The 57,671-nt window shown below is 61.4% G+C and carries 44 protein-coding genes and 1 pseudogene (1 of these 45 running past the window's edge); 17 read left to right on the top strand and 28 right to left on the bottom strand.

The window, feature by feature from the left end:
- Both SKZ59_RS16100 and SKZ59_RS16095 read right to left on the bottom strand, forming a co-directional pair.
- Positions 1–42 carry the start of a M20/M25/M40 family metallo-hydrolase gene (locus SKZ59_RS16100; protein WP_319992331.1) on the bottom strand. 1,194 nt of this gene lie to the left of the window's left edge, so only the first 42 of its 1,236 coding nucleotides appear in the window; the start codon lies at positions 40–42; the stop codon falls past the left edge of the window.
- The gene (locus SKZ59_RS16095; protein ID WP_319992330.1) at positions 39–1,271 is read right to left on the bottom strand and encodes a urate hydroxylase PuuD; all 1,233 of its coding nucleotides are present in this window, start codon (positions 1,269–1,271) and stop codon (positions 39–41) included. The genes SKZ59_RS16100 and SKZ59_RS16095 overlap by 4 nt, the downstream gene beginning before the upstream one ends.
- Before the next feature lie 131 nt (positions 1,272–1,402).
- Here SKZ59_RS16095 and SKZ59_RS16090 point away from each other — a divergent pair, with 131 nt between their 5' ends.
- Together SKZ59_RS16090 and SKZ59_RS16085 are read left to right on the top strand one after the other, a co-directional pair.
- Entirely contained in the window at positions 1,403–2,341 is a 939-nt protein-coding gene (locus SKZ59_RS16090; RefSeq protein ID WP_319992329.1) for a LysR family transcriptional regulator, read from the top strand.
- A 72-nt stretch (positions 2,342–2,413) separates the two neighbouring features.
- The gene (locus tag SKZ59_RS16085) at positions 2,414–4,168 is read left to right on the top strand and encodes an allantoate amidohydrolase (RefSeq protein WP_319992328.1); all 1,755 of its coding nucleotides are present in this window, start codon (positions 2,414–2,416) and stop codon (positions 4,166–4,168) included.
- Between the two features lie 2 nt (positions 4,169–4,170).
- On the opposite strand, the gene SKZ59_RS16080 is transcribed toward SKZ59_RS16085, so the two are convergent.
- The 7 genes from SKZ59_RS16080 to SKZ59_RS16050 form a co-directional block, all read right to left on the bottom strand.
- Complete coding sequence (locus SKZ59_RS16080) at positions 4,171–5,406, bottom strand: Zn-dependent hydrolase (RefSeq protein ID WP_319992327.1); 1,236 nt, start codon at positions 5,404–5,406, stop codon at positions 4,171–4,173.
- Between the two features lie 10 nt (positions 5,407–5,416).
- Positions 5,417–6,808 (bottom strand): dihydropyrimidinase, encoded by a 1,392-nt coding sequence (gene hydA, locus SKZ59_RS16075; RefSeq protein ID WP_319992326.1) that lies wholly within the window; start codon positions 6,806–6,808, stop codon positions 5,417–5,419.
- A gap of 17 nt (positions 6,809–6,825) precedes the next feature.
- Positions 6,826–8,310, bottom strand: a complete 1,485-nt coding sequence (locus SKZ59_RS16070; protein ID WP_319992325.1) for an NCS1 family nucleobase:cation symporter-1 — start codon at positions 8,308–8,310, stop codon at positions 6,826–6,828.
- Positions 8,311–8,432: 122 nt separating this feature from the next.
- Positions 8,433–9,713 (bottom strand): NAD-dependent dihydropyrimidine dehydrogenase subunit PreA, encoded by a 1,281-nt coding sequence (gene preA / locus SKZ59_RS16065; protein WP_230515737.1) that lies wholly within the window; start codon positions 9,711–9,713, stop codon positions 8,433–8,435.
- Entirely contained in the window at positions 9,713–11,080 is a 1,368-nt protein-coding gene (locus SKZ59_RS16060; protein ID WP_319992324.1) for an NAD(P)-dependent oxidoreductase, read from the bottom strand. The genes preA and SKZ59_RS16060 overlap by 1 nt, the downstream gene beginning before the upstream one ends.
- Before the next feature lie 46 nt (positions 11,081–11,126).
- Complete coding sequence (locus tag SKZ59_RS16055; RefSeq protein WP_319992323.1) at positions 11,127–12,629, bottom strand: CoA-acylating methylmalonate-semialdehyde dehydrogenase; 1,503 nt, start codon at positions 12,627–12,629, stop codon at positions 11,127–11,129.
- A gap of 118 nt (positions 12,630–12,747) precedes the next feature.
- The gene (locus SKZ59_RS16050; protein ID WP_319992322.1) at positions 12,748–14,064 is read right to left on the bottom strand and encodes an aspartate aminotransferase family protein; all 1,317 of its coding nucleotides are present in this window, start codon (positions 14,062–14,064) and stop codon (positions 12,748–12,750) included.
- 358 nt (positions 14,065–14,422) lie between these two features.
- Between SKZ59_RS16050 and SKZ59_RS16045 the strand changes: the two genes are divergently transcribed.
- Both SKZ59_RS16045 and SKZ59_RS16040 read left to right on the top strand, forming a co-directional pair.
- Positions 14,423–15,880: a PLP-dependent aminotransferase family protein gene (locus SKZ59_RS16045; protein ID WP_319992321.1), complete on the top strand. Its 1,458-nt coding sequence runs from the start codon at positions 14,423–14,425 to the stop codon at positions 15,878–15,880.
- A gap of 10 nt (positions 15,881–15,890) precedes the next feature.
- Positions 15,891–16,574 (top strand): TetR/AcrR family transcriptional regulator, encoded by a 684-nt coding sequence (locus tag SKZ59_RS16040; protein ID WP_319992320.1) that lies wholly within the window; start codon positions 15,891–15,893, stop codon positions 16,572–16,574.
- A gap of 27 nt (positions 16,575–16,601) precedes the next feature.
- On the opposite strand, the gene SKZ59_RS16035 is transcribed toward SKZ59_RS16040, so the two are convergent.
- Positions 16,602–17,537, bottom strand: a complete 936-nt coding sequence (locus SKZ59_RS16035; RefSeq protein ID WP_319992319.1) for a choice-of-anchor A family protein — start codon at positions 17,535–17,537, stop codon at positions 16,602–16,604.
- Between the two features lie 310 nt (positions 17,538–17,847).
- Here SKZ59_RS16035 and SKZ59_RS16030 point away from each other — a divergent pair, with 310 nt between their 5' ends.
- The 4 genes from SKZ59_RS16030 to SKZ59_RS16015 all read left to right on the top strand — a co-directional run bounded on the left by SKZ59_RS16030 (position 17,848) and on the right by SKZ59_RS16015 (position 20,500).
- On the top strand, positions 17,848–18,330 hold the full coding sequence (locus SKZ59_RS16030) for a hypothetical protein (protein WP_034754565.1): 483 nt from the start codon (positions 17,848–17,850) through the stop codon (positions 18,328–18,330).
- 142 nt (positions 18,331–18,472) lie between these two features.
- Positions 18,473–18,742 (top strand): hypothetical protein, encoded by a 270-nt coding sequence (locus tag SKZ59_RS16025; protein WP_319992318.1) that lies wholly within the window; start codon positions 18,473–18,475, stop codon positions 18,740–18,742.
- A 160-nt stretch (positions 18,743–18,902) separates the two neighbouring features.
- Positions 18,903–19,325 (top strand): VOC family protein, encoded by a 423-nt coding sequence (locus tag SKZ59_RS16020; RefSeq protein ID WP_319992317.1) that lies wholly within the window; start codon positions 18,903–18,905, stop codon positions 19,323–19,325.
- An 11-nt stretch (positions 19,326–19,336) separates the two neighbouring features.
- A complete protein-coding gene (locus tag SKZ59_RS16015) occupies positions 19,337–20,500 on the top strand; it encodes a dipeptidase (protein WP_319992316.1) in 1,164 nt (387 codons plus the stop codon).
- Here SKZ59_RS16015 and SKZ59_RS16010 read toward each other — a convergent pair.
- The 7 genes from SKZ59_RS16010 to xapA all read right to left on the bottom strand — a co-directional run bounded on the left by SKZ59_RS16010 (position 20,497) and on the right by xapA (position 29,229).
- The gene (locus tag SKZ59_RS16010) at positions 20,497–21,708 is read right to left on the bottom strand and encodes a nucleoside deaminase (protein WP_413774564.1); all 1,212 of its coding nucleotides are present in this window, start codon (positions 21,706–21,708) and stop codon (positions 20,497–20,499) included. The genes SKZ59_RS16015 and SKZ59_RS16010 overlap by 4 nt on opposite strands.
- Before the next feature lie 10 nt (positions 21,709–21,718).
- The gene (locus SKZ59_RS16005; protein WP_034754695.1) at positions 21,719–22,126 is read right to left on the bottom strand and encodes a cytidine deaminase; all 408 of its coding nucleotides are present in this window, start codon (positions 22,124–22,126) and stop codon (positions 21,719–21,721) included.
- Between the two features lie 106 nt (positions 22,127–22,232).
- Positions 22,233–23,555, bottom strand: coding sequence for a thymidine phosphorylase (deoA, locus tag SKZ59_RS16000; RefSeq protein ID WP_319992315.1), 1,323 nt, complete (start codon positions 23,553–23,555; stop codon positions 22,233–22,235).
- Positions 23,556–23,725: 170 nt separating this feature from the next.
- A complete protein-coding gene (locus SKZ59_RS15995) occupies positions 23,726–26,107 on the bottom strand; it encodes an aldehyde dehydrogenase family protein (RefSeq protein ID WP_413774563.1) in 2,382 nt (793 codons plus the stop codon).
- A 12-nt stretch (positions 26,108–26,119) separates the two neighbouring features.
- A complete protein-coding gene (gene deoC, locus SKZ59_RS15990; RefSeq protein WP_319992314.1) occupies positions 26,120–27,079 on the bottom strand; it encodes a deoxyribose-phosphate aldolase in 960 nt (319 codons plus the stop codon).
- Positions 27,076–28,269 carry a phosphopentomutase gene (locus SKZ59_RS15985; protein WP_139090108.1) on the bottom strand — a complete coding sequence of 398 codons (1,194 nt, stop codon included), beginning with the start codon at positions 28,267–28,269 and terminating at the stop codon, positions 27,076–27,078. The genes deoC and SKZ59_RS15985 overlap by 4 nt, the downstream gene beginning before the upstream one ends.
- Before the next feature lie 120 nt (positions 28,270–28,389).
- The gene (gene xapA, locus SKZ59_RS15980) at positions 28,390–29,229 is read right to left on the bottom strand and encodes a xanthosine phosphorylase (RefSeq protein WP_058050228.1); all 840 of its coding nucleotides are present in this window, start codon (positions 29,227–29,229) and stop codon (positions 28,390–28,392) included.
- A 400-nt stretch (positions 29,230–29,629) separates the two neighbouring features.
- On the opposite strand from xapA, the gene SKZ59_RS15975 reads away from it, so the two are divergent.
- The 7 genes from SKZ59_RS15975 (at position 29,630) to SKZ59_RS15945 (ending at position 37,868) form a co-directional block, all read left to right on the top strand.
- Entirely contained in the window at positions 29,630–30,787 is a 1,158-nt protein-coding gene (locus SKZ59_RS15975; protein ID WP_319992313.1) for a carbohydrate kinase, read from the top strand.
- A gap of 1 nt (position 30,788) precedes the next feature.
- Positions 30,789–31,718: a pseudouridine-5'-phosphate glycosidase gene (locus SKZ59_RS15970; protein WP_319992312.1), complete on the top strand. Its 930-nt coding sequence runs from the start codon at positions 30,789–30,791 to the stop codon at positions 31,716–31,718.
- Positions 31,719–31,803: 85 nt separating this feature from the next.
- Entirely contained in the window at positions 31,804–32,706 is a 903-nt protein-coding gene (locus SKZ59_RS15965; protein WP_034754538.1) for a LysR family transcriptional regulator, read from the top strand.
- A gap of 503 nt (positions 32,707–33,209) precedes the next feature.
- A complete protein-coding gene (locus SKZ59_RS15960; protein ID WP_034754523.1) occupies positions 33,210–34,205 on the top strand; it encodes a BMP family lipoprotein in 996 nt (331 codons plus the stop codon).
- 81 nt (positions 34,206–34,286) lie between these two features.
- Positions 34,287–35,816 carry an ABC transporter ATP-binding protein gene (locus SKZ59_RS15955; protein WP_319992311.1) on the top strand — a complete coding sequence of 510 codons (1,530 nt, stop codon included), beginning with the start codon at positions 34,287–34,289 and terminating at the stop codon, positions 35,814–35,816.
- Positions 35,813–36,892 carry an ABC transporter permease gene (locus SKZ59_RS15950; protein WP_046685488.1) on the top strand — a complete coding sequence of 360 codons (1,080 nt, stop codon included), beginning with the start codon at positions 35,813–35,815 and terminating at the stop codon, positions 36,890–36,892. Before SKZ59_RS15955 ends, SKZ59_RS15950 begins: the two co-directional genes overlap by 4 nt.
- 4 nt (positions 36,893–36,896) lie before the next feature.
- On the top strand, positions 36,897–37,868 hold the full coding sequence (locus tag SKZ59_RS15945) for an ABC transporter permease (protein WP_034754516.1): 972 nt from the start codon (positions 36,897–36,899) through the stop codon (positions 37,866–37,868).
- Between the two features lie 420 nt (positions 37,869–38,288).
- Here SKZ59_RS15945 and SKZ59_RS15940 read toward each other — a convergent pair.
- A pseudogene (locus SKZ59_RS15940) lies at positions 38,289–38,873 on the bottom strand (NUDIX domain-containing protein); the annotation flags it as partial.
- Positions 38,874–38,948: 75 nt separating this feature from the next.
- Between SKZ59_RS15940 and SKZ59_RS15935 the strand changes: the two are divergent.
- A complete protein-coding gene (locus tag SKZ59_RS15935) occupies positions 38,949–39,713 on the top strand; it encodes a DeoR/GlpR family DNA-binding transcription regulator (protein WP_319992310.1) in 765 nt (254 codons plus the stop codon).
- A gap of 36 nt (positions 39,714–39,749) precedes the next feature.
- Here the strand turns inward: SKZ59_RS15935 and SKZ59_RS15930 are convergent, their stop codons facing one another.
- The 10 genes from SKZ59_RS15930 to puuE form a co-directional block, all read right to left on the bottom strand.
- Positions 39,750–40,820, bottom strand: coding sequence for a S1/P1 nuclease (locus SKZ59_RS15930; protein ID WP_319992309.1), 1,071 nt, complete (start codon positions 40,818–40,820; stop codon positions 39,750–39,752).
- An 8-nt stretch (positions 40,821–40,828) separates the two neighbouring features.
- Entirely contained in the window at positions 40,829–42,058 is a 1,230-nt protein-coding gene (locus SKZ59_RS15925) for a phospholipase D-like domain-containing protein (protein WP_319992308.1), read from the bottom strand.
- Between the two features lie 18 nt (positions 42,059–42,076).
- Positions 42,077–43,774, bottom strand: a complete 1,698-nt coding sequence (locus SKZ59_RS15920) for a bifunctional metallophosphatase/5'-nucleotidase (RefSeq protein ID WP_319992307.1) — start codon at positions 43,772–43,774, stop codon at positions 42,077–42,079.
- 157 nt (positions 43,775–43,931) lie between these two features.
- Positions 43,932–47,378 (bottom strand): TonB-dependent receptor, encoded by a 3,447-nt coding sequence (locus SKZ59_RS15915; protein WP_072454228.1) that lies wholly within the window; start codon positions 47,376–47,378, stop codon positions 43,932–43,934.
- Between the two features lie 792 nt (positions 47,379–48,170).
- Positions 48,171–49,667, bottom strand: a complete 1,497-nt coding sequence (locus SKZ59_RS15910; RefSeq protein WP_319992306.1) for an adenosine deaminase — start codon at positions 49,665–49,667, stop codon at positions 48,171–48,173.
- A gap of 43 nt (positions 49,668–49,710) precedes the next feature.
- Positions 49,711–51,027 carry a guanine deaminase gene (gene guaD / locus SKZ59_RS15905; RefSeq protein WP_319992305.1) on the bottom strand — a complete coding sequence of 439 codons (1,317 nt, stop codon included), beginning with the start codon at positions 51,025–51,027 and terminating at the stop codon, positions 49,711–49,713.
- 9 nt (positions 51,028–51,036) lie between these two features.
- Entirely contained in the window at positions 51,037–52,104 is a 1,068-nt protein-coding gene (gene xdhC, locus SKZ59_RS15900) for a xanthine dehydrogenase accessory protein XdhC (RefSeq protein WP_319992304.1), read from the bottom strand.
- A 9-nt stretch (positions 52,105–52,113) separates the two neighbouring features.
- Positions 52,114–54,459 (bottom strand): xanthine dehydrogenase molybdopterin binding subunit, encoded by a 2,346-nt coding sequence (gene xdhB, locus SKZ59_RS15895; protein WP_319992303.1) that lies wholly within the window; start codon positions 54,457–54,459, stop codon positions 52,114–52,116.
- Positions 54,460–54,469: 10 nt separating this feature from the next.
- Positions 54,470–55,936: a xanthine dehydrogenase small subunit gene (xdhA, locus tag SKZ59_RS15890; RefSeq protein WP_319992302.1), complete on the bottom strand. Its 1,467-nt coding sequence runs from the start codon at positions 55,934–55,936 to the stop codon at positions 54,470–54,472.
- Between the two features lie 99 nt (positions 55,937–56,035).
- Positions 56,036–56,989 carry an allantoinase PuuE gene (puuE, locus tag SKZ59_RS15885; protein WP_319992301.1) on the bottom strand — a complete coding sequence of 318 codons (954 nt, stop codon included), beginning with the start codon at positions 56,987–56,989 and terminating at the stop codon, positions 56,036–56,038.
- A gap of 121 nt (positions 56,990–57,110) precedes the next feature.
- On the opposite strand from puuE, the gene uraH reads away from it, so the two are divergent.
- Positions 57,111–57,464 (top strand): hydroxyisourate hydrolase, encoded by a 354-nt coding sequence (uraH, locus tag SKZ59_RS15880; RefSeq protein WP_319992300.1) that lies wholly within the window; start codon positions 57,111–57,113, stop codon positions 57,462–57,464.
- The last annotated feature ends 207 nt before the right edge of the window (positions 57,465–57,671 follow it).

Here is a 57,671-nt window from a genome sequence, read left to right as displayed (position 1 = left end):
TTCGTCGATCCAGGCCGTGATTTTTTCTGCGTGCGTAGTCATTTTGCTCCTTGCATGGTCTGTTGCAGCCAGGCGCCAAGCTCGCTGCGCTCGGCCTCCGTCATATTGGTCAGGTTCCCGATCGGCATGGCTTTCAGCTCGATGGCCTGCTTGTAGATTTGCGCCGCGTGCTGGCGTATTTCCATTTCATTATCGAACATCATGCCGGCCGGCGCCGTGGCGAAGCCGGGCTGCGTGGGCTGGGCCGAATGACAGGTGGCACAGCGCTGGGCGATGATGGCATGCACGGCCTTGAACTGCGCGGACGGGTCCACTGCGGCCACGGCAGCTACCGGTGCTGGCGCCTTCGGTGCGATGGCGACGGCAACAGCCAGCAGCAACGCCACGCCGAGAGCCGGATAACGCCACTCGACACGCCCCTTGTGGCGCAGGTTGAAGAAGTGGCGGATGAAGACGCCGGCCGCCATGATCAGCGCCAGCACCAGCCACGCGTGGTCGTTCCGGTAAGTCATCGCGTAGTGGTTGCTGATCATGATGAACAGCACGGGCAACGTGAAATAATTGTTATGCACGCTGCGCTGCTTGGCCTTCAAGCCATGCTTCGGGTCGGGCAGCTTGCCGGCGGCCATGGCCTCGACCATCTTGCGTTGGCCGGGAATGATCAGCATCAGCACATTGGCCACCATGATGGTGCCGATCATGGCGCCCACGTGGATGTAGGCGGCACGCCCGCTGAGCAAATGCGTGAGCACGTAGGCGGCGCCGACGATCAACGCGAACACCGTCACGCCGAACCACAGTTCATATTGCGCCAGCTTCGAGCGGCACAGCAGGTCGTACACGATCCAGCCGATGACGAGGGTGGCGATGCCGATGCCGACGGCCTGGCCGCTGGAGATGTCCGCCACGGCCTTGTCGATCATCATGGCCTGCGCATTGAAGTAGTAGGCAATCGTCAGCAGCGCGAAACCAGACAGCCACGTGGAATACGCTTCCCACTTGAACCAGTGCAGCTCCTTCGGCAGTTCGGCGGGCGCCACCAGGTATTTTTGCGGGTTGTAGAAGCCGCCGCCATGCACGGCCCACAATTCTCCCGACACGCCCTTCTTCGCCAGCTCGGAGCCGGGCGCGGGCGGGCGGATCGAGTTGTCGAGCCAGACGAAATAGAAGGAAGCACCGATCCAGGCGATGCCCGTGATGACGTGCAGCCAGCGGACGATCAGGTTCAGCCACTCAAGGCCGTACGGGATCAGGTAGGCAAATACTTCCATAAATTTCCTCTAGTCAGACCGAACCAATATTCGTGCCAATCTACACAAGATAAACGGATTTACCGCCCATCACATGAAAAATATCGTATATTTGACATATTCAAATCGATATACAACAGAGCCGCCGCCACATGTCCAGCCTGCCGCAACACCTCGACCTGCACCTGATCCGCATCCTTTACCTGCTGCTGGTGGAAAAGAATGTCTCGCGCGTGGCATTGAAGCTCAACCAGCCGCAGCCTTCGATTTCCGCCTCCCTGCGCAAGCTTAGAGAATTGACGGGCGACCCGCTGCTGGTGCGCGGCGCGCGCGGCATGGTGCCGACCCAGCATGGCGAAAGCCTGCTCAATCCGGCCAAGCGCATCCTCGACCAGACGGAGAGCCTGTTCGTCAAGAAGACGCCGTTCGTGGCGCAGGAAGAGGCGCGCACCTTCCATATCGCCGCACCCGACTACCTGGACAGCCAGTTCCTGCCCAACGTCGTGGCCCTGCTGCGCCGCGGTTCGCCGAAAAGCCGCGTCGTGCTGCATAGCCTGGGGCCGGGCATCGACCATATCCGCCAGTTGTCCGATGGTGGCCTGGACTTGGTCATCGCCAACTGGGACGAGCCGCCCGCGCACCTGCACATCTCGAAGCTGTTCGAAGACCCCATCATCTGCGCCATGCATGCGGAAAACGCCTATGCGCGGCGCACGGCCAGCGACGCGATGACCCTCAACGACTATCTGAGCCTGCCCCACGTGGCGCCGTCGCAGATGATGCCCGGCTACCACGGCGTGATCGATTCCTTCCTCGAACGGCAAAACCTGCAGCGCAACGTGGTGGTGGAATCGGCGTATTTCGGCCTGATTCCCTACATGCTGACGCAGACGGATCTCGTGCTGACCACGGGCCGGCAATTCATGCGCTTCTATGAAAAGACCCTGCCGCTGAAAACGTACACCGTACCCCTGAAATTTCCGCCGATGCGCTTTTACCAGCTGTGGCACCAGCGCGTGCACCAGGCGCCCGAGCACAAATGGCTGCGCGACCAGGTCAGCGCGGCCGCCAAGGCGCTGGTGCAGCGATAGCCGCTATCAGCGCGCGCATATAATGGACGCAGAACGGGGCGCTATCATCACCGCTTGCATGATCGGAAAACCATGACCACCCTTTCAGACCTGAACGCCGGCAGCCAGGCCGATTTTATCGCGCACCTGCACGGCATCTACGAACATTCGCCCTGGATCGCCCAGCGCGCGGCCACCGCCCGGCCGTTTGCCAGCCTGACGGCACTCAAGACGGAACTGCAGCGCGTGCTGGCGCAAGCCTCGCCCGAAGAGCAGCTGGGGCTGATCCGCGCCCACCCGGAGCTGGCCGGCAAAGCCGCCATCGCGGGGCAACTGACGGCGGAATCGACGCGCGAACAGGCCAAGTCCGGCCTGAACCTGTGCAGCGCCGACGAATTTTCCACCCTGCAGCGCCTGAACAGCGACTACAACGCCAAGTTCGGCTTTCCCTTCATCCTGGCCGTCAAGGGCCCGACGGGCGAAGGCTTGACGCGCCAGGACATCATCGCCACGTTTACGCGCCGCCTGAAGAACCGCCACGCCGATGAACTGGCCGAGTCGCTGCGGCAGATCAAGCGCATCGCCGAGCTGCGCCTGAACGAGCTGTTCGACGTGCGCCTGGACTTCGGCCCGGCCATCATGCAGCAGGCCGAAACCCTGGCTGGCTGGAGCGACAGCGATTACAACCTGACCTGCGCCTACCTGACACCGGCGCACCAGAAAACGGCCGCGCAGCTGGCCGACTGGATGCGGGAGGCTGGCATGCAGGTACACATCGACGCCGTCGGCAATGTCGTCGGCCGCTATCTGTCCGATATCCCCGATGCAAAAACCCTGATGACGGGATCGCACTACGACACGGTGCGCAACGGCGGCAAGTACGATGGCCGGCTGGGCATCGTGCTGCCGATTGCCGTCGTGCGCCACCTGCACGAACGGGGCGAAAAGCTGCCGTTTCACTTCGAGGTCGTCGGCTTCGCCGAAGAGGAAGGCGTGCGCTTCAAGAGCACGTTCCTGGGCAGCACGGCCGTCACGGGCAACTTCGACGTGTCGCTGCTGGAGCAGTTAGACGCGGACGGCGTGAGCATGCGCGACGCGCTGGCCGCCGCCGGCCACGAGGCGGGCGCCATCGGCGCCATCGCACGCGATCCCGCCAGCTTGCTCGGCTATGTGGAAGTGCATATTGAGCAGGGTCCCGTGCTGCTCGAGCGCGATCTGCCGCTGGGGATCGTCACGGCGATTGCCGGCAGCTCGCGCTACCTGGTCAATCTTGGCGGCGTGGCCAGCCACGCGGGCACCACGCCCATGACCATGCGCAAGGACGCGGCCAGCGCGGCCGCCGAAATCATCCTGCTGGTGGAGCAGCGCTGCAGCCAGGGCGAGGCGCTGGTGGGCACCGTGGGCCAGCTGCACGTGCCCAACGGCTCCGTCAACGTGATCGCCGGCGCCTGCACCCTGTCGCTCGATATCCGCGCAGCCGTTGATGCCGTGCGCCAGGCAGCCGTCGACGACATTTTGGATGGCATCGCCGCCATCTGCGCGCGGCGCCAGATCGACTATCAGCTGGAACTGCTGCTGTCGGCACGTGCGGCGCCGTGTGCACCGTGGCTGATGGCCCAGCTTGCGCAAGCCGTGGAATCGGTCGGCATCGAACCGTATGCGCTGCTGTCGGGCGCCGGCCACGACGCCATGGCCATGGCCGCCATCACCGACGTGGCCATGCTGTTTACCCGCTGCGGCAATGGCGGCATCAGCCACAACCCGCTGGAAACCATGACGGCCGACGACGCCGACATCGCGGCGCGCGCGCTGCTGGCGTTTTTGCGCGGCTTCCAGCCGAAGCCATAAGGTTATACCGCCACGGCCCGCTCCAGCATCGCGTGCAGCAGCACGTTGCAGCCCGCTTCCAGGTGCTCGGGTTTGGCGTCCTCGATTTCATTGTGGCTGATGCCGTCCTTGCACGGTACAAAGATCATGCCGGCCGGAGCCAGCCGGGCCGCGTAGATGGCGTCGTGGCCGGCGCCGGAGACCACGTCCATCACGGAGTAGCCGAGTTTTTCCGTGGCGTTGCGCACGGCGCCCACGCAGTCGGGGTGGAACGGGCATGGCGGGTAGTAGGACACCCTTTCCAGTGAAATGCCCAGGCCCGTCCTGTCGCGCGTGGCGTCGATGAAGGCCGTGATCTCGCCATGCATGGTGTTGAGCAGTTCGTCGTTCACGTTGCGCAGGTCGATGCTGAATTTGACCTCGCCGGGAATCACGTTGCGGCTGTTCGGGAACACCTGCACCATGCCCACCGTGCCGCGCCCGTACGGCGGGTAGCGGTTGGCAATCGCCACCACTTCCTGCATGATGGTGGTGGCCACCTGCAGCGCATCCTTGCGCAAGCCCATGGGGGTGGGACCCGCATGCGCTTCCATGCCCGTCACCACACAGTCGTACCACGACAAGCCCATCACGGCAGGCACGACGCCGATGACTTTATCGGCATCTTCCAGCACGGGGCCCTGTTCGATATGCGTTTCAAAGTAGGCGCCGATCGGATGGTCGCCCGGCACCTGCTCGCCCTTGTATCCGATGCGCGCCAGTTCCTCGCCCACGGTTTTGCCTTCCGTGTCTTTCGCTGCATACGCCGTTTCGAGCGAAAAGGCGCCGCAAAATACGCCGGAACCCATCATCACGGGCACGAAACGCGAGCCTTCCTCGTTGGTCCAGAAGGCCACTTCGATGGGCGCCTGCGTCTTGATCTTCAGATCGTTCAGTGTGCGCACCACTTCCAGTCCGGCCAGCACGCCGTAGTTGCCATCGAACTTGCCGCCAGTCGGTTGCGTGTCGATATGGCTGCCCGTCATCACGGGCGGCAAGGTGTTATCTACGCCGTCACGGCGCATGAAGACATTACCGATCTGGTCAATCGTGATGCTCATGCCCGCTTCGCGCCCCCAGCCCACCACCAGGTCGCGTCCCTGCTTGTCCAGCTCCGTCAGGGCCAGGCGCTTGACGCCGCCCTTCGCTGTCGCGCCGATCTGCGCCAGCTCCATCAGGGCCGCCCACAATCGTTCGCCGTTGATACGCAATGCATCCATCGTCAACTCCTTATGCGGCCGTGGCGGAAAAGGCAGGACGCTCGATATAGCGCCCCGCCCCTTCGACGGCCATCAATTCACCCTGGTGAAACACCACCTTGCCGGCGGCAATCGTGGTGCTGGGGATGCCGCGCACGGTGCGCCCTTCGAAGACGTTGAAGCCTCCCTTGGCGAACTGCGTGGCGGCGGAAATGGTGCGCGTGCCCTGCGGGTCCCACAGCACGATGTCGGCGTCGCTGCCTGCGGCGATGACACCCTTGCGCGGATACATATTGAAAATCTGTGCCGCATTGTTGGAACTGACCTTGACGAATTCGGAAGGCGTGAGCATGCCGGAATTGACGCCAGCGTCCCACACGACGGCCATGCGTTCCTCGACGCCGCCGCAGCCGTTCGGGATGCGCGTGAAGTCGTCCTTGCCGGCCGCCTTCTGCTCGGCGCAGAAGGTACAGTGGTCGGTGGCCGTCGTGTGCAGGTTGCCGCTTTGCAGACCATGCCACAGGGCCGATTGATGGTGCTTGCCGCGGAATGGCGGGCTCATGACGTGGCCGGCCACGTAATCGAAATCATCGCTCTGGTAGACGCTGTCGTCGATCACCAAGTGGCCCGCCAGCGCCTCGCCATACACGCGCTGGCCGTTGGCACGCGCCCGTGTGATGGCGTCGAGCGACTCGGCGCACGAGACATGCACGATGTACACGGGGGTATTGAGGACGTTGGCAATGGCGATGGCGCGGTTGGCCGCCTCCGCTTCCACGGCCGGTGGGCGCGACAGCGGATGCGCCTGCGGTCCGGTGATGCCTTTTTTCAGCAACGCTTGCTGCAACTGAAAAACCAGCTCGCCGTTTTCCGCATGCACGGTAGGAAGGGCGCCCAACTCCAGCGAACGGGTAAAGCTTTTCACCAGGGTTTCATCGTCGGCCATGATGGCGTTCTTGTAGGCCATGAAGTGCTTGAAGCTGTTCACGCCATGCTCGCGCACGAGGGTGCCCATCTCTTCATGTACCTGCTCGCTCCACCATGTGATCGCCACGTGGAAGGTATAGTCGCCGGCCGCCTTGGCCGACCACTCGCGCCATTGGTGATAGGCCTCGATCAAGGATTGCTTCGGCGCGGGAATGACGAAGTCCATGATGGTGGTGGTGCCGCCCGCCAGCCCCGCCGCCGTGCCCGTGAAAAAATCGTCGGACGTTACGGTGCCCATGAAGGGTAAATTCATGTGCGTGTGCGTGTCGATCCCGCCCGGCATCACGTACAGGCCGCCCGCGTCGATCACGGTAGCCCCTGCCGGTACGGCCAGGTTCTCGCCGACGGCGGCGATGATGTCACCCTCGATCAGCACATCGGCGCGAAACGCGCGGTCGGCGTTGACGACGGTACCGCCACGTATCAGTGTAGTCATCTTGTCTCCTTCAGTGATTACGACTGCGGCGCCTGCTGCACGTGCGCCACGGCCTTGCCCTTCATCATGGCGCCGTACACGACGGCGGCGATGGCCACGCCCACGAACCAGGCGTAGGTGTAGATGGTTTTAAAGCCTTCGGCCACGCCGGGAAACGCCGTGGGAAAGGCCGCATTCAAAAAGCCCGGGATGTTCGGCAGCACGGCGATAACAAAGGCAATCAGCGCCGCCATGTTCCAGCCATTGCCATACGAGTAGACGCCGTCGTCGCGGTACAGCTGCTTCACATCAAGCTGCGTCTTGCGCACAAAATAATAGTCGACGATGAGGATGCCGGCGATGGGTCCCAGCAGGGCCGAGTAGCCGATCAGCCACGTGAAGATATAGCCCTGCGTCGACTCGAGCACCTTCCACGGCATCATGACGATGGCGATGAAGGCCGTGATGTAGCCGCCCATCTTGTACGAAATCTGCTTCGGCGCCAGCGAGGAAAAGTCGTACGCCGGGCCCACCAGATTGGCCGCCAGGTTGACGCTGACCGTATCGATCAAAAGGATGATCAGGGCGATCAGCACGGCGGCGCCCGTCATGCGGCTGGCCAGGTCGACAGGGTCCCAGATGGCCTTGCCGTACATTACAACGGAACCCGCCGTGACGATCACGGCCAGCATGGCCAGGAGACCCATGGGCACGGGCAAGCCGATCGATTGGCCGATCACCTGGTCGCGCTGCGTCTTGGCGAAGCGCGTGAAATCGGGGATGTTCAATGCCAAGGTGGCCCAGAAGCCCACCATGGCCGTCAGCGATGGCCAGAAGACGCTCCAGAACTGGCCCGCCTTTTTGCCGCCGGGGATGAACTGCGATGGCTGGTCCAGCAGACTGGCCACGCCGCCGGCCTTGCTGTGCACCCAGTACAGCAGCACGAAGCAGATGAGGATTTTCAGCGGCGCCGTGTAGGTTTCCAGCTTGCGGATCGATTCCATGCCGTGCAGGATGTAATAGAACTGGATGGCCCAGAACGCCAAAAAGCACAGCAGCTGGCTGCCGTTGATGCCCAGGCCCGCGATCTTCTCGCCGCCCAGCTCATGGCCCACCAGTACGCCCATCAGGGTGTAGATCATCTGCCCGCCGAACCAGGTCTGGATGCCGTACCAGCCGCAGGCGACGATGGCGCGCATCAGGGCGGGCAAGCGAGCGCCCATGGTACCGAACGAGGCGCGCGCCAGCACGGCATACGGGATGCCGTACTTGGTGCCAGCATGGCCGATCAGCAGCATGGGCAGGAGCACGATGGCGTTGGCGAGAAATACCGTGAGCACGGCCTGGTAACCGGACATGCCGCTGTCGATCAAACTGGCCGACAGGGTGTAGGCGGGAATGCACATCACCATGCCGACCCACAGCGCGGCAAAGTGATACCAGCGCCAGGTGCGCTGCGCCGCAGTGGTGGGCGCCAGGTCTTCATTCCAGAGTTGCGTGTTGCCTGAATAGTCGTGGTTCACAGGTATGCTCCATCGGTTGGGAGGGAATCGGTTTTATAGAAACGGCGCGACCTTTAAGTCGATCTAGCTTACCGCAAAGGCCGGCCGCTGTTTACAAATAAAACGCACGCAATAACCGTGCCCTATGCCGACTCCGCCAATGCCCGAGGGTTGCGCGGATCCTGCGTCCAGTTCATGTACGGCTTGCCTGTTGTCTGCGGCACCATCGTGATGCAGCCCTGCACCGGACAGGTGATTTCGCACAAGTTGCAGCCCACGCATTCATCCTTGATCACCTCATAGGTGCGCGTGCCGGCGGCGTCGATCAGCTGCGCAATCGACTGGTGCGACGTGTCTTCGCAAGCCACGTAGCACTTGCCGCATTTGATGCAGTCGTCCTGGTTGATCTGCGCGATGACCTGGTAATTCATGTCCAGGTATTTCCAGTCCGTCGTGTTGGCCACGGCCTTGCCGGAAAAGTCGCTGATGCGTTCATAACCCTTTTCATCCATCCAGCGCGACAGGCCATCCTTCATCTCTTCGACGATGCGGAAACCATGCAGCATGGCGGCCGTGCACACCTGCACGCAGCCGGCGCCCAGGGCGATGAATTCGGCCGCGTCGCGCCAGTTGCCGATGCCGCCGATGCCGGAAATGGGCAAGCCGCGCGTCTGCGGATCGCGGGCGATTTCCGCCACCATGTTCAGGGCGATCGGTTTGACGGCAGAGCCGCAATAACCGCCGTGCGTGCTGGCGCCGCCCACGATGGGCAGGGCCACCATGCGGTCCAGGTCCAGCGAGGTAATCGAGTTGATGGTGTTGATCAGCGAGACGGCGTCCGCGCCGCCCGCCTTGGCCGCGCGCGCCGGCATGCGCACGTCCGTGATGTTGGGCGTGAGCTTGACGATAACGGGTAATTTGCTGTGCTTTTTGCACCAGGCCGTGACCATCTGCACGTACTCGGGCACCTGGCCCACGGCCGCGCCCATGCCCCGCTCCGGCATGCCGTGCGGGCAGCCGAAATTGAGTTCGATGCCGTCCGCCCCCGTCGCCTCGACCTTGGGCAAGATATCGGCCCAGTAGTGCTCTTCGCAAGGCAGCATCAGCGAGACGATCATGGCGCGGTCGGGCCAGTCCTTCTTCACCTGCGTGATTTCGCGCAGGTTGATCTCCAGCGAGCGGTCGGTGATCAGCTCGATATTGTTGAAGCCGACCACTTCGCGGTTCTTGCCGTACAGGGCGGAATAACGCGACGAGACGTTGACGGCGGCCGGGTCTTCGCCCAGGGTTTTCCACACGACGCCGCCCCACCCTGCTTCGAACGCGCGCACCACGTTGTAGGCCTTGTCGGTCGGCGGTGCGGACGCCAGCCAGAAGGGATTCGGCGCCTTGATGCCGCAAAATTCGATGCTGAGATCAGCCATTATGCAGCCTCCACTTTATTGAACAAATCGGAATGGATGGCCAGTGCGGCCAGCTTGCCATGCTGGACGGCTTGCACCGTCAAGTCCTGCCCCGGCGCCACGCAATCGCCGCCCGCATAGATCCCCGGCAGCACCGTGCGAAAGCCCCCATCGACGGCGATCTTGTCGCCTTCACGTTTCAGCAGCGACGCCATCGGGTCATGCAGCACTTCCGTGTCGAGGCTCTGGCCGATGGCCTTGAAGATGGCGTCGGCCGCCACGTCGAACGTTTCCCCCGTTCCCGCCAGACGCGTGCCCTGCATGGCGGTTTTTTCGAAACGCATGCCGGCCACCTTGCCGCCAGCGTCGAGCAGCACTTGCTGCGGCTGGGCCCACGTCAGCATGCGCACCTGGTTCGCCTTGGCGATTTCCTGTTCATGGTGGGTGGCCGTCATGGCGTCGAAACCGCGCCGGTAGACGAGCGTGACTTCCTCGGCGCCCAAGCGCTGGATCTGCACGGCCATGTCGATGGCCGTATTGCCGGCGCCGATCACAATCGCGCGCTTCGGCACGGGCAGCGCGGCCAGGTCGTCCGCCTGGCGCAGCGCGGCGATGTAATCGACGGCGGCCAGCAAGCCCGGCGCATCCTCTCCCGTCAAGCCCAGCTTGCGGCTGGCGCCCAGGCCCAGTCCCAGGAAGACGGCGTCGTACTGCGCGTGCAAGTCGCGCAGCTGCACGTTCTCGCCCAGCGCCTGGCGACATCGGATCTCGATGCCGCCGATGTCCAGCAGGAAGTCGATTTCCTTTTGCGCGAAATCGTCCGTCAGCTTGTACTTGGCGAGGCCGTATTCATTGAGGCCACCTGCCTTGTCTTCCTTTTCAAAGATCACCACGTCGTGGCCCAGCATGGCCAGGCGGTGCGCACACGACAGGCCGGCAGGGCCCGCGCCGACAATGGCAACGGTCTTGCCCGTGGCGGCCGCCCGCTTGAAAGGGTGCTGTGCAAAATGCATGTGGTCGACGGCGTAGCGCTGCAAGAGGCCGATCTTGACGGGCTGGCCTTCCGCGTCGTGGTTGCGCACGCAGACGTCTTCGCAGAGGATTTCCGTCGGGCAGACCCTGGCGCAGCTGCCACCCAGGATGTTCTGTTTCAGGATGCCGGCGGCGGCGCCGTTGATGTTCTTGTCGTGGATATTGCGGATGAAGCTGGCCACGTCGATTTCCGACGGACAGATGCGGCTGCACGGCGCGTCGTAGCAATACAGGCAGCGGGCGCTTTCGATGGCCGCCTGGCGTGCCGTGAGCGGCGGCGCCAGGTCCGTGAAGTGGCCCGCCAATTCCTCGTTGGGCAGGGCGGGATGCGGCAAATAGTTCAAAGACTCGATCATCGCGTATTCCTCTTGTTATGTGCGGCCGGCTTGTGATTTGAAACCCTTACTTCATCTGGGGAAAAGCAAATTCCACACCAGCGCTTGCCGTGTTCGGCCAGCGCTGCATCACGGCCTTGTGGCGTGTGTAAAAGCGCACGCCTTCGGGGCCATACGCGTGGTGGTCGCCGAACATGCTGCGCTTCCAGCCGCCGAAACTGTTGAAGGCCATCGGCACGGGCAAGGGAATGTTGACGCCCACCATGCCGACCTGGATCTGGCGCACGAATTCACGCGCCACGCCGCCATCGCGCGTGTAGATGGCCACGCCGTTGCCATACTCGTTGGCGTTGATCAGTTCCACAGCGTGCACCACGTCAGGACAGCGCAGCACGCACAGCACGGGGCCGAAAATTTCTTCCTTGTAGATGCTCATGTCGCGCGTAACGTGGTCGAACAAAGTACCGCCGACAAAGAAGCCGTTCTCGCGGCCCGGCACCACGTGGTTGCGGCCATCAACGACCAGAGTCGCACCCTGCTCCACACCCGAGGCGATGAGTTTTTCGATGCGCTGCTTGGCTGCCAAGGACACGACCGGTCCCATTTCCGCACCATCTTCCATGCCGTCGCGCACTTTCAGTGCGGCCGTGCGCGTTGCCAGTGCATCGATCAATTTGTCGCCCGCGTCGCCCACGGCCACCACCACGGATATGGCCATGCAGCGCTCGCCCGCCGAACCGTAGGCCGCGCCGATCAGCGCATCGACCGTCATGTCCATGTCCGCGTCGGGCATCACCACCATGTGATTCTTCGCGCCGCCCAAGGCTTGTACGCGCTTGCCGCTGGCACTGCCGCGCGCATAGATGTATTCGGCGATTGGCGTGGAGCCGACAAAGCTGATCGCCTGCACGACAGGATGATCAAGCAGGGCGTCGACCGTCACTTTATCTCCCTGTACCACGTTGAAGACGCCATCGGGCAAGCCCGCCTCTTTCAGCAGTTTCGCGTGCAGCAGGGACGCCGACGGATCTCGCTCCGACGGTTTCAAGACGAAGGTATTGCCGCAGGCGATAGCGACGGGGAACATCCACATCGGCACCATCACGGGGAAGTTGAATGGCGTGATGCCGGCCACCACGCCGAGTGCCTGGCGCATGGACCAGGCGTCGATGCCGCGCGAAATCTGGTCCGTGAATTCGCCTTTCAGCAGCTGCGGAATACCGACGGCAAACTCCACCATCTCGATGCCGCGCGCCACCTCACCCTGCGCATCGGCAAAGGTCTTGCCATGCTCGCGCGTGAGCATGGCGGCAAATTCGTCCGTATGCTGCTGGCACAGCTGCAGATAGCGGAACAGCACACGCGCACGCGTCAATGGCGGCGTGGCCGACCACGAGGGAAAGGCGGCGGCGGCCGCCTGCACTGCCGCGTCGACGTCTTCCACGGTGCCCAGCGCTACCCTGGCCACGGGTTCGCCCAGGGCGGGGTTGTAGACGTCGCCATAGCGGCAACTTTGGGTGTCGACTTTGGCGCCGTTGATGTAGTGGGTAATCGTGTCGAGATCAGTCATGGTGTTCCTTTTTAACCCCAAGGGCAGAGGCTGGGGTCAGACCCTCAATGCCGCTAACGCAAAAGTCGACGCTAATGGATGAGGGGGTCTGACCCCGGGTTTTGTTTGAGTTTGCCGTTCAATCGAGATTTTTGAGTACCTTGGCCAGCTTGCCAAACAACTCGTCGACATGCTGTTTTTCCAGCACCAGCGGCGGCGACAGGGCGATGATGTCGCCCGTCGTGCGTATCAGCACGCCGTCGGCGAAGGCCTGCTTGAAGGCGTTGAAGGCGCGCGTGCCGGGTTTGCCGGCGATGGGATCAAGTTCGATGCCGGCGATCAGGCCGATGCTGCGCAAGTCGATCACGTGCGGCAGGCCTTTCAGGGAATGCACGGCGTCGCTCCAATACGCCTGCATCGCTTTAGCGTGACCGAGGATGTCCTGTTCCTCGAACACTTGCAGGGTCGCCAGCGAGGCGGCGCAGGCCAGCGGGTGGCCCGAATACGTGTAGCCGTGGAATAGTTCGATGCCGGCTGGCGCGTCCATGAAGGCGTCGTGGATGTATTTTTTGCTGAACACGGCGCCCATCGGCACCATGCCGTTGGTCAGGCCCTTGGCCGTCGTCATCAGGTCCGGCTCGACGTCGAAATAATCGGCCGCGAACGGCGTCGTCATGCGGCCGAAACCCGTGATCACTTCATCAAAGATGAGCAGGATGCCGTGCTTGGTGCACAGTTCGCGCAAGCGTTTCAGATAGCCTTTCGGCGGGATCAGCACGCCCGTGGAACCAGCCACCGGTTCGACGATGACGGCGGCGATCGTCGACGCGTCGTGCAGGGCGACGATGCGTTCCAGTTCATCGGCAAGGTGGGTGCCGTATTCGGGCTCGCCCACCGTGTAAGCGTTCTTGTCCAGGTTGTGCGTGTGCGGCAGGTGGTCCACGCCCGGCAGCAAGGGGCCGAAGGTCTTGCGGTTGCCGCCGATGCCGCCCACGGAAATGCCGCCGAAGCCCACGCCGTGGTAACCGCGTTCACGGCCGATCAGGCGCGTGCGCGCGCCCTCGCCGCGCGCCCGGTGGTAGGCCAGCGCGATCTTCAAGGCCGTGTCGACGGCCTCGGAGCCGGAGTTGGTGTAGAAGACGTGGTCAAATTTATGCCCCGTGTAATCCATCAGTTTTTCCGCCAGCTCGAAGGCGGCCGGATGGCCCATCTGGAAGGTGGGCGCGAAGTCCAGCTGGCCCACCATCTCGCGGATGGCGCCGACGATTTTCGGCTGCGCATGGCCGCACGGCACGCACCACAGTCCGGCCGTCCCATCGAGGATGGCGTTGCCATCGACGTCCTTGTAGTACATGCCTTCGGCCGACACCAGCAAGCGCGGGTTGGCCTTGAAATCACGGTTATTCGTAAACGGCATCCAGAATGCCGACATCGATTCCGGCCTTGTTTCGTTCATGACCTTCTCCTTGGGATGGGCTGGCGCGGGGCCAGGATCGTTTTTGACGATGCGTAAAATAATTTACCAGTTGGCAAAAAGCTGATGTAATAATAGACAGGCCATCCCCAATGGCACAGATACACAAACGGCAAAGTATCCCAACCGTACAGGTCGAAAAACCACTACAGTTTTTGTGTTAAGTAATCTCCGGGAAATTATTGTGAATTTATGACAAACAGAACCGGATGCTATGCAAGGCGCCTGTTGCGACGCAGTGTAAGCACTGCTAGCAGCAGGCAACGCTGCAGAGCGCCGGTTATGGAAGTCAGAAATCACAAGAATTTATTGGGTGTTACTTGAGCAGAAAGGAGCCACCGTGAAGCACAGCGACAGCACAGACGATGCCTCCGAGCAAGCCACTGGCTGGCCCGTGCTCGACATCGACCGCCAGAAAAAGGGCGGCCTCGTCGAGCAGATCGTCATCGCCATCAGCGTCATGGTGGGCAGCCGCGCCCTGCGCATCGGCACGCGCATGCCGTCCGTGCGCCAGTTCGCCCGCTGCAATGGCGTGTCGACGTTTACCGTCGTCGAATCGTATGACCGCCTGGTCAACCTCGGCTTGCTGTCGTCGCGGCGCGGCTCCGGCTATTTCGTCGCGCGCCACGATATCGCCGCTACGCCACAGAACACCGTACATGCGAGTCCCACCGCCATCGACGCCCTCACGCCCGATCTGTATTCGGGCGTGTCCGACGCCCTGCCCGTGGGCGCGGGCTGGCTGCCGCCCGAAATGTATGGCGAGGCGACCGTGCTCGATGCCGTGCGCCAGGCCATGCGCATTCCGGCCAGCCGGCTGCGCGGCTATGGCCACCCGCTCGGTTTTCCTTCGCTGCGCCAGCACCTCGCAAGCAGCCTGTCGGAAGAACTGTTCCAGGTGGAGCCCGACCAGGTCTTGCTGACGCATGGCGCCACGCATGCCTTCGATCTGATCCTGCGCAGCCTGACCAAGCCGGGCGACACGGTGCTGGTGGAAGACCCCGGCTACAGCAATATACAGTCGCTGATCCGCCACCACGGCTGCATCCCCGTGGGCATTGCACGCGGCGAGGCGGGCCTCGACCTCGATGCGCTGGCCAGCGAGGCGGCGCGCACGCAGCCGAAACTCATGTTCGTCAACACGGTGCTGCAAAATCCGCTCGGCACTTCGCTCAGCCAGGCGCAGACGCACCGTCTGCTGGCACTGGCCGAGCAATTCGATTTCTGGCTGGTGGAAGACGATATCTACCGCGAACTGGCGGCGCGCGGCGAAGCGTCGCTGGCGGCCATGGACGGCTTGCGCCGCGTGATCCGCGTGGGCAGTTTTTCCAAGACCCTGTCGCCCGTGCTGCGCGTGGGGTCGATTTGCGCCTCGCCGTCGCTGGTGGCGGAACTGGTGCGCGTGAAGATGCTGGCGGGGTTGACTACGTCGGAAATCAACGAGCGTGCCGTCTACCACGCCATCACCGCGCGGCCCTACAAGCGCATGGTGGAACGGCTGGTGGCGCAGCTCGATGCGGCCCGCGAGCGCAGCATCGACTGCCTGGCACAGGCGGGCATGGCGCCCGTGGCGCGTCCGCGCGGCGGCATGTTCGTCAGCGCCGGCTGGCCCGACGTGCAGACGCCGGAATGGAATGGCAAGATCATCGCCGACATGGCCTTGAAGGCGGGCATCCTGCTGTCGCCGAACGAATTTTTCATGCTGCGCGCGCCAGAGACGGTGTGGTTCCGCTTCAACGTGGCCTACACCGATACCCCCGTGCTGCAGGCATTCCTGCAATCGATACGCCCACGCTAAAGAAACCGCCATGGCCAGCGACAAATCCCCTGCCCTTCTCGTGAAAAATGCCGGCGGCCGGCGCCTGCAAAACCGCGACCGCCTGGAAGCGGACATCCTCGAGCAAGCCGTGCGCGTGTTCGCGGAAAGCGGCTATGAAGGCGCTTCGATCGCCACCATCGCCGAGCGGGCCGGCCTGTCGAAGCAGAACCTCATGTATTACTTCCCGTCCAAGCAGTTGCTGTACCAGCGCGTGCTCGACGACGTGCTCGACGACTGGCTGGCGCGCATGGACATGCTGGCCAATGCACACGATGAACCGCGCGACGTGCTGCGCGCGTATATCGGCGCCAAGCTGCGTTTTTCGCGTGAACAGCCATGGGCTTCGCGCGTGTATGCGCTGGAAGTGATCAATGGCGCCCCGCTGTACGGCGCGCAGATACGCGACCGGGTCGTGCCCCTGCTGCGCAAGGATATCGCCGTCTTCGAAGCGTGGATCGCGGCCGGCAGGATCGCGCCCGTCAACGCCACGCACCTGATGTTCGCCATCTGGGCCATGACGCAATCGTATGCGGATTTTTCGGCGCAGATGGCCCTGGTGCTGGAACGCAGGCAGCTCACGCGCAAGGATTACGAGGATGCGGAAATCCTGATCGCGCACATGGTGCTGGCGGCCGTGTCCATGCCGCCGGCAGGCGAAAAAAAACCGCCTTGAAAGGCGGTTTCTAGAACAGCACGAACGTTACGCTGCCGTCTTGCTCTTGCGGCGGCGCGCCATGAAGCCAACCAGGCCCAGGCCTGCCAGCAGCATCGCATAGGTTTCCGGTTCCGGCACGGCCGAGACATAACCGGCCACGTTGGTGGCGTTGAAATAATGGTTGGCGTTGACTTGGATGTTCGAGGCCCAGTTACCCACGATCACGCTGCCGTTGATCTGGCCATTACCACCGGCCAAGGTCGCCAGCGGCGCCAGGACGCTGCCGTACAGGCCCACGCCGTTCAGGGTGATCGTCTGCGCTTCATAGAAGTTGTACAGCACATTGTATTTGCTGAAATCGCCATAGCCGCCGGACAGGTTAACATTCGTGCCGCTGATATTGAGGATCAGGGTGTCGTTCGTGTGCAGGTTGCTGAACTTGAAGTTGTTCACCCCGCCCAGGGCTGCGGAAGTCAGGTCGAACACTTGCACGCCGCCCGTGCCGCCCTTCAGGGTCATGCCGCCGTAGGCCACGGAGCTGCTTCCCGTGGATGCCACGTTCGCCAGTGAGGCCGAAGTATTTTTCAGCTGGGCCGAGGTCGAGGCAAACGATACGGGCGACGCCGTCGTCTTGGTCGCCGTGTTCAGGCCCACGCTGCTCGTCGTCGTGCTGCCGCCCACAAAGTAATTGCCGTTCTTGATCGAACCGGAGCTGTAGTTCAGGTTGCCGCCAACGACCAGCGCATAGCCGGTATTACCGTGCGTGACGTAGGCGTCCTTGTTCTTGTCATTGACAGAATAGTTCGATGCCGTCAGATTGCCGGCCACCAGCACGCCGCCTTCGACATCGCTGCCGGATGCGCTGAAGTTGCTCAGGGAATATAAATTGGCGCCACCGATGCCCAAATCGACAACACCGGCTTGCGCGGCGCTGGCGGCAAACACGGTCGACAGAACGAGTACGAATGATGATTTAGGCATGATTGACATTTTATTTCCAAAAAGAAAATTAACTTGACGCCAGAATATCATATCCATTGATTTTGATATGTCGCAAACCAACAACTTTTGTAACAATAATGCAAACACAGTTGCACAATGAGAATCATTCTCCTATCGCTGCCCGGAGAACGCGTTAGCCGTCCCGATGACGCTTTGAACAGACGGGCAAACAAGCGCCTGTTCTGCACTTTCAATATTGCTTAGAAGCGCAGCCAACTTGGTGATACGATCGCGGCAGCGCCAGACCAGGCCGGCCCACAGAGTACGAAATCATAAGGATGAAGCACGCATGAAACGATTGTCCCTAGGCGCACTGATGCTGGCATATGCCTGCGGCGCGCACGCCGATGTGTTTAACATGATCGACAACCAGCCGCTCAGCGAAACCTGGCTCAACGCGGGTTTTTATTCGTATCACTTTCAGCGCGACAAGAACCTGAACGACAGCAATCCGGGCTTGGGCGCCGAATACCGCTTTTCCACGGTCGCGTCGGTCACGGCTGGCCGCTTCTACAATAGCGACCGCGCCTACTCGAATTACCTGGGCGTGTACTACCAGCCGATCAAGGTGGGCCCGCTGCGCATCGGCGCCGTCGTTGGCGGCTTCAGCGGCTATCCGAAGATGCGCGATGGCGGCTGGTTCCCGGCCCTCGTCCCCACCATCAGCTATGAATACCAGCGCGTGGGCGTGAATATCGCCATCGTGCCGTCCTACAAGGACCGCCTGTATGGCGCGCTCAGTTTCCAGCTGAAACTCAAGGTGTTCGAATAGCGGCTTGTCCCGTTTTGTCGCCGTTCGCTCCGCCATTCCTGCCATTCGTCGCATACGCGATGCTCGGCAGCAAGGTTTTGCCTATAGTGGATTCATTGCCAGCATGCATACGGCAGCGGCACCCACACGACAGGAGAACGGCATGAAAGACATCAATTCGGCACCGGGCAGCACTTCCTTCAGCGCTTTCTGGAACGAGCTGTGCGCTTACACGCGCCAGGGCATGGCAGCCTTGCGCGCCATGTCCTGGCCCATGCTGCTGGTATGCTGCCTGGGCCTGGCGTTCCTGATCACCATCTTGCCGCTGGCCATCATGCTGTTTGCCCTCGTCATGCTGCTGAAATGGGCAAGCAACGGCGACGATGCCGGCGCAGACGAAAAAGTGCCTGGCTCGCAGCAGTCGCCGCAATAAAAATTTGTGTCGTGGCAAGAGTGCAATGATGGTTCTATGGCACTATGGATGGGCGCAGCACTGACGGGCGTCAAGCCCATCCCCATGGATGGCAGGGATATGGAACGCCATGCAGGATCCATGATCGAAGCTACTCCCCCACAGCCATAGGAGTTTTCTGATGACCACGACAGCAAAAGCGACAGCAGCGACGACCATTCCCTGCCTGCGCTACCGCGACGCGCCTGCCGCCATCGAATGGCTGTGCAAGGCGCTCGGTTTTGAAAAACAATTGATCGTGCCTGACGGCAACGGTGGCGTCGCCCATGCCCAACTGAGCTTTGGCAATGGCATGGTCATGGTGGCGCCCGCCATCGACAGCGACTATGGTCGCCTGATGAAACTGCCCGGCGACATCGGCGGCGCCAACACGCAAAGCTGCTACCTGGTCGTCAGCAATGCCGACGCAGTCTACCGCAGTGCGCGCGAAGCGGGCGCCGAAATCATGCTCGACATCAAGGATGAAGATTACGGCGGACGGGGCTTTACCTGCCGCGACCCGGAAGGCCACATCTGGAGCCTGGGCACCTACGATCCATGGTAAAACGGAGAACAATGATTATCAGTACCCTCACCGCCGCCAGCCTTGCGCTGATCGGCGGTTTCCTGTCCGCTCCCGTCCTCGTCGACGAACATCTCAACCGCGTCCATCCCCCGTCCGGCAAGGCGCCATCGGCAGCCACTGTAACCCTGCACCAGAGCCTGTGGATCGCCGATCTGCACGCCGACAGCCTGCTGTGGCAACGCAATCTGAACCGCGACAGCCAGCGCGGGCATGCCGACTTCCCCCGCCTGCAGCGCGCCAACGTGGCGCTGCAAGCGTTTTCCGTCGTCACCAAGACGCCGCGCAAGATGAATATCGAACGCAATGGCAGCGACACGGACAACATCACGGCGCTCGTGGTGGCGCAAGGCTTGCCGCCCGCCACCTGGAACAGCCTGCTGGCGCGCGCCACCTACCAGGCCGACGAGCTGCGCCAGCAAGCGGCCAAGAGCGATGGCAAGGTCCGGGTTATCGGCAGCCGCGCCCAGTTGCGCAGCTTCATCGCCGCGCGCGAAAAAGCCCCCGCTTTGCTGGCCGGTTGGCTGACCTTGGAAGGCGCGCATGCGCTGGAAGGCAAGCTGGATAATCTGGACACCCTGTACCGGGCCGGCTACCGCATGGCCGCGCCCACGCATTTCTTCGATACGGAACTGTCCGGCTCCCAGCATGGTTTGAAGAAAGGCGGCCTGACGCCGCTGGGCAAGCAATGGCTGCGCGCCATGGAGCAGCGCAAGATGATCGTCGACCTGGCGCACGCCTCGCCGGCCACCATCGACGACGTGTTGACGATGGCGAAACGCCCCGTGATGGTGTCGCATACGGGCGTGCGCGGCACTTGCGCCAACGGCCGCAACCTCAGCGACGCACAGTTGAAACGCATCGCCGCCCAGGGTGGCCTGGTGGGCATCGGCTTCTGGAATACGGCCGTCTGCGGCAAGGACGTGGCGTCCATCGCGCGCGCCATCAAGTACACGGTCAAACTGATCGGCGCCGAACACGTGGCCTATGGCTCGGACTTCGACGGCGCCGTCACCACGGCCATCGATGCGGCCGGCTTGCCGCGCTTGACGCAGGCGCTGCTCGACGCTGGCTTGTCGGAAGCGCAGATCCGCCGCATCGCCGGTGAAAACGTGCGCGATTTCTTGCTGAAAAACCTGCCCGATGATGACGCCTAGGCCAGTGCGCTGATCAACGCCTGGTGCGCCACCTGGCGCGGGCGGATGCGTATCAGCTTGCGGTACAGGGGCGGCATCGACTCGCACAGCGCCAGCAGCGCGTCCTCCCCCATGGCCGGGCGCACGTACTGGAATTGCGCGGGATTATTCTCCGGCAGCGCCCCTTCCATGGTGGAGCCGTAGGCGCCCAGGGTCATGAAACTGGCGGCGCTGTCGTCCGGGCCGATGGCCAGCACGAAGGTGCCGTGCTTGGGGTGGCCCAGATAGCTTTTGATGTCTTCCTGCAGCGCAGGGTCCGCATTCACCATCAATTCAAAGCGCAATTGCGCGTACTGGCGCGTGCATTCCATGAACGGCGTGCGGATGGCCGACTGGTTCAACTTGCCCGGCATGCATAGCAACAGGTTGCCGAAGGAGTCGAGCAAGGCGGCAGCGTCGCCCTGTCCGCCATCGCGCACGTCCTGCTCCATGGCCGCCTGCAAAAATGGCGCCAGACCCGCATCGGGCGCATGCGGCTCGCAGCGGTAAGTCAGGGCGTCCGGATAGCGGCGGCGCAAGGCGCGCACCACGGCATGCTCGGACGGCAAGGTGGCCGGATCGCGCAGATGCACGTCGTCGCCCGCGTTCAGCAGTTGCATCACCTGCGCCGATGTCGACTCGAACACGAGCGAGCACAGTGCCTGCGTCGCCTCGTGGATGCTCTTGCCGATGAAAAAAGATTTGGGCGCGGCGCCGGACGGCAGCCGCGCATACTCGGTGGCGCCGCGCACGGCCGGATAGCAAAAGCTGCGTCCCGCCTGCCCCCGCAATGGCGCCGGCAAGGCCGTGAACGTGGCGCTGCCATCGTAATTGATGCCCGCCTTGACGTCGGGCGCGGCTACCACCACGTTGAAACCGGCCGCCAGAATCGCCCCCGTACACATGCAGCACGGGTCGAGCGAGGTGACGATGGTCAGTTCCCCCGGCGGCGGCAAGGGCACGCCCTTGGCGCGCTCGGCGAAATACCAATCGACCAGTTGGCGCTCGCCATGCGCCGTGGGGTCAAATACCAGCCCCTGGCGCACGACGTTGTTGTGCATCGATTGCAGCACGTTGCCGGCGCCATCGAGCAGCACGCCGCCCACGCCGAACGTGCCCTGCGTCTTCGCTGCCATGGCTTCGGCCGCGGCAATCGCCACGGCGGCCTGGATGTCTATCGTCTTGTTCAAGCGGATCCTGTTACTTCATGTCCAGGTCGGAATTGCCGAAGCCGTGCGGCAGCAGCCAGCCGGCCGTCACTTCCATGACATCGTTTTTCAGGTTCGTCAGGATCACCGGCAAGTCGGCGCCGCCCATCTCGAAGATCACCTGGCGGCAGGCGCCGCACGGCGAGATCGGTTCGGCCGTATCGCCCGTGACGGCCAGCTTGGCAAAGTCGCCTGGCTTACAGCCATGCGCGATGGCGCTGAAAAACGCCGTGCGCTCGGCGCAGTTGCACAAGCCATAGGCGGCGTTTTCCACGTTACAGCCACGGAAGACGCGGCCATCCTTGCACAGCAGCGCCGCGCCCACTTTAAAGCGCGAGTATGGCGCATAGGCCAGTTCACGGCCGGCATTGGCTTCGGCGATCAGTTCTTGGTTGTTCATTTTTTCTGTCATACCTTTGAAATCATTCAGGCCGGGGTCAGACCCTCAACACCGCCAACGCATAGCTCAGCACCATCGCAGACGGGGGTCTGACCCCAGATTTACTTTACGGACGAATGGTACGGTAAATCACGGGATTGCCCGTCAACGCCACTGCGCTGATGGCATACGCTTCCTGGATTTCCTTGACGGCTTGCTGCGCCGCCGCTTCCGTGCGCGCGTGCACCATGGCCAGCGGCTGGCCCACGGCCACTTGCTCACCCAGGCCCACGAGGTCCGTCAGGCCGACGGCGAAATCGATGCTGTCCGTCGGGCGGCGGCGACCACCACCGAGGGCCACGACGGCCAGGCCGATGGCGCGGCAATCGCGCACGTTGGCAAAGCCGGCCGACAGCGCCGGTGCCGGCACGATGAACGGCGCCTGTTCCAGGTGCTTGTCCGGATGTTCGACCAGATCGGCCGGGCCGCCCAGGGCCGACACCATGCGCGCAAAGCGCTCGGCCGCCTCGCCCGAATCGAGTGCCGCCATCAATTTCACGCGCGCTTCTTCTTCGGTGGCGGCCAGGCCGCCCAGCACCAGCATCTCGGCGCACAGCGCCAGGGTCACTTCATGCAGGCGCGCGGGACGCGAACGGCCCGTCAGGTAATCCATGGCGCCGCGCACTTCCAGCGCATTGCCCGCGTACGGCGCCAGCGACTCGTTCATGTCCGTCAGAATGGCCGACGTCTGCATGCCCGCGCCATTGCCGACGGCGACAATGCTTTCGGCCAGCTCCACCGACTTGTCGTACGTCGGCATGAAGGCGCCCGAACCCACTTTCACGTCCATCACCAGCGCGTCCAGCCCGGCCGAGAGTTTCTTCGACAGGATGGAGCCAGTGATCATGGCCACCGATTCCACCGTGGCGGTGACGTCGCGGATGCTGTAGAAACGCTTGTCGGCCGGCGCCAGCTGCGCCGTCTGGCCGATGATGGCCACGCCGGTATCCTGCACCACCTTGCGGAACAGTGCATTGTCCGGCACCGTGCAGTAGCCGGGAATAGCGTCGAACTTGTCCAGGGTACCGCCCGTGTGGCCCAGGCCGCGGCCCGAGATCATCGGCACGTAGCCGCCGCATGCGGCGACCATGGGGCCCAGCAGCAGCGAGACCACATCGCCCACGCCGCCCGTCGAATGCTTGTCGACGATGGGGCCAGGCAGATTCAGCGAGCGCCAGTCCAGCACGTGGCCGGAATCGCGCATGGCCAGGGTGAACGCCACGCGCTCGTCCATGTTCATGTCGTTGAAATAGACGGCCATGCCCAGCGCCGCGATCTGCCCTTCGCTGACGCTGCCGCCAGTAATGCCGCGCACGAAAAACTGGATTTCCTCGGCGCTCAATACGCCCTTGTCGCGCTTCTTGCGAATGATTTCCTGAGTTAGAAACATGATAGCTCCCGATGTCCTATTCAAATGCTGATGTCGATCCAGCGGCCTTGTCGGATTACGCCCTGCGGGCTAATCCGACCTACACGCCTTGCTGGCGAAAGCAACTTGGGGCCGGCGCCCCGGCGCATCGCTGCGCGGAAGAACCGGCCCCACTATCCTGCTTTACAAACTTAGACGCCGTAAGGAATCCACACGTTTTTCACTTGCGACGCATGCGCCAGCACGGCGCGGCCGCCGCTTTGGGCAGCGCTGTACCAGTCGCGGCCCTTGGCGCCGCCGACCCAGGTGCGTTTCAGGGTGCCGGCCGACAGGCGCTCGACTTCAGCGCAACCGTCAGCGGATCCGTCATGGCGCCAGACGGCGTCGATGTCGGCGTGCGTGGCCAGGGTGCGCGCCAGTTCATCGGCGTTGCCGCTGATGATATTGACGACGCCGCCAGGCAGGTCGGACGTGTCGAACACCTGGTACAGGTCCAGCGCGGAGAGCGGATGCGCTTCCGACGGCACCACCACCACGCGGTTGCCCAGCGCGATGGCCGGGGCGACGAGCGAAATGAAGCCGAGTAACGGCGCTTCATTCGGGCAGACGATGCCGATCACGCCAACCGCTTCGTTCAGCGCCACGGTGATGCCCTTGGTTGGCGGCTGGTGCGCCAGGCCGTCGTACTTGTCGGCCCAGGCGGCGTAGTAGAACAGGCGTTCGATCGAGGCCTGCACTTCCTTCTCGGGATTTTTACTGCCCGTCATGGCGGCGATGCGGGCGGCGAATTCGTCGGCGCGCGCTGCCAGGTTTTCAGCGATGTAGTACAGCACTTGCGCGCGGTTGTGCGCCGTGGCGCTGGTCCAGCCGGACGCTTTATGGGCCGCTTCGACGGCGTTGCGGATGTCCTTGCGGCTGCCCACACCCACTTCGGCCAGCAGGGCGCCATTCGCGCCAAATACGGGCGCGCTGTAAGCGCTGTCGGGGCGCGCCTGCTTGCCGCCGATGTACATCTTGGCCGTGCGGTCGATGGCGAATGGACCTGCTGCCGCCGGCTTTACATTGGCCTTGGCTTTCGCTTCCACCACCGGCAAGGCCGGACGCGCATCTTCGGCCAGGGCCGTCATGTATTCCAGCATGCCTTCGCGGCCGCCTTCACGTCCGAAGCCCGATTCGCGGTAGCCACCGAAGCCGCACGCCGCGTCGAACTGGTTCGCGCTGTTGATCCACACCACGCCAGCCTTGATGGCGGGCGCGATGTCGAGGGCCAGGCTGATCGACTCCGTCCACACGCTGGCGGCCAGGCCGTACACCGTGTTGTTCGCCAGTTGCACCGCTTCGGGCGGCGTGCGGAAGCTCATCGCCACCAGCACGGGGCCGAAGATTTCAGCCTGTGCCACGGCGGCCGAGGTCGACGCGCCCGTGATCAGGGTCGGCGGGAACCACGAACCGTCAGCCGGCAATTCGCAAGCAGGTTGCCACACGTCGCAGCCTTCGGCGCGGGCCGAATCGACCAGTGCGGCGATGCGCTGGCGCTGCACGGGGTCGACCAGTGCGCCCACGTCCATCGATTTGTCCAGCGGCGAACCGAGGCGCAGGTTTTCCATGCGGGCGCGCACCTTGTTCAGGAAGCGTTCCTGGACCGATTCCTGCACCAGCAGGCGCGAACCGGCGCAGCATACTTGTCCCTGGTTGAACCAGATCGAATCGACCAGGCCTTCCACGGCGCCGTCCAGGTCCGCGTCTTCGAAGACGATGAACGGCGACTTGCCGCCCAATTCGAGCGACAGCTTCTTGCCGCTGCCGGCCGTCGCTTCACGGATCAAACGGCCCACTTCCGTCGAACCCGTAAAGGCGATCTTGTCGACGCCAGGATGGTTGACGATGGCCGAACCCACGCGGCCATCGCCGGTGACGATGTTGACGACGCCGGCCGGCACGCCCGCCTGCACGCACAGTTCGGCGAACAGCATGGCGGTCAGCGACGTGAATTCTGCCGGCTTGAAGACGACCGTGTTACCGGCCGCCAGGGCCGGGGCGATTTTCCACGACAGCATCAGCAGGGGGAAATTCCACGGCACGATCTGGCCCACCACGCCCACGGCGCGGTAGTCGGCGAATTCTTCCGACTGCAGCTGCGCCCAGCCGGCGTGATGGTAGAAATGGCGCGCGGCCAGCGGCAGGTCGATATCGCGCGTTTCGCGGATGGTCTTGCCGTTGTCCAGGGTTTCCAGCACGGCGAACAGGCGCGAATGCTTTTGCAGCAGACGGGCCAGCGCGTACATGACTTTCGCGCGGCCGTGGCCGCCCATACCCTGCCATACAGGCAGCGCGCGGCGTGCCGCTTCGACGGCGCGTTCCACGTCGGCGTCGGTCGCTTGCGTCAGTTCGGCCAGCTGCGTGCCGTCGGCAGGATTGGTCGAGGCGAACAGTTCCGCCGGCGCGCTCCAGGCATTGTCGATGAACAAACCGAATGTGCGCTGGTGACCATCGAGCCACGCCTGCGCTTCTTTTTGACTTTCGGGAGCAGGGCCGTAGTCCATAGTATTGAGAATCTCGTTAATTGTTGGCATGACGATTGTTCTTTAAGGTTGTGCGTGACGATGATTGGCCGAGTAGCTGCCGGTGACGTAGTGCTCGAGCTGGCGCTCGATGTCGGTCAGCAGGCTGGAAGCGCCGATGCGGAACAGGTGCGGCTGCAGCCATTCGTTGCCCAGCTCTTCCTTCATCAGGGTCAGGTATTGCAGCGCGCTCTTGGCCGAGCTGACGCCGCCGGCCGGCTTGAAGCCCACCTGGAAGCCCGTCTGCTCGTGGTATTCGCGGATCGTGCGCACCATCGTCAGGGCCACGGGAATGGTGGCGTTCACGCCCTCTTTACCGGTGGAGGTCTTGATGAAATCGGCGCCGGCCATCATGCAGACCCACGACGCCTTGGCCACGTTTTCCATGGTCAGCAAGTCGCCCGTGGCGAGAATCGCCTTCACGTGCGCATCGCCGCACGCCTTGCGGTAAGCGAGCATTTCGTCGTACAGCACTTGCCAGTTGCCGTTCAGGACGTGCTGGCGCGTGATGACGATATCGATCTCGGAAGCGCCGGCGGCGACCGACAGCTCGATCTCGCGCAGCTTCGTTTCCATGCTCGTCAGGCCGGCCGGGAAACCCGTCGATACGGCGGCGATGGGCAAGCGGCCCTGGATGACTTTCACGGCCGGCTGGATCATCTCGTGGTACACGCACACGGCGCCGGTGCTCAAGTCAGTCAAGCCCAGCGCGTCCATCAGGTCGGCGCGCAGCGGGCGCATGGCCTTCATGCACAGGCGTTCCACTCGGCCCGGCGTATCGTCGCCGCCCAGGGTGGTCAGGTCGATCATCTGGATGGCTTTCACCAGCCAGGCGGCCTGGTATTCCTTTTTCACGGTACGGCGGTTTGCCAGGCTGGCCGCGCGGCGGTCTGTCGCGGCGCGGTTGACTCGGATCTGGTTGATCCAGCCCAGGTCGAGGCCAACGGCCTCGTTACGCTTGAATTCGGGATGCATGAGTGTCATAACAAGCTGGTTCCATTAGCAAGTGGTGGTACGCCAAGGTGTTTGGCGAGGGTTTGGCCAATATCGGAGAAGGTCTCGGAAATGCCCAGTGCGCGCGGGGCGACGCCGGGGCCGAAGAAGATCATCGGTATGTGTTCGCGGGTGTGGTCGGAGCCGTGCCAGGTCGGGTCGCAGCCATGGTCGGCGGTGATCACGACCAGGTCGCCTTCCTTGAGCTTGGCCATGAATTCCGGCAGGCGCGCATCCATTTCGCGCAGCGCGTCGGCATAGCCCTCGACGTTGCGGCGGTGGCCGAATGCCTGGTCGAAATCGACGAAGTTCACGAAGGTGAGCGACTTGTCCTGCACTTCATCGGCCGTCTTCAACAGCGCTTCGAACAGCGCCATGTTGTCGACGCCCTTGACGACTCTGGAGATGCCCTGGGTAGCGAAAATGTCGCTGATCTTGCCCAGGCCGACGACTTCGCCGCCCGCATTCTTGACGTGGTCGAGCAGGGTCGGCGCGGGTGGCGCGACGGCATAGTCGTGGCGGTTGGACGTGCGCGTGTAGTTGCCATTGCTGCCCGTGAACGGACGGGCGATGACGCGGCCGATGTTGTACGGCTCGACCAGCTTGAAGGCCATTTCGCACACTTCGTACAGGCGCTCGAGGCCGAACGATTCTTCGTGCGCGGCGATCTGCATCACCGAGTCGCCCGACGTATAGATAATCAGCTTGCCGGTGGCGACGTGCTCGTCGCCATGCTTGTTGATGATGTCCGTGCCCGAGGCATGGCAGTCGCCGAGGAAGCCCGGCACGCCGGACATGGCCTTGAGCTTGTCGGTCAGGTCGGCCGGGAACGATGGCGTGGTGCGGGGAAAATATCCCCAGTCAAATTCGACGGGCACGCCGGCGATTTCCCAATGGCCGCTCTGCGTGTCCTTGCCGGTGGAGCGCTCGCGCGCCGCGCCGTAGGCACCGGTAAAACCGTCGCGCTGGTCGAAGCCCGTGGCCCATTCGCCGCTGGCCAAGTGGGCCGCAGCGCCCAGGCCCAGGCGTTCCATGTTCGGGAGTTTCAAGGTCTTGCCGCTTTTGGCGACAGTGCTGGCAATGTGGCCAAAGGTATTGGCACCTGCGTCGCCATACTTGGCGGCGTCTGGCGTCGCGCCAAGGCCGAAAGAATCAAGCAGGAGGATAAATGCGCGTGACATGATAAGGCTCGCTTTATGGAGTGATGCGAAGATGATGCGAACAGTGTAGGCCGGATTTTCCCGGCCTGCCGCGCGGCAGCGCCGCTAAGTGGCGCGCCGCTACTGCGTCAAGAAAAGTGCTTAGGCTTGCGGTTTGGCGGCCACGGTGGCCAGGAAAGCCAGGATCAGCTTGACCAGGTCTTTGGCGCCGATGGCCGCGTATTTCAGGGTTTGTTCGTGCGACAGGGCGAATGGCGACATGCCTTCGGCCAGGTTGGTAATCACCGATACGCCCACCACTTTCAGGTCGCAATGACGGGCCGACACCACTTCCGGCACCACCGACATGCCGACCGTGTCGGCGCCCAGGCGGGCCATCATGCGGATTTCAGCGGCCGTCTCGAAGTTCGGGCCAGGGTAGGCGACGAACACGCCTTCGTGCAGGGTGATGCCGTTCGCCGCAGCCGTGTCCTTGACCAGATTGCGCAGATCCGCATCGTAGGCGTTGGCCATGCTGAAGAAGCGCGGGCCGAAGCGGTCGTCGTTCGGGCCGACCATCGGCGTGCCTGGCAGCAGGTTGATATGGTCGCTGATGGCCACCAGGCTACCGGCGTCCACTTCAGGGCGCAGGGAACCGGCGGCGTTGGTGACGAACAGCATTTCGCAGCCCAGCAGTTTCAGGGTGCGGATGGCGCTCGTCATCACGCCCATGCCATAGCCTTCGTAGAAGTGGCCACGGCCCTTCATGCAGACGACGGCGACGCCCGACAGGGTGCCGATCACCAGTTCGCCGGCATGGCCGTGCACGGTGCTGATCGGGAAGCCCGGCAATTCGTCAAAGCTGATGCTGACGGCGTCCGTCATCTGCTCGGCCAACACACCCAGGCCGGAGCCGAGGATCATCGCCACGCGCGGCTTGAAATTTTCAGGAGCGCGGGCACGGATGATTTCGGCGGCGTGGAAAGGGGTGTTGTTCGACATGGTTATCCTCTGATTGACTATTGATGATGGGTTGCTGCCTGCGCGACGGTATAGGCAAAATATCGCGCCCAGGTATCGGGTATGTATGGGTGTTACTGGTATATCCAGATGCGTATTGCCACTATTTGCCGCCACTATGCATCAAACGGAATATGTATGGCAAATACCATTTTTCTTGCCCATTTATACAATTCAAATATAAATGGCCGACATTATAGTCGAGGCTAGCCCCAGCCTGCCATCCCTGGAAAATGCATGCATACAAGCTCCATACGAAGGTTTTTCATGCACACTTGACACGAGCTTGACACGAGCTTGACACGAGCTTGACACGAGCTTGACACCAACTGGACAAATGTTTACAGTTGCAGACAAATGTTTAAACCCCAGCGAAAACCCCGTGACCGATACCAATAAAAAAGACCAGTTGTACACGCTGATCCGCAACAACCCCTTCATCTCGCAGCAAGATCTGGCGAGCGAACTGGGCTTGTCGCGCTCGGCCGTCGCCGGCCACATCGCCGGATTGATACGCGAGCGCCGCCTGCTGGGACGCGCCTATGTGCTGCCCGACAGCCGTCCAGTGCTGTGCATAGGCGCAGCCAACCTCGACCGCAAGATGCGCACCCTGGCGACCCTGCAGATGGGCACCTCGAATCCCGTGCGCTCGGAAGAAGTGTTTGGCGGCGTGGGCCGCAACATCGCGGAAAACCTGGCCCGCTTGTCGATCCCCGTGGCCCTGCTGACGGCGCTGGGCGACGATGCGGCTGGCCACGCCCTGCAGACGCACGCGGAAGACGCGGGCATCGACATGCGCGGCAGCTTACATCTGAGCAATACCAGCAGCGGCACCTACACGGCCGTGCTCGACGAACATGGCGAAATGCTGCTGGCGATGGCCAACATGCAACTGTATGAACAGCTGACGCCCGCCTTTTTGCATAGCCGCCAGCCGCAACGCGCCGCCGCCGCCCTCACCGTCTGCGACCTGAACCTGGGCCACGACAGCGTGCAGGCCCTGCTGGCCGATGCCCGCCAAGATGGGGCCCATGCGACGCCGCTCGTCATCGTCGCCGTCTCGCAGCCGAAGATGGCGCATTTGCCGCAAGACCTGTCGGGCTTGCACCTGCTGATACTCAACCGTGGTGAACTGGAAACGCGCGTGGCGCGGGCCTTGCCCACGGCAACCGATCTGCGCGCCGCCTGCCGCGAAGTGCAGCGCCAGGGCGCGCGCCAGGTGATCGTCACCTGCGGCGGCGAAGGCGTGTACTTCACGGATGGCGACAGCCTGGACGCCCCCATCGTGCACCTGGCCGCGCGCGAAGTGGACGCCGTCGATGTGACGGGCGCCGGCGACGCGTTTTCCGCCGCCGTCTGCTGGTCGCTGTACCACGACAGCAACGATTTGAAACTGGCATGCCGGCGCGGCCTGAAGCTGGCCGCCATGACCTTGGAATCGGCGGCCACCGTCTCGCCCCAGATTTCCGCTGGCGCACTCGACAACATTGACGACGCCGACCTGGCGCCGCCTCCCCCTACCCTCTTTCAACAGGACTGACATGACCCAATTACAGAATTTCCTCTTGTTCTCGCAAGAAGTGCTCGACGCGCGCGCCGCCGGCAAGGCCATCGTGGCGCTGGAATCGACCATTATTTCGCACGGCATGCCGTATCCGCAAAACGTGGAAATGGCGCGCGAAGTGGAACAGATCATCCGTGACGGCGGCGCCGTGCCGGCCACCATCGCCATCATCGGCGGCAAGATCTGCGTGGGCCTGTCGCCCGACCAGCTGGAATTGCTGGGCACCTCGCCCGACGCCATGAAGGTCAGCCGCCGCGACCTGCCGTTCGTCCTGTCGCAAGGCAAGCTGGGCGCCACCACCGTGGCCGCCACCATGATCTGCGCGGAACTGGCCGGTATTGCCGTGTTCGTCACGGGCGGCATCGGCGGCGTGCACCGCGGCGCGGAAACGAGCTTCGACATTTCCGCCGACTTGCAGGAACTGGCGCAAACGTCGGTGGCCGTCGTCTGCGCGGGCGTCAAATCCATCCTCGACATCGGCCTGACCCTGGAATACCTGGAAACGCACGGCGTGCCCGTCATCAGCGTGGGCCAGGAAGGTTTTCCTGCCTTCTTTACGCGCGAAAGCGGCTTCAAGGCCGATTTCCGCCTCGATACGGCCGCCGAACAAGCCGCGTTCATCGGCACCAAGTGGCAGCTGGGCTTGACAGGCGGCGTGGTCGTCAGCAACCCCGTGCCGGCCGCGCAAGCGATGCCCAAGGAAGAGATCGATGCCATCACCGCGCAAGCGCTGCAGGAAGCGGATGCAGGCGGCGTAAAGGGCAAGCAAGTCACGCCATTCCTGCTCTCGCGCATCAAGCAGCTGACGGATGGCCGCAGCCTGGCGACGAATATCGCGCTGGTCAAGCACAATGCGCAAGTCGGCACGGCACTGGCCATTGCCATGCAGGCGGTCGTGGCACGATAATAGGACTGCTGTAAAGAAAGCGCGCGCACCTTCACGGGTCCGCGCGCCGTTCCATCGCCTAGCAACACGCAACGCCAAGGAAAGCATGTCCATCGATCTGAAACAGTTAAAGTATTTTCTTGCCGTTGCCGAGGAGAAAAGCTTCAGCCGCGCCGCCGAGCGCCTGCATATCTCGCAGCCGCCCCTGAGCCAGCAGATCATGAAACTGGAAAGCGAACTGGGCGTGCGCCTGTTTGCGCGCACCACGCGCACCTTCGAGCTGACCGTGGCGGGCAAGGCGCTGATGAACGAAGCGGCCGACCTGCTGGCCAAGATGCGCATGACCATCGACACGATCCGCCAGATCGACCGCGGCGAAGTGGGCCGCTTGCGCGTGGGCATCGTCGGCTCGGCCATGTGGGGCCCTATCCCCAGCTTGCTGGAAGAATTCCAGACCAAATTTCCCCGCGTCACCTGGACCATCCATGAATTTGGTCCCACGGTGCAGTACGAAGCCTTGCGCGCCAAGCAGATCGACGTGGGCTTCTGGCGCGAACCCAAACTCAATGACGACGATTTGCGTCACGACAATCTACGCCAGGAACTGTGCTTCCGCGAAAACGTCTGCGTGGCCGTCAATGAACACCATCCGCTGGCGAAAAACACGTCCATCGAGCTGATCGACATCGCCGAAGAGCCGATGCTGACCCTGAACCTCGACAAATCCGCGTTTCCCCGCTACCTGGTGCAATGCTGCATCAACGCCGGTTTCGAACCCGTGATTTTCCAGGAAGCGAGCGAACCGCAAACCCTGCTGGCCATGGTGGGCGCGGGCCTGGGCGTGACCCTGGTGCCGGAAACGACGAGCCGCATCGGCTGGCCCGGCGTCGTGTTTCTGCCGATCAAAACGAATCCGCCCTCAGCGAATCTGTACATCAGCTACACGACACTCGACGACGCACCCGTCGTGCGGGCCTTCCTCAATATCCTCAATCCCCCGGCTGCCTGAGAACGCGAACAAAACCTACTGCGCGTCGCGATTTGCGGCCTCCGATGCTCACTGTGCATTCGCACAGCTCCGCTTCTCGACCACAACTCACTGCCGCTCGCTACGGTTTTGTTATGCGTTCTTAAAACCTATTTATATGCAGTGCATATAAATACATAAACAAAAACGTATTTGTCATACATATCTGGCATGATGCATAGTGATTCGGACGCCCATCGCGGCGCCGGTTCCGTGCTTGCCCTGCCCGTCATCTGACGGCGCATCCCAGCCCGCTCCGGCAGCCCCATTCGATGTTGTACTTATAAAAGAGACGGGGCGCGACTGTTGCATGAGCATCACACTGACGACATGAAAGCAGACGAGGTCAGCAATGATCTTGTGCAATACAGTGCAATGTTGATAAGGAATTATCACCTCGTGCATCAAAAACAGGCTAAATCGGCCCCAAATTATATGTTTCACCTATAAAAAATATACAATATCGATCTTCCAGGAGCCAATTCATGAAACTTACACAATTTAGTTTGACGATCGCAGCCGTATTTCTGACTGCTCAAGCGTCCGCGGCTACCCCAAAACTGGGTGTCGTGTATGACGCGGGCGGCAAGTTCGACAAGTCGTTCAACCAATCCGCTTTCGAAGGCGCATCGCGCTTCAAAAAAGACACGGGCATTTCCTTCATCGAAGTACAGGCATCGAGCGATACGCAAGCCGAGCAAGTCATGCGCGGCCTGGCCCGCAAGAAACTCGACATGATCGCCGCCATCGGCTTTGCGCAAACGCAAGCCGTGCAAAAGGTCGCCAAGGAATTCCCGAACGTGAAATTCGTGCTGATCGACGGCCAGGCCGCCGGCAGCAACGTCAATTCCGTCGTCTTCAAGGAAGAAGAAGGCTCCTACCTGGTGGGTGTGGCGGCAGCCATGGCCAGCAAGAGCAAGAAAGTCGGCTTCATCGGCGGCATCGATATTCCATTGATCCGCAACTTCGCCTGCGGCTACGCGCAAGGCGCGAAGGCCGTCAATCCGAAGATGGAAATCACGCAAAACATGGTCGGCACCACGTCCGGCGCCTGGAATGACCCGGCCAAGGGTGGCGAACTGGCCCGCTCGCAATTCGAGCGCGGCGTCGATGTCGTCTTCGCCGTCGCTGGCGGCAGCGGCATGGGTACCCTGCAAATGGCCAAGGAAAAAGGCAAGCTGGCCATCGGCGTTGATTCGAACCAGAATCATCTGTATCCAGGCAGTATCCTGACCTCGATGGTCAAGCGCGTCGACAACACGGTCTACGACAGCTTCATGCAAGTCAAGAACGGCACCTGGAAGGGCGGCGTCAGCTATAAAGGCTTGAAAGAAGGCGGCGTGGATTGGGCGCTCGACGCAAACAACCGCAAGCTGATTACGCCGGAAATCGAAAAGCGCGTGTTGGGTGCGCGTAAGGACATTATCGATGGCAAGATCAAAGTGATCGATTACCGCGTCGGCAGCAGCTGCCCGGTTTAATTTTTCTCCGTATCTTTTAGCGCGCCGCCGGGGCCAGTCTCCGCGCGGCGCGTTTCCATGAAACTATCCAGTTATGAACCTATGCATCCAGCAGTAGAATTTCGCAGCATTTCCAAGCATTTTGGACATGTGAAGGCGAACGCCGACGTCAGCTTCTCCATCGCCAAGGGCAGTATCCATGGCCTGGTGGGAGAAAATGGCGCCGGCAAATCGACCTTGATGAGCATCCTGTACGGGTATTACCGTGCCGACGGCGGAGAAATCCTGCTAGACGGGAAAGTACAGCCTATCCGCAACAGCCAGGAAGCAATCAACCTCGGCATCGGCATGGTGCACCAGCACTTCATGCTGGTCGAGAACTTCACCGTCCTCGACAATATCATGCTGGGCACGGAAGGCGGTTTTCGCCTGGCCAGCCACCGCACGGAAGCGGAAGCGAAATTGCGCGAGATTTGCGCGCGCTACCGCCTCGACGTCGACCCGCTGGCGAAGATCGAGGACTTGTCCGTCGGCGCGCAGCAGCGCGTGGAAATCCTCAAGCAGATTTACCGCAGCGCCAATATCCTGATTCTCGATGAGCCGACGGCCGTGCTGACGGCCCAGGAAACGGCCTCGCTGTTTGAAATCCTGCGCCTGTTCAAGGAGCAGGGCAAGACCATCATCCTGATCACGCACAAGCTGCAAGAGATCCTGGAAATCACCGACAACGTCACCGTCATGCGCGGCGGCACGGTGGTGGGCGCCGTGGCGACCGCCGGCACCTCGAAAGAGGAACTGGCCAACATGATGGTCGGCCGCCCCATCCAGAGCCACTTGCCCCGTGCACCGTACAATCCGGGCGCCACGGTGCTGGAAGTGGACGGTCTGCAACTGGCCGACGATCAGCAAGTCAAATTGCTGGCCGACATAGGCTTCAACTTGCGCGCCGGCGAAATCGTCGCCATCGCGGGGGTCTCTGGCAATGGCCAGAGCGAGTTGCTGGAAATTCTGTCCGGCATGCGTTTGCCGACGTCGGGCAAGCTGCGTTTTCTCGACAAGGACTTGCCGTTTGCCAAGCGCCACGATGCCGACGGCTTGCCGCTGGCCTTCCGCGACCTGGGCATCGCCCACATTCCGGAAGACCGCTTGCGCGACGGCGTGGTAAAGAATTTCTCCGTCATGCAAAACACCATCCTCGGTTACCAGGACCACCTGAAAAACCGCTGGGGCCTGTTCAACTTCAAGGCCATCGGCGCGCGCTGCGCGGAACTGCTGAAGACTTTCGATGTACGTCCGGCCAATCCGGACCTGCGCATCGGCTTGCTGTCGGGCGGCAACCAGCAAAAGGTGGTGATCGCGCGCGAAGTGCTGGCCAAGCCGAAACTGATGCTGGTGGGCCAGCCCACGCGCGGCGTCGACATCGGTACCATCGAAAGCATCCATACGCAATTGCTGGCCCTGCGCGACGCAGGCGTGGCGATCCTGCTGGTGTCCGTCGAACTGGAAGAAGTGCGGGCGCTGGCCGACCGCATCCTCGTCATGTGCGGCGGACGCATCACCGGCGAACTGAAAATTGAAGAATTCGATACCACCCGCATCGGTCTGTTGATGGGGGGAATGCATAAATCATGAATAACGACTTGCCACGCTGGGCGACAGCCTTTGTCATGCCCATGTTAAACCTGCTGTCGGCCTTGCTGGTCGCAGCCCTGGTGATTTATATGCTGGGCGAAGACCCGGCCGAATCGCTGTCCATCCTCGTCCACAGCGCCATCCTCAATCCGGAAGGCTTGAGCTATACCCTGTTCTACGCCAGCACCTTCATTTTTACGGGCCTGTCCGTGTCCGTGGCGATGCAGGCCGGCCTGTTCAATATCGGTTCCGAAGGCCAGATGTATATCGGCGGCCTGGGCCTCACTGTCGCCATGCTGGCCTTCGACCAGACCCTGCCCGCCTGGCTATTGATCCCGGCCGCCATGATCGGCGCGGCCCTGTTCGGCGCGCTGTGGGGTTTCCTGCCCGGCTATCTGCAAGCCAAGCGCGGCAGCCACATCGTCGTGACCACCATCATGTTCAACTTCATCGCCGCCAGCCTGATGAACTTCATTATCGTGAAGTATCTGATTCCGCCGGGCGAGCAGAACACGGCCAGCCGCGTGTTCGCGGAAAGCGGCGAAATGCCGCGCTTAAGTACCTGGTTCCCGTCCTTGGGCGACACCCCGCTGAACATCAGTTTCCTGCTGGCGATTGCCGCGCTGGTGATTTACGGCGTGATGGTATGGCGCTCGTCGTGGGGCTTCAAGCTGCGCGCCACAGGCTTGAACAAGCATGCGGCCCACTATGCGGGCGTGTCGATCAGCAAGATGATCATCATCGTCATGCTGATTTCGGGCGCGCTGGCGGGCCTCGGTTCCGTCAATTCCATCATGGGTTCGACGCATTATCTGTCGCTCAATTTCGTCGGCGGAGCCGGTTTCATCGGCATCGCCATCGCTCTGATGGGCCGCCAGCATCCGGTCGGCATCTTCCTGTCGGCCGTGCTGTTCGGCGCGCTGATCCAGGGTGGCTTCGACTTGTCGCTGGAAAAACCGAATATTCCGACCGAAACCTTCATTTTCATCCAGGGCTTGATCATTCTGTTCTGCGGCGCCATGGAAAACTTCTACGCACCGGCCATTTCCGCCCTGCTCAAGCGCACCAAAGGCTAACACCATGACACTCGACGACTTTCAATTCGCCAGCATCCTGGTATCGACCGTGCGCAATGCGCCCGTCCTGATCTTTGCCGCCATGGCCGGCCTGTTTGCCGAACGCAGCGGCATGATCGACATCGGCCTGGAAGGCAAGATCCTGGCCAGCGCCTTCGCTTCCGCCGCCGTGGCCTACACGACGCAAAATCCGTATTACGGCATGGCTGCCGGCATGCTCGTCTGCGTCGCCCTGGCCCTGCTGCAGGCCTACGTCAGCATCACGCAAAAGGGCAACCAGCTGGTGGCCGGCATGGCGATCAATATCGCCATGAGCGGACTGACGTTTGTGCTGGCGCAATTCTTCTTCCAGCAAGGCGGCCGCACGCCCGACCTCGGTTCGGCGCGCCTGTTTGACGTCGTCTTGCCGGGCACGCAATACGTGGAGCACATCCCGTTCATCGGCTGGGTCTACGCCCATTTGATCGGCGGCCATTCCATCCTCGTCTACGTGGCGTTCCTGCTGATCCCGCTCGTGCACTGGCTGCTGTACCACACGCGCTTCGGCCTGCGCTTGCGCGCCTGCGGCGAAAACCCGCATGCGGCCGACTCGGCCGGGGTGAGCGTGGAAGCGACGCGCTACCTGGCCATGCTGGTGGCCGGCATCCTGTGCTCGTTCTCGGGCGCCTACCTGGCCATCGTGCAAAGCGGCTTCTTCCTGCGCGACATGTCGGCCGGTGCCGGCTACCTGGCCCTGACGGCCATGGTGTTCGGCAACTGGCGTCCCGTCTACACCTTCCTCGGCTGCCTGATGTTCGGCTTCTTCGCCGCCATCCAGATTCAAATCGAAGGCGTGGACTTGCCCGTCGTGGGCCGTATCCCCGGCTCGCTGATCCAGATGGTGCCGTACGTCGTCACCGTGATCGTGCTGGCGGGCTTGATGGCGAAATCCATCGCACCAAAAGCAATTGGTATCCCGTTCGTCAAATCGCGCTAAGTTTCAGCCTGCGTCAACGAAAAGCGAAGCCTCAGGGCTTCGCTTTTTTTACGCCTGAGCAATCTCGTCCAGCGAGAAAAACACAGCCAGGCCCAGGCTGCGCGCCACCGCCACCATCTGGTCGGCGCCCTGGGACGCGCCGCCGAGACGCAGCACGGCATCGCAATGGCTCAATAAGCGCGTCGCATGCGCGTGGAACAGCTGCTCATACACGGCGTCACCCACCCGGCTTGAGCCGGCCAGCGCCAGCATGGGCAAGGCCAGCCATTCACCGAGCACGGGCATGTGGCCCTTGGCATACAGGGGCAGGCAGACGGCTTCCATGGCCGCCACATTCGCCGCCATCAGGGCGGGATCGTCGCCCGTGCCGGAGCGATACGGGCCTGCAACGAGGATCTGCATGCCTTGTTTGACCGGCATCAGTTGTAGCTGCGCATGCTGCAGCAGCATGATGGTCTTGCCGTCGCAAATGCGGCCGTCTGCCACCATCCGCATCGCTTGCGCCAAGGGCAGTTCCAGAACTTCAATATCTTCGCCTTCGTGCGCCAGGCCGCCACCGTCGCCGATGCGGCTGGCGGGATCGTATTCGGCGACAAAGAAATGCAAACGCTCCGTCACGGAGCCGGGACTCATGAAGGCCTGGAATATCTTGTGCACCTGCCCCACCCGGTAACCGGTTTCCTCTTCCACCTCGGCGCGGATGCGCTGCTCCGCGCTGGCCTCCTCCAGCAAGCCGGCCGCTGATTCGATCAGGAAACCATCGTGGCCTTCGCGGTAGGTGGGAAAGCGGAACTGGCGGATCAGGATCACCGTGCGCTTGACTTTGTTGTAAAGCAGGATGGTGGCGCCATCGCCGCGGTCATAGGTTTCCCGTGTCTGTGTCTGCCACTGGCCATCTTGGCGCAGATAGTCGAACGTGGTCTTTTGCAGCAGATACCAGTCGTGCGACAGGGTTTGCACGCCCTGGATACGGACCCGTTCCTGCTTGCTATTTTCTTCGCGCATAGTGTCTCCTTGTGCTTGCACGGATCGACTTTATCATGCAAACTCGTGCAATATCAAGAAAATACAAGAAAAACCATGCTCACACATCAACGCAAACAATACCTGCTGGACTTGCTCCAGCGCGAAGGTCAGATCGTCGCCAAGGCCGTCAGCGATAGCCTGGGCTTGTCGGAAGACACGATACGGCGCGACCTGCGCGAGCTGGCGAAGGAAGGGCTATTGGAGCGCGTGCACGGCGGCGCCCTGCCCTTGTTGCCAAGTTCGCCCGCGCTAGCTCCGTTTGCGGCCCGCGAACAGATTTCACCAGAAGCCAAGCCTGCCATCGGCCGCGCGGCGGGCGCCATGATACAAACGGGACAAGTGGTGTTTCTCGACGGCGGCACGACCGCCGTGCAACTGGCGCGCCAGCTGCCGCGCGACTTGCGCGCCACCATCGTCACGCACAGTCCGTCGGTTGCCGTCGAACTGGTGAATCATCCATCGATTGAGGTGCTGATGCTGGGCGGGCGCCTGTACAAGCACTCGATCGTGGGCGTCGGCGCGGCCACCGTGGAAGCCATCGGCCGCATCCGCGCCGACCTGTATTTCATGGGCGTGTCCAGCCTGCATCCGCAAGCGGGTATCACCACCGGGGATTATGAAGAAGCGTGCGTGAAGCGTGCCCTGAGCGACGCGTCTGCCCGCACCGTCGTGCTGGCCTCGCCGGAAAAGTTCAATACGACTTCGCCGTTTCAAATTGCACCCTTGAGTCAGGTCAACGATATCATCGTGCACCGCGACGTGGCAGACGCCCTGGTCGCGCCCTACCGCGAGATGGGAATCGCCATCACCCTGGCATGAAAAAAGCGGCCCGCAGGCCGCTTTCGAATGACGTCTTTACTGCGGCCAGATCGCCTGCAGCACGGCCGCCAGGTGATAGCCGCTCTCGATCAGCTGCTGCTTGGCCAGCGCCGAGCTGGGCACGGGATAATTGTCCGGCACCGTCAAGCGCCAGACGTTGTAGACCTCGCCCTTGCGGCTGGTCTGCTGCGTGGCCGGGCCAGCCACCACATCCGTGAAAGCAATCTTCGACGCCGCCAGCGAGGCATCGGCCCATTGATACGGCCAGGTGGCAGGGTCGCCGGTGTTGCTGCTCACTTGTGGCGCGCTGGCGATCACGGAGCGCGCAAACTGCTGCGGCGTGCGCGTGCTCAGGCGGCGCATGGCGTAATCGACCACGGTCGTGTCCCAGTAGGAATGCAAGGGCTTGGTGGGCGACTTCGGATAGCTGCTTGCCGGCTTGGCCGCGCCATCGTCGGCCGGCAGCGGCGCGGGAATCACGGCGTCCGACAGCGCCGTCATCTTCGCATCGTCGAGCAGCAAGTCGTTGCCCCCACGCGCATTGAAAACGGTGACGTCATCGATCTGCGCCTGCGTGGCGGGCGCGAAAAACTGGCCATCTTTGCCAACAAAAGCATTACCCACATGCAAAGGCTGGTGGATATCGCCCACCAGATGCGTGATCAGGATCAGGGCTTCGCGCTGGCTGAAGCCGTGCGGATTGCTGGCCGCATCAGCCTTGCCTTGCAATACCAGGATCGCCTGCTTGAGCGTCTGCACGATATCGTCGTCGGCCGTGCCCACGCCATGGTCGTGGTAGTGCGCGTTCTGGAACGGCACGTTCGTGTAGTGGTATTCGCCATGCTTGGGGTTGGCCGCTACATAGGTCAGCATTTCCGGCGATTGCGGACCGCAATACGTGCCTTTCACGCAATCGGGCCAGTTGGCGATCTTTTCCAGGCTTTCGCCAGGCAACAGCAACTTGGCCACTTGCGCCTGGGCAGCGCTACCCTTGAGCAATTGATCGGCGATGGCGCCCACGGCGCGGTGGCCGTCGTTGCCCCAGGCCAGCACATTACCGGAAGCAAAAGCGGCGCCCAGCGCCAGCACACTCAACAGTTTTTGCATGTTCACCATTACTCCTTGCCTTGCGGCGTGGCCTTGGCCGGCTTCGGATACTGCTTGTTGATGTCGATCGGCTGCGCATACGCCGAGCTCCACGTCTGCTCATGCAGCGCGGCAATGCGCTGCGCCATCGGTTCATTGCGCAGCACCACTTCCAGGTTGCGCGACAAGTCGAAATAGCCGCCCGCCCAGTTGCTCGTGCCGACCCAGGCCAGCTTGCCGTCGATGGTCATGGTCTTGCTGTGGATCACGCGTGCGAACGGAATGAAGCCGGTCGAGGCCGCAGGAATCGTCACGATGCGGATGTCCACGTTCGGCACCAGGGCCAGGCTTTTCAGGTAGGCGATGGCCGGTGCTTCCGTGTTCCAGCTTGATACCATCAGCTTGATTTTCACGCCGCGCTGGGCGGCCGCGCGCACGGCGTTGTCGATCACGGCGTAGTACGGCCGCGTGCGGTTCGGGCCGTAGGACAGCGGTGCGTAATCGAGCAGCTGGATGCGCACTTCGCTTTGCGCTTGCGCCAGCAAGGCGGGCAGGCCCGTTTCCGAGTCGCCCACGCCGGCCGGGTTGTAGGCGTTCGGGCTGGCCAGCAGGAAAGCGTTTTGCGCGTAGTTGGCGGGCACCACCTTGCTGTTGAGCACCGTGGCGCGGCTGCCTTGCGACGTCAATGCCTGGGCTTGCCAATCCTGTTCGAAGATGGCTTGCACCTGGCTCACCATGGCGGGCTCCGTGATTCTCAAGCCCGTTTCATGGATATGATCGAACGAACGCCAGTCGAAATTCTGGCTGCCGATGTACGCCACCTGGCCATCGACGGCCAGGTATTTTGCATGCACGATGCCGTTGCCCGTGATTTTATTGAAGTCGATCAGGCGCAAGTCCAGGTTCGGAATCGCCTTGATCTGGGCGATGGTGGCCGCTTCCGACAAGCCCACGCCCTTCTGGTCCAGCAGGAAGCGGATTTTTATACCGCGCTGGCCGGCGGCCGTCAGGCTGGCCAGCACCTTTTCAAAGGCCGTGCCCGGTTTGCTGACGACGTAGAACTGGGCGATGACGATTTCTTTTTTTGCCGAATCGAACAACTCGGTCCAGACGGCTACGGGCTCGCGCAGGTCGGGATTCGTCAACGTGGTTTCTACGGGTGACGTGTGCACGAGCTCAAAGCCGGGAATGGTGAAGTCCGCGTGGGCCGTGCCCGCGAACAGACTGGAAATAACGACAGTAACAAATAAACGACGCATGGTTTTTCCTGGTAAAGATTATTTGACGCGCACGATGCGGCCGGCCGCCGTGGCACTGCCAGCGGGCTTGCCGGCGCGCGCGCGGGCGGTCAGGTAATTGCTGAAGGCGTCGATGTCGCGTACGCCCGTGTCGAGCCGGCGCGTGCCGGCCGCCAGCACGGTGAAGCGGTCGCCGCCGCCGGCCAGGAAACTGTTGGCGGCGACACGGTATTGTTGATTGTCCTCAAGAGGAATGCCATTGAGCATGATGCTGCCCGGCAGCACGCGCTGGCCTTGCGGCTGCGTGCTGTCCCAGCGGTAGCCAAAACCTTCGGACACTTGCAGCAGATTGCCCTCGCCTGCCTCTTCGCCCGGCCATTGCTGCTCGAGCAAGGTGCGGATTTGCGCGCCGGAAAGACTCACGACGATCAAGGTATTGCCGAACGGGACCACGGCCTGGTTCTGGCCCACGTTCGTCATCAGATCGGCGCCCGCCTCCAGGTCCTTGCGGATGCCGCCATTATTCATCAGACCGATTTGCGCCCCGGCGGCGCGTGCGCCGAACAGGGTACTGTCGGCCACCAGGTCGCCCAGTGGAGAAGCGCCGCCGCCCTTGGTGCTGCGGCCCACGGTGGGCACGGCAATGAAGGCCACGGGACGCGACAGTTCCGCCGCGCTGCGCTGCTTGACCGATTCCAGGTAGGCTGCCACTGCCGGGTCCGGCTCATACATGCCTGGCAACATGACGACGTTTTGCGCGCTGGCATCGATCAGCGCATTCTTGACGGGATCGACCTTGAGCTTGATGCGCGTCAGCATATGCCCGCCCATCTGCGCCTGCGTCACCAGCCGGCCATCGACACGGCACAGGTAACCCTGGTGCGAATGGCCGCTGATGACCAGCTGAATCGCCGGGTCGAGGCGTTTCACCACGTCGACCACTTCGCCCTTCAAATGGCTGCAATCGGGCTGGTCGACGGCTTCCTTCGTCTCGCCGCCCTGGTGCAGCAGCACGACGAACACCCCCACACCCTGTGCGCGCAGTTGCGGCAAGGTGGCGTTGATCGCGTCCGCTTCATCGCCGAACTGCAGGCCGGAAATGCCGGCGGCCGTTACGACGGACGGCGTATCTTTCAGCACGGCGCCGATCAGGCCCACCTTGACGCCATGCGCCTCTTCGATCCGGTAGGCGGGCAGCAGGGACTTGCCCGTTTGCGTGTCGATGACATTGGCCGCCATATAGGTATAGCTGGCGCCCTTGAAATCGGGCGTGAACTTGCAGGCCTTGTCGGCGCGCGACGACTCGCAGCCGCCGCGCTGCTGGCGCAGCAATTCCGCCTTGCCCTGGTCAAATTCATGGTTACCGACGGAACTGGCCTTCATGCCCAGCATGTTCATGGCGACGATGCTCGGTTCGTCCGCCCACAGCGCCGACATGGCGGGGCTGGCGCCGACCAGGTCGCCATTGCCGACGAAAATCAGCTGCGCATCTTCTCGCCGCCACGCCGTCAGGGCGCCGGACAAGGTATCGATGCCGCCGGCCTGCACCGTCTTGCGCTCGGCATCGGCGGCACTCGTATAGGTGAATTTGCTGCGGTCGAGGTTGCCGTGAAAATCGTTCAGGGCGACCAGGTTGATATCGACGGACTTCGCGGAAGGCGCGGTAGGTGCGGCACAGGCGGCCAGCAGCAAGGTCAGGGCCGCTGCGGCGGCGAGTGGTGTCAGATGATGTTTCATGGTCCCCACATGGTTATCAGTATTCAAAAAGACTATCTCATCCGGGGGGACGCCGTGCGCCGCAAGCCCATCAGAGTATGACAAGAAAGCACAACATAAAACGAAAAAACGGCCGGTGTCGCCACCAGCCGTTTGCAACTTCAGTCAGACGCCGAGATTAGAACTCGTACTTGACCGTAGCCTGGATCGCCCATTGGGATTCACCCTTGTTTTGGCGCACATCATAGTTTTCCACTTTATCGCGGACTTGGTAGATGTAACGGCCTTGAGGGTCAAGACCTGCGAAATCAACAATGCTGCGTGCCTGACCGCCACCGGATTGGAAGCCGATTTCATTGATACGGCCCCACTTGCGGTTGATCATGTTGCCCACGTTGAAGAAGTCCATCGTGAACACGCCTTTGTTACCCTTGAAGAAGCCTGGTACTTCCTGGCTGATACGCATGTCGAAGCTGTTGGTCCATGGCGCGAAGCTGCCATTACGGGACGCAACACCACCGGCGGATTTTTTCAGATCCGGGTTGCTGTTGACGAAAGCCCAGAAACGGTCTTCGTTGGCATGGTTGGTCGCGGTGTCATTACGGAACACCACTTCACCCGAACCTGGTTTCGATGGAATGTACATCAGGTCGTTACCCTGCACGCCGTCGCCGTTCAAGTCATTGTTGACGGTCCAGCTGTAAGGCTTGCCCTTGCGGCCTTCATAGAACAGGCCGAAGCTTGTTTTATACGTACCGAAGAAACGTTTTTGCCAGTTGATCATGGCATTGAAACGGTCTTTCACCAGGTAGCCCGAGTTCGCTGCCACTTCTTCGTTCGGATTGAAGATACTGCGGGCGTTGAAGTTGGAGTTCGAGACCGACGACGTCAGTGGCGACACTTCCGTTGCATCCGTGTACGTGTACGCAACCGACCAGCCGAAGCCTTTGGTCATTGGCTGGCTCAGCGACAGGGTCACCAGATTGCCTTCGCCCTTGTCCGTTTTCTTGGCAACGAGCACGTTGTTATAGGCCGTATTTTTCAGAGCACGCGATACAGCGCCCGAGCAAATAGCATTGGCCGATGAGCTCAAAGAACCAGTAGCAGTCCAGCAAGCCGTATTGTAGGCGTTAGCCGAGTAGTACAGATTACGTCCATCCGTACCCTTGGCCGTCGGCGTACCCAAGTTCAGGTGCTCGTAGTAAATCGCATCCTTGTTCTTGGTGCGCAGGTATTCTGCGCCGAAAACCAGACCCATCCATGGCAATTCATGCTCGAATGCCAGGTTGGCTTTCCAGATCGATGGCTGGCGCAGGTTCGGTGCCAGGAAGTCGACGTTGGCGGCGGCATCGCCGATAAAGACTGGCTGCTTGTCAGGATCCGGGTTGAACAGGCCGCCTACGGTTGTGCACGGCTTGAAGCTGCCGCCGCAACCGACGACGCGGGTCGCCATGCCGGAGTTCGCAAATGGGTTCGACATCCATACGGTCGCCGCAGCACCTTGGAACAGGCCTGCACCGCCACGGATTTGCGTCGAACGGGCGCTGTCAAACGTATAGTTGAAGCCGACGCGCGGCTGCACCAGGGTCTGTCCATCGATAGTCTGGGTATTATCCAGGCCAAAACCGCCAGTCTGCGCGGTACCACCCAAGCCATTACGACCGCCCGTGGCAACACCTGCCACCATAGGCGCCGCAGCAGCCGCATTGCGCGTAGGACGCTCGCCAATGGCGGCTTTATCCACACGCACGCCATACTGGACGGTCAGGCGCTTGTTGACGGTCCACACGTCTTGCAGGAACAAGCCATAATTTTTCAGGCTGAAATCGGCAGCGGCGTCATTGATCGTACCGCCAGCAACAGGGATCTGCACCTGATACGAGCTAGGACGGCCAAGGCGGAAGTTTTCCAGGATCGCTTGCTGGATAACTGCAGGCGACGAGGCAGTCGCACCACCACAGGTTACGTTACCGAACGAATACTTATAGGTTGCCGAACTATTCGTGCAATTGAATGTGTAATTGCCGTTGACGTTCTGGGCAAACAGGTTGTACACATCGTTCTTGCTGTAATCGCCGCCAAACTTGACTTCATGGTCACCCAAGGCCCAGTTCGCACCCAGGTAGGCATCTTTGGTCTTGGTCGTCAGCACATTCAGCTGACGGCTCATTTCCGTACCGAAGTTCAGGAAACGGTTATCGGTAGGAACGCCAGCCGGCGTACCAGCTGGATTGGCGCCGCTAAATTGCAGGCCGATCGCTGGCAGGCGTGCGTTGTTTGTTGGCGTGCTTTCATAATCGCGCGACGACACCTTGAACTCGGTCGAGAAAGTCGGCGTCCAGTCAGCAAACCATTGGCCAACAACGGTTTCGATCTTCTTATTCTGCGTGTACCAGTACGAATTGAGCGACAGGCCGGTGGCCGACACGCCAGGGAACATCGGTTCGGATTGGTCTGTTTTCGAATAACGGACCATGGCGCGATGGTTGTCGTTGATATTCCAGTCCAGTTTCAACAGGGTATCGTTCACCAGCAGTTGGGTGCCTGCCGGGATTGCGGTGGTGCCGATATCGAGGCCACCGTAATTATTCTTGGCGATCGCTTGCGCAGCAGCAATTGCGGCATCGGAAATACCGACGTTGGTCTTGTTGCTGCCCAGTGGACCAAACGACGGTGCGGTACGTGTGCTTTCCAGGCGCTCTTTATTGGCGAAGAAGAACAGTTTGTCCTTGATCAACGGGCCGCCGACGGTAACGCCCTTGGTCGTTTCACGGAATGGTTCAGGGGAGCTATAGGTGTCTTTGTTGTTGTCATAACGATCACCAGCCATCTTGTCGTTACGGAAAACGAAATAAGCACTGCCTTTGAATTCGTTGGTACCCGATTTGGTCACGGCATTGATATTGGCGCCGGTATAACCTTTTTGCGTCACGTCGTAGTTGGCGACGTTCACTTGCACGGACTGGATGGCCTCGATCGAGATCGGTTGCTTGGCCGTCGGGCTACCGTTCGATTCCAGACCGAAGGTATCGTTCACAGCCACGCCATCGATGGTCATCGAGTTATAGCGGGAGTTTTGACCGGCAACGGACAATTCGCCGCGCTCTTTGTCTGTTTGCGAGACACGCGGGTCGGAACGGGCATAATCTTGCAGATTACGCTGGATCGACGCTTGCATGGCCAGTTCATTGGGGCCGATGTTGGTGCCGGCGCCCATATTGCTGCGGTTAAAGATCTGTGCGCGTGCGCCCGTGCCCGTGACGTTCACGGTTTGCATCTGTGCGCCCAGGGTGGCGTCCACATTGGCCGTTTCAGCCAATTGCACGTACACGCCTTCGCGTTTTTCCACTTCACCATTCTTGGTGATGGTGATGGTGTATGGACCGCCGGCACGCAGGCCGCGCGCGACGTAACGGCCTTCCGCATCGGTCGTTACATTGCTGACGGAACCCGACTCGGTGTGCACGATGGTAACGGTGGCACCAGCTGCCGGCTTGCCGTCATTGGCCGAGATACGGCCGCCGATGGAAGACGTAGTGTTCTGTGCGAACGATGGTGCCGCCGCCAGTGCAATAGACAGGCTTAACGCGATTTGCGTCAGCCGAAGTCGCTTGTGATTGATCATCTTTAACCCCAGAAAAGACTATTATTTTTTGAAAATCCTGGATTGCCCCACCGTCCGGCTGCGCCGCACAGCAACACAAACACAACATTTCCTCTTTACGATGCTGCAACTGTTACGCCGGCGGGACTGGCTGCGGTCCTGACAAGACCATCACAAAACGCCGCTCCACACATCACAACTATTCATATCCAGACAATAACGGCGGAAAAAACCACATCCGATCCGTACGACCCAGGGCGCTAGCACCTGTGTCATTCATCCCACATGCTTACCCGGCTAACATGGCAAGCCGCGAGTGTAATTGTTAAATATTTCAAGACTGTGACACGGCGGCAAAATACAGAAGAATGTCGTCATTTAGCTGTGCGACTGTTTGTTTCACTCTGCATCTCACCTTTATTTACTGCAAATACCCATCTTCATACGATATCGCCCAGATGAATTGTGACTTTTTAATATCATCTTCATCTCACTATGCATCATCAAAAAATGGATGACAAATACGATTTTTTTTACATATTTATATATTTAAAATATAAATAGCATGGGGTAACTAGTTGGATTGATATCGTGCTGACAGCGTCCGGGCTTATGGCGCGTGATTATAAATGAGCAATATGTACTTGAAATTGATTCATCCATGAAATCAGATAAAGTCGTGTATCTACTGTTAATTGTGTCGCATGGCCGCCACAAAATTAACAAAATAACAGCGCGACATTTAAGATGAGGAATAAAAAATGGCCGGAAGATCCGGCCATTTGAGAGTATCAGTTCTGAACGTCGCGCAACTTACGGTTTTCCATCTTTGCCTACCTTGTCGGCTGCGGCAATTTGCGCTTCAAAACGGGTAAAACGGGCATCGAGCGCTTTCAGCAAACGCTGCTTGTCCGCTTCCGCCAGGAAGGAATAGCGCAGGCTGTTGTACGACAGCTTTTTGATTTCCGCATAATCGGTCTTGTACTGGCTGGCAAACAGCACGTATTCATTCGACAAGGTATTGCGCGAGACGCCCGCATCATCGGTCGAGATCACGAACGGCACGCCATATTTGCGGTACAGAGTGATCGGATGGGCCTGGCCCTTGATACCGAGTATGTAATCATTGCTGGTCAGATTCACTTCCACGGGGATGCCCCGCTCGCGCATCTTTTGCATGGTTGCCAGCGCATTGTTTTCGTACGCGATATCCATGCCGTGGCCGATACGGTCGGCGCCCGCCACATCGACGGCTTCAGCGATATGGAAGGCCATGCCTTCCGGCGGCACCATGCCCAGCGCCAACTCGCCGGCGTGCAGGGCTATCTTGACGTTCGGATACTTTGCCTTGAGGAACTTGAACATTTCCATGTGCAGGCTGTAGTCGCGCATGGATACGTTCACGCTTTCCTGGCCCACGATATTCACGCCCACCAGCAGCGGATTCAAGCTCGCTGCCTTGAACGCGGCCACCATGGACGAGAACACTTGCGATGGAGACAGGAAACGCAGCACATACGCCTGGTAGCGCATGGTGAAGTTCGCATCGTCGATGCCGGTGCTGCTGGCGTTGACGTTGTCGTTGTAGGCGGTGATGCTTTTCTGGAAGCTGGCGTCCTGCTCCAGGTTCTGCGTCCAGTTGGCCAGCACGGCTTGCAACGCTGCCGGCTGCAAGCCCGGCGCCAGCACTTGCTGGTCGAACTGCGCGTTTTGCACGAATGGTGACAGCTCGAAAATCGTCTCGATATAGCTGAGATTTTCCGCGATGGCGCGCTGCTTCAGGGTTTTCAGGCCGTCGGCCGTATTGCTCGACGCCACGGGACCGAAGTAGCCGAAGGTGTCAAAAAAAGTACGGTCCGGCGGCGTCTGGATGGCGCCGTGGTTATAGAAATCCTTGGTCGACCAGCGCTGCAGCAATTCCGCATACAGGCCCGCGTCGGCAAATACTTCCGTGGACGACAGGCAGCCACGCTGCGCGGCCGGCTTGGCGCGCTCAGCCGCCACGACATCCTTGTTGCTTTCGATGCGGTAGGTTGTCTTGTTGACGCAATAGTTTTCCTTGTCGACCCAGTCGAGGAATTGCTCGGCGTAGATGGCGCCCGAGTAATGGTGATGCAAGTCGCCGCCCTTGGGCATCATGGAAAAGAACAGGCTCAGCTCGGCTGTCTTCGGCTGCGCACCGGCAACCAGAGCGGCAAAATGACGCGCGGTGGCCGCCTCGTTGGAAGACGGCGTGGCCTTGGCTGCCTGCGCCGTTCCGGTCAATGCCAGCGCGGCGCCAAGCGCCAGGCCAGTGAGTTTCTTGTGCATTCGCGTTCTCGCTCAGGATAATTCGTGTTGAACAACGGGTAGGTCAGCCCTGCCCCCGCACATGCACGCATTGCCCGCCCGAATAGGTGGCGGCCACGGCGCGGTCGTCGCCCAGCAGCGCAAAGGCAAACAGCAATTCCTCCAGGCTTTGACAGCCGGCCGTGCGGCGCTCGAGCAGTGGCGTCGATTGCTTGTCGAGCACGATGAAGTCCGCTTCCGTGCCAGCCGTGAAATTGCCCAGGGTGCCTTCCAGTTGCATGGCGCGCGCGGCGCCCAGGGTCGCCAGGTAAAACATGCGCAAGGCGGGCAGATAGCTGCCTTTCAAGCGTGCTACTTTATAGGCTTCGTTCATTGTTTGCAACATCGAGAACGAGGTGCCGCCGCCCACATCGGTGGCCAGCGACAGCAGCACTTTCGCCGCATCGGCCCGCTCGAAATCGAACAGGCCGCTGCCGAGGAACAAGTTGGACGTAGGACAAATGGCGGCCGCCGACGATGTTTCCGCCATGCGCGCGCGGTCGCGCTCGTCAAGCCAGATGCAATGGCCGAACATGGCGCGCGGGCGCAGCATGCCGTACTGGTCATACACATCGAGATAGCTGCGCGCCTGCGGATGCAGTTCGTGCACCCAGCGGCATTCATCTTCGTTTTCCGACACGTGGGTTTGCAGATATGTATCCGGATAGGCGCGCGCCAGCTCGCCTGCCAGATGCATCTGTTCATTGGTCGACGTCGGCACGAAACGCGGCGTGATCGCATACAGCGAACGGCCGTGCTTGTGCCAGCGCCGGATCAGCTCTTCGCTTTCGCGCGCGCCGGACTCGGCCGTGTCGCGCAGGAACTCGGGGCAATTGCGGTCCATCATGACCTTGCCTGCCACCATGCGCAAGCCGCGCGCCTCACTGGCGCCAAAGAAGGCATCGACCGATTGCGGATGCACGCTGCCATACACCATGGCCGTCGTGGTGCCGCAGCGAAGCAGTTCGTCGAGGAAAAATTCGGCCACGTTGCGCGCATGCTCGGGATTCTCAAACGCGCGCTCGTTCGGAAAGGTGTACGTTTCCAACCACGGCAGCAAACCGGGTGCGGGCGAGGCGATCATTTCCGTCTGCGGGAAGTGCAGATGCGTATCGATGAAACCGGGCACGATCAGCTTGCCCCGGTAATCGACGATCTGCGTGCCGGGTGGCAAAGTCGCTTGCAACTGCGCATAATCGCCGGCTACCACGACCTTGCCATCGGCCACGATCAGCAAGCCGTCCGCATGCCAGGCGTGCGCCTCCTCGCTAAAGGCGGGATCGGCGTGGAAGTGCAGCAAGCTGGCTCGGTAAGCTTGCAATGTGGCAGGAACAATCGGCATGACTTCTTTCTATAACGGGTGAATGGCGGCGCGTGTTGGGCGACGCCGTGGCGCACTGGCAGAGGCCAGCCGCAGCGGTGCGGCCAGGGCGGCAGCGGCCGCCTCTTCCCACACCATCAGTAATTGACAGGCAACGGACGCGGCGATCACGGCCGGCGCCTTGTTGCGGATGCCAGGCATGCCGATCGGGCACACCATGGCGGCAATGCGCTCGTCCGGCACGCCGCGCGCTTGCAGGCGGTGCTCGAACTGCTTGCGTTTCGTGTGCGAACCGATCAAGCCGAACCAGCCCGCATCCTCACGCTCCATGATGGCTTGCGTCAAGCGCTGATCGAGCGCATGGCTGTGCGTCATGACGAGAAAACTGCCGCCGGGCGGCGCCATGGCGACAAATTCCTCGGGCGTATCGGTGGCGGCGATGCGTACATTATCAGGTAGTTGCGTGGGAAACATGTCTTCGCGCTCATCGACCCAGGTGATATTGCAGGGCAAGTGGGCAAGCGCACGCACGATGGCGGCGCCCACGTGGCCGGCGCCGAACAAGGTCAGGTGCGCGCGTGGCACCAGGCAAGGGTCGACCAGCCAGCGCCGCCCTTTGCTATCCTGAGCGACATGGGTTGTGCGCTCGCGCAAAAACGTGTCAGGCGCCTGTTCGCCAGTGCCGGCGATCAAGCTACCGGCAACATCGAACAGCGCCGAGGCGGGTTCACCGTCGAGCGCGGTGACTTTCCAGCTGTCGTGCTGGCGGCGTTCGCGCAAGGCGGCCAGCAACGCATTCAGGCTGGCATCGATATACTCGAACGCCAAGTGGACGACGCCACCACAGCATTGTCCCAGGCTGGGACCCAGCGCGAAACGCTCGAGCCGCGCATGGGTGTCGCTCGTGGCCAGCATGGTCTTGGCGATTTCCACGGCGCGCAATTCCAGATGGCCGCCACCGATGGTATCGACTTGGCCATCGAGACTGACGCGCATCTTCGCGCCCGCCTCGCGCGGTCCGGAACCTTCCACCAAAGCGACCGTCACCAGCACGGATGCCTGCGTGTCGTAGTCCATCGCTGTCAGCCAGTCGCTCATCTTCTGCTCCTATGCGCTGACATGCGCCGCTTGCACGGCCATCACCGCCTTGAGGATTTCCTCGCTGGTGGCGGGCGCATTCAGCGGTGGCTGCACGGCGTGATGGCCCACGCTGGAAATGGCGTCGCGGATGGCAAAGAACACGGAAAACGGCAGCAACAATGGTGGCTCACCCACGGCTTTGGAGCGGTGGATGCTGTCTTCCACGTTGCGGTTCTGAAACAGCTGGACGCGAAAATCTTCCGGGCAATCGGAAATGCCGGGGATCTTGTACGTCGATGGTGCATGCGTCATCAGCTTGCCCGCCGCATTCCACCATAGCTGCTCCGTCGTCAGCCAGCCCATGCCCTGAATAAATGCGCCTTCCACCTGACCCAGATCAATTGCAGGATTCAATGACTGGCCCGCATCGTACAAGGCATCGGCACGCAGCAGTTTCCATTCACCGGTCAGGGTATCGACCACCACTTCGGCCACGGCCGCGCCATACGCGTAATACGAAAACGGATGGCCCGTCATCGTCTTCGCATCCCACGACAGGCCAGGCGTGGCATAAAAACCGTCCGACCACAGTTGCACACGGGCCAGATACGCCTTCTGCACCAGCTCGGCAAACGCAACGACGTGACCATTCACGAGGATATGGTTGTCAAAGAAGCGCACGGAAGCCATCTCACCGCCGTACAGTTTGACCGCGTAATCGGCCAGGCGTTCACGGATCTGGCGCGCCGCATCCTGCGCCGCCTTGCCGTTCAAGTCGGCACCGGTGGAGGCCGCCGTGGCCGAGGTGTTAGCTACCTTGCTCGTATCGGTGGCCGTGGCCCGTACCTTGTCCAAGTCCAGGCCCAGTTCGTGCGCCACCACTTGCATGACCTTGGTATTGATGCCCTGCCCCATTTCCGTGCCGCCATGGTTGACCAGTACGGAGCCATCCACGTACACGTGCACGAGCGCGCCTGCCTGGTTCAGATGCGTGACGTTGAAGGCGATGCCGAATTTCAGGGGCGTGAATGCCAGACCCTTCTTCAGGATGGGGCTGGCCTCGTTGAACGCATCGATGGCCATACGGCGCGCGCGGTAATCGCTGCTTGCTTCCAGTTCCGCGACGAGTTCATGAATGACGTTGTCGACGATTTTCTGCCCGTACGGCGTGACGTTGCGTCCCTCGACATCGTTGCGGCCATAGAAATTGAGCAGGCGGATATCGAGCGCATCGCGTTGCAGATGGCGGGCGATTTCATCGATCACGTACTCGATGGCAATGGCGCCCTGCGGTCCGCCAAAGCCCCGGAAAGCCGTGTTCGACTGCGTATTCGTCTTGCCGCAAGCGGCGCGGATGTCCACGTCGGACAGGTAATATGTGTTGTCGAAGTGGCAGACGGCGCGCGTGGCAACAGGGCCTGACAAGTCGGCCGAGTATCCGGCGCGCGTGGTCATGTCGACCTTGGCGGCAAGGATACGGCCCTCATCGTCGTAGCCCACTTCGTATTCATAATAAAAACAGTGGCGCTTGCCCGTCACCAGCATGTCGTCGTCGCGGTCGGCGCGCAATTTGACAGGACGCTTCAATTTCGCCGCCGCAATCGATGCCGCCGCCGCCCACAGGGCCGACTGCGATTCCTTGCCACCAAAACCGCCGCCCATGCGCCGGCATTCGACGGTGATGTTGTGCGAATGCACGCCCAGCGCATGCGCCACCACGTGCTGCATCTCGCTCGGATGCTGGGTCGAACACAGCACCAGCATGCCTTGCGCTTCCTTCGGGATGGCGTAGGAAATCTGCCCTTCCAGATAAAACTGTTCCTGGCCGCCCACATACAGCTGGCCCTTGACCACGTGCGGCGCGCCCTCGAATGCGGCCTGGTAGTTGCCGCGCGTCAGCTGCATCGGCGGCAGCACATACGATTGCGCGGCCTTGGCCGCTTGCGGCGTCATGATCGCGGGCAATTCCTCATACGACACTTGCGCCAGGCGGGCCGCGCGGCGCGCATGGTCATGCGTATCGGCCACCACGATGAAGATGGGCTGGCCCACGTATTGCACCAGCTCCGCAGCCAGGATGGGATCGTCATGGATGATGGGACCGCAGTCATTGGTGCCGGGAATATCGTGTGCCGTGTAGACGGCAACAACACCGCCAGCGGCGCGCACTGCCGACAAATCCATGGCCGTGATGCGTGCATGGGGCTTTTGCGACAGACCCAGCGCCGCGTGCAAGGTGCCTTGCAGCTCGGCGATATCGTCCGTGTACGTGGCTTGCCCCAACACATGCAATTGCGCCGATTCATGCGGACTGGGCTTGCCCACGGCGGCCCAGGCGGCCGCTTGCAGTTCGGGCGTGGCAGGATGGTTCATGCTGGTCCTTTCAGGCGCGGCAAGCGTAGGCGTTGACGGCAGTGCGCAGCAAAGGCGCACCGGGGCGTGTTTCCAGCCAGAAGCGGCGCAGCAGGTTTTGCGCCGTCGTCATGCGGTAAGTATTCGAGGCACGCATGTCCGACAGCGGCGCGTAATCGTCGGCCAGCAGGCGCATGGCGATGAGCAAGTTCTCTTCCGTCCACGCCTGTCCACGCAAGAATGCCTCCGTTTGCGCGGCGCGCTGCGGCGTGGCCGCCATGCCGCCAAAGGCAATACGCGCGTCAACAATACGCTCGCCATCGAGCTCAAAGGCAAACGCGGCACACACGGCCGAGATATCCTGGTCGAAACGCTTGGCCAATTTATACGTGCGGAAATGCACATCGGCACGGGGCAAGGGCACGCGCACGGCTTCGACGAATTCGCCTGGCTGCAGATCTTTCTTTTGATAACCGAGATAAAAATCTTCCAGCGGCATGCTGCGCTGGCCAACAGGTCCACGCAGCACGATCTCGCTGCCCAGCGCAATCAGCCACGGCATCGAGTCGCCGATCGGCGAACCATTGGCCACATTGCCGCCCAAGGTACCGGCGTTGCGGATCGGCAAGGAAGCAAAGCGCTGCCACAGTTCCGACAATTCTTCCGGATAATGTTCGCACAGCGCCGCATAGGCATCGTTGAGGCTGGCGCCGGCGCCGATGTGCAGCTTGCCGTCATCCTCGGCGATGGTTTTCAGCGCCGCGACGTTGCCGAGATAAATGATGTCGCCCAGATCGCGCAATTGCTTGGTCACCCACAGGCCAATATCGGTGGAGCCGGCCAGCAGGCAGGCTTGCGGCTTGGCCGCGCGTAGCGCCACCAGTTCCTCAAGGGTGCGCGGCGCGTGGAAGTGCTGGCCGCCGTGTTCATACGTAGTCAGGCTGCCGCGCTGCAGCGCCTGCAATTGCACGCGCAACGCATCGCGATCGAATGCCACATGCGGCAATTCACCCATGCGTCTGGCCGCATCGATGATGGGCCGGTAGCCCGTGCAGCGGCACAGATTGCCCGACAGGGTGTCGTCGATTTCGCAGCGCGTGGGCGTCTCGCCTTTTTTCTCCAGATACATGCCCCACAAGGACATGACAAATCCGGGCGTGCAAAAACCGCACTGGGAACCGTGGCACTCGACCATTGCCTGCTGCACCGGGTGCAGGGCACCGTCGGGCTGCTGCAAGTCTTCCACGGAAAACAGGGCCTTGCCATCGAGAGTGGGCGTGAGCTGGATGCAGGCATTGACGGCCTTCAACTCGACTTGCCCGTCCACCAGGCTGCCGATGACCACCGTACAGGCACCGCAATCGCCCTCGGCGCAACCTTCCTTGGTGCCCGTGCAATGCAAATCCTCGCGCAGGTGCTGCAACACAGTCTGCGTAGGGGCAGCGTCGCGTACTTCCTGTACGGCACCACGGTAATAAAAGCGGATCGGTTCTGACATGCTGGCCTCGGTATAGTCCCAGTATAGGAGATTAACACCGGCATACGGGACAACTATACGCAAAGACTGATTTTACTTATCATCCCATTTCAATAGAACTCACTCCTGGAACGGATGCGTCGCATGCCAGTGTTCGGCAATATCGATGCGGCGCGTGATCCATACCTGCTCATGGCCCTGCACGTAGTCGAGAAAGCGCGCCAGCGCCGCGGCCCGTCCAGGCCGCCCCACCAGACGGCAATGCAGGCCTACCGACAACATCTTCGGTTGATTCAAGCCGTTCGGATCGCCTTCCGCGTACAGCACATCAAAGGCATCTTTCAGATAGTCGAAAAATTGCGTGCCCGAATTAAAGCCCTGCATGGCGGCAAAGCGCATGTCGTTCGTATCCAGGGTATAGGGCACAATCAGTTGCGGCTGCACGGCCGGCATGCCGGCGGCATCCGTGTACGCCACCTTGTCCCAGAATGGCAGGTCATCGCCATAATAATCGGCGTCATAGCGGAAACCGCCATGTTCGACCACCAGTTTGCGCGTATTCGGCGAATCGCGCCCCGTGTACCAGCCTTGCGGCGCGAAACCCGTCAATTCGCGGATGATCTGCACGGCTTCACGCATGTGTTCGCGTTCCGTTGCTTCATCCATGTTTTGATAGGAAATCCAGCGCAAACCGTGGCAGGCAATCTCGTGACCCAGTTGCTGGAAGGCTGCCACCGCCTCCGGATTGCGTTTCAAGGCCATCGAAACGCCAAACACCGTCAGCGGCAGGCGCCGCTCCTCGAACATGCGCAGCAAGCGCCATAATCCGGCGCGCGAACCATATTCGTAAATAGACTCCATGCTCAGGTGGCGCGCAGGAAAAGCGGCCGCACCGATCATTTCCGATAAAAATGTTTCCGATGCAGGATCGCCATGCAGCACGCTGTTTTCCGCCCCTTCCTCGTAATTAAGGACGAATTGCAGGGCGATACGGGCCTTGCCCGGCCATTGCGGATGGGGTGGCGTGCGGCCATAGCCGATCAAGTCGCGTGGATAATGTTCGTAATTGTTCATGCGGAGGCGCGCCTATAGGAGGACAATGTTGGCTATATGCCCAATCATATAGCCCGGCGCAGCCACCGGTATATGATTTGCACGATAAGCACATTCACTCACCCTATATACAGGATAGCAAATGGGAAAACTCAGCACGCATGTACTCGATATCGCCCACGGCAAACCGGGAGCCGGCGTCAAGGTCGCCCTGTTTTCAGTCGCGCCGGAAGGAAAAGTGTTATTGAAGATGGATATGACCAATAGCGACGGCCGCTGCAGTTCACCCTTGCTGGAAGGCGACAGCATGAAAGCGGGCCAGTATGAACTGGTGTTCAACGCAGGCGACTATTTCGCCGCCCAGGGACTGGAATTGCCCTCGCCGCGCTTCATCGACCTGGTCACCCTGTCCTTCGGCATCGCGCATACAGATGAGAACTATCACGTGCCCCTGGTGGTGTCGCCCTGGTCGTATTCCACTTACCGCGGTAGCTGATCCCGCGAGGCCAACAATGTTTTCGGATTAGCGCAACGCGCGTAATCCGACAACCACCACCAGCGTCAAACAAACCCCCAGACGAAAAAAAACCCCACCATTGCTGGCGGGGTTTTTCTCTTACTGCGAATAACAAGCCTGACAATAACCTACTTTCACACTGGTTGCAGCACTATCATCGGCGCAAAGTTGTTTCACGGTCCTGTT

The sequence above is a fragment of the Janthinobacterium sp. GMG2 genome (assembly GCF_033949445.1).
In the GTDB taxonomy this organism is placed as follows: domain Bacteria; phylum Pseudomonadota; class Gammaproteobacteria; order Burkholderiales; family Burkholderiaceae_D; genus Janthinobacterium; species Janthinobacterium aestuarii.
The sequence above is the reverse complement of the archived record's forward strand: the minus strand, read 5'-3'. Positions and strand labels throughout refer to the sequence as shown.

Coding starts and splice junctions, on each gene's coding strand:
- SKZ59_RS16005 (WP_034754695.1), bottom strand. CDS start 22,126: ATGAACAACCAAGAACTGATCGCCGAAGCCAATGCCGGCCGTGAACTG.
- SKZ59_RS15955 (WP_319992311.1), top strand. CDS start 34,287: ATGCATCCAGCAGTAGAATTTCGCAGCATTTCCAAGCATTTTGGACAT.
- deoA (WP_319992315.1), bottom strand. CDS start 23,555: ATGTTTCTAACTCAGGAAATCATTCGCAAGAAGCGCGACAAGGGCGTA.
- SKZ59_RS15925 (WP_319992308.1), bottom strand. CDS start 42,058: ATGCGTCGTTTATTTGTTACTGTCGTTATTTCCAGTCTGTTCGCGGGC.
- SKZ59_RS16080 (WP_319992327.1), bottom strand. CDS start 5,406: ATGGATGCATTGCGTATCAACGGCGAACGATTGTGGGCGGCCCTGATG.
- guaD (WP_319992305.1), bottom strand. CDS start 51,027: ATGCCGATTGTTCCTGCCACATTGCAAGCTTACCGAGCCAGCTTGCTG.
- SKZ59_RS16050 (WP_319992322.1), bottom strand. CDS start 14,064: ATGAACGAAACAAGGCCGGAATCGATGTCGGCATTCTGGATGCCGTTT.
- SKZ59_RS15915 (WP_072454228.1), bottom strand. CDS start 47,378: ATGATCAATCACAAGCGACTTCGGCTGACGCAAATCGCGTTAAGCCTG.
- preA (WP_230515737.1), bottom strand. CDS start 9,713: ATGGCTGATCTCAGCATCGAATTTTGCGGCATCAAGGCGCCGAATCCC.
- SKZ59_RS15965 (WP_034754538.1), top strand. CDS start 31,804: ATGTCCATCGATCTGAAACAGTTAAAGTATTTTCTTGCCGTTGCCGAG.
- SKZ59_RS15960 (WP_034754523.1), top strand. CDS start 33,210: ATGAAACTTACACAATTTAGTTTGACGATCGCAGCCGTATTTCTGACT.
- SKZ59_RS15950 (WP_046685488.1), top strand. CDS start 35,813: ATGAATAACGACTTGCCACGCTGGGCGACAGCCTTTGTCATGCCCATG.
- SKZ59_RS15970 (WP_319992312.1), top strand. CDS start 30,789: ATGACCCAATTACAGAATTTCCTCTTGTTCTCGCAAGAAGTGCTCGAC.
- SKZ59_RS16055 (WP_319992323.1), bottom strand. CDS start 12,629: ATGACTGATCTCGACACGATTACCCACTACATCAACGGCGCCAAAGTC.
- SKZ59_RS16030 (WP_034754565.1), top strand. CDS start 17,848: ATGAAACGATTGTCCCTAGGCGCACTGATGCTGGCATATGCCTGCGGC.
- xapA (WP_058050228.1), bottom strand. CDS start 29,229: ATGTCGAACAACACCCCTTTCCACGCCGCCGAAATCATCCGTGCCCGC.
- xdhC (WP_319992304.1), bottom strand. CDS start 52,104: ATGAGCGACTGGCTGACAGCGATGGACTACGACACGCAGGCATCCGTG.
- SKZ59_RS15985 (WP_139090108.1), bottom strand. CDS start 28,269: ATGTCACGCGCATTTATCCTCCTGCTTGATTCTTTCGGCCTTGGCGCG.
- SKZ59_RS16060 (WP_319992324.1), bottom strand. CDS start 11,080: ATGATCGAGTCTTTGAACTATTTGCCGCATCCCGCCCTGCCCAACGAG.
- SKZ59_RS16015 (WP_319992316.1), top strand. CDS start 19,337: ATGATTATCAGTACCCTCACCGCCGCCAGCCTTGCGCTGATCGGCGGT.
- puuE (WP_319992301.1), bottom strand. CDS start 56,989: ATGAACAATTACGAACATTATCCACGCGACTTGATCGGCTATGGCCGC.
- hydA (WP_319992326.1), bottom strand. CDS start 6,808: ATGACTACACTGATACGTGGCGGTACCGTCGTCAACGCCGACCGCGCG.
- SKZ59_RS16085 (WP_319992328.1), top strand. CDS start 2,414: ATGACCACCCTTTCAGACCTGAACGCCGGCAGCCAGGCCGATTTTATC.
- SKZ59_RS15935 (WP_319992310.1), top strand. CDS start 38,949: ATGCTCACACATCAACGCAAACAATACCTGCTGGACTTGCTCCAGCGC.
- uraH (WP_319992300.1), top strand. CDS start 57,111: ATGGGAAAACTCAGCACGCATGTACTCGATATCGCCCACGGCAAACCG.
- SKZ59_RS15920 (WP_319992307.1), bottom strand. CDS start 43,774: ATGAAACATCATCTGACACCACTCGCCGCCGCAGCGGCCCTGACCTTG.
- xdhA (WP_319992302.1), bottom strand. CDS start 55,936: ATGTCAGAACCGATCCGCTTTTATTACCGTGGTGCCGTACAGGAAGTA.
- SKZ59_RS16040 (WP_319992320.1), top strand. CDS start 15,891: ATGGCCAGCGACAAATCCCCTGCCCTTCTCGTGAAAAATGCCGGCGGC.
- xdhB (WP_319992303.1), bottom strand. CDS start 54,459: ATGAACCATCCTGCCACGCCCGAACTGCAAGCGGCCGCCTGGGCCGCC.
- SKZ59_RS16035 (WP_319992319.1), bottom strand. CDS start 17,537: ATGCCTAAATCATCATTCGTACTCGTTCTGTCGACCGTGTTTGCCGCC.
- SKZ59_RS16095 (WP_319992330.1), bottom strand. CDS start 1,271: ATGGAAGTATTTGCCTACCTGATCCCGTACGGCCTTGAGTGGCTGAAC.
- SKZ59_RS15995 (WP_413774563.1), bottom strand. CDS start 26,107: ATGCCAACAATTAACGAGATTCTCAATACTATGGACTACGGCCCTGCT.
- SKZ59_RS15945 (WP_034754516.1), top strand. CDS start 36,897: ATGACACTCGACGACTTTCAATTCGCCAGCATCCTGGTATCGACCGTG.
- deoC (WP_319992314.1), bottom strand. CDS start 27,079: ATGACACTCATGCATCCCGAATTCAAGCGTAACGAGGCCGTTGGCCTC.
- SKZ59_RS15930 (WP_319992309.1), bottom strand. CDS start 40,820: ATGCAAAAACTGTTGAGTGTGCTGGCGCTGGGCGCCGCTTTTGCTTCC.
- SKZ59_RS16090 (WP_319992329.1), top strand. CDS start 1,403: ATGTCCAGCCTGCCGCAACACCTCGACCTGCACCTGATCCGCATCCTT.
- SKZ59_RS15910 (WP_319992306.1), bottom strand. CDS start 49,667: ATGCACAAGAAACTCACTGGCCTGGCGCTTGGCGCCGCGCTGGCATTG.
- SKZ59_RS16020 (WP_319992317.1), top strand. CDS start 18,903: ATGACCACGACAGCAAAAGCGACAGCAGCGACGACCATTCCCTGCCTG.
- SKZ59_RS16025 (WP_319992318.1), top strand. CDS start 18,473: ATGAAAGACATCAATTCGGCACCGGGCAGCACTTCCTTCAGCGCTTTC.